The organism is Agromyces sp. NPDC056389 (assembly GCF_042262385.1).
GTDB lineage: Bacteria > Actinomycetota > Actinomycetes > Actinomycetales > Microbacteriaceae > Agromyces.
The window spans coordinates 57,672-100,215 of record NZ_JBHJPN010000004.1; the positions used below are offsets into that span (position 1 = coordinate 57,672).

Below are 42,544 nucleotides of genomic sequence, written 5' to 3' on the forward strand. Positions count from 1 at the left end.
CGTCGTTCGTGGCACAGGCGGTGGCGCTCGGCTGCCCGACTGGCCCATACTGCTGATGAGTCACAATGCAGACCGCCGACGTCCAGCGGGCGAGTCTGCTCGGGGGGAGATCTCGGGGGAGATCTCGTGGGGGATCTCTAGATGTGTCGGGAACTGTGGTGCGTGGAATCCGTCCTGAGCGGGGTGGTGACCTCGTTGCGCGCCATCGCCGAGGGTGCGGGACCTGCGCAAGCATTGTGCGCCGCTCTCATCGAGACGCTTCACGCGGAAGCGGGTGCCACTGGGCGGCTTGATTCCGGCACCGATGCGGCGACCATGCCCGTCCTCTCGATGAGCGACCCGAGGCCGCCGACTGGGAACAGGAGCTCTCAGCTGCAACGCGTGCTGCCGCAACTTCTGTACGAAGCCCTGGGCACGGGCAGACCGAGCTGTCTGTCCCGATCCGGCGCGGCCAACGGATCAGTCGGCAACGGCGACGTCCTCTGTATGCCGCTCAGCCAGGAGGCCGAGTTCTGTAGGTTCACACTCGTCCGACGGGATCGGACCTTCACCACAAGCGACCTCCATCTCGCGGGGTCCCTGCAGCAGCCGCTTGCCCTGCTTTATTCAATCTCGGCAAGCTCAGGCGGCCAGTGCGATCCGCCGCCAGAGATCGACCCTCAGCTCACGACGCGCGAAGTGGAGGTGCTTCGACTCGTCGCGGATGGACTCCTTGCGCGCACGATCGCGCTTCAACTCGAAATTTCCCCGCGCACGGTCCACAAACACCTCGGGAGCGCCTACCGCAAACTGAATGCTCATGACCGATTAATTGCGGTGCGGCGGGCAGCATCGCTCGGGCTGTTGCAACCACTTTGACGGCGTGCGGCTTCGCGTTGGCCACGCCACCGGCCTTACTCGGCGCCAACCATTCCAGGAGGAAGCGCCCTTCGGCACCGCGACCTGGCCCGAATCGGCCATGCCGACTTGGCTCATTCGAGCGATGCTCCGGTTCGAGGCCGGCTGTTGGAATGATCGCATGACAAGCATCCGAATCGCTCCCCATCTCAACGGCCTCGTAAATGCCGCCCAAGGCGGCATCGCGTCGGGCCTGTTCGCACGAATCGTCGGCGGCACTGCGCGCGTTCGGCTGATGAAGCCCGTTCCGCTCGACGTCGACCTCGACGTCCGGGAGGGTCGCGGCGGCGCAGCGGCGATCGAGCACGACGGCAGCGTCATCGCGACCGTCGAGCCGACTGCACCGTTCCGGCACGACGCCCCGCTCACGCCGACGTACGCCGATGCGTTGGAGGCAGCCCAGCGCCACCCGTTGCATGGGGTTCGTCACCCGTTCGCAGAGTGCGTCGTGTGCTCGCCGACCCGCCCCGGCGGCCTCGGCGTGGTCTTCGGGACCTCCCGTCTGCTCCCGGACGTACTGATCGCTCCACTCTCGGCATCCGCTCCATTCGTCGCCGACGGCGCTCTGCGTCCCGAGATGCTGTGGGGGGCGCTGGATTGCGTCAGTTTCCCCGCGGATCTGCTGCCCAGTCGCACTGTCGCGGTCACCGGGCAGCTGACCGCGCACATCGAGCGTGCGGTCGCCGCCGACGAGCGGCTCGTGGTGGTCGGCTGGCAGACCGGCACCGGCAATCGTTCGCACCGTACTGCGTCCGTCGTCCTCGACGAAGCCGGCCGCGTCGTCGCGTCCGGAGACATGACGTGGGTCGAATTCGCTTCTCCGACCGCGACCGCGACCGCGACCGCACTGGTCCAGTCAGTCGTCTGACGCGAGTGCCCCCTCGAGATTGGCAGCAGCATGATCGATCACATCGAACGAGGTGTTGTGATCCCTCGCCTCGACCATCCATACTGGCGCCACGACGGGTTCGATGAATCCCAGAGCCACCTGATGACCGAAGACCTTCTCGTGCACTACGCCGAGTTCGACGGCGCTCCCGTCGCCTGGGCGGCAACGGGCGACGGTCCGCCACTCGTGGTGACCGGCTGGTGGTGCAGCCATCTCCGGCTCAACTGGGCTGACGCCGGGTTCCGGGACTACATCGAGCGCCTCGGTCTGCACCGCACCATCATCCGCTACGACTGGCCCGGCACCGGGCTGTCCGGCGGTGCCGGTGCGCCGCCTGCGACCCTCGAAGAGGAGTACCGCGTGCTGGCGGGCCTCGTCGATGCGCTCGAACTCGACCACTTCGCGCTGCTCGCCGGGTCGTCGGGATGCAGCACCGCCGCGGTGTTCGCCGCGCGCCACCCCGACCGTGTCGACAAGCTCGTGCTGTGCGGCGGTTACGCCCGCGGCGCCGACATCTCGCCGCCGGCAGTGCGCGACACGCTCATCGCCGCGGTGCAGACGCATTGGGGGCTCGGTTCCCGTGTGCTCGCAGACGTCTTCGTCCCCGATGCGTCGGCTCGGGAGCGAGCCGAGTTCGCCGAGTTCCAGCGTCGGTGCGCCACTCCGGAGCAGGCCGCGGCATCCCTGCGCGCTCTGTACGCGTTCGACTGCACCAGCGATCTCGCCGGCATCACGGTGCCGACTCTGGTGCTGCACCGCCGCGACGACCGGGCGATTCGCTTCGAGCTCGGCCAAGATCTCGCCGCTGCCATTCCCGATGCGGAGTTCGTCGCGGTCGACGGCGCGAACCACTTCCCGTGGCGCGGGGATCGAGTGCAGATGGCGAACGAAGTGGTCGCCTTCCTCAACGGCACTTCTTCGGAACGGAAGAACCTGTCTCCGGCTCCGCAGGTGGAACTGACGGGAAGGGAACGCGAGGTGGTCGCCTTGATCGCTCGTGGAATGACCGACTCGGAGATCGCACGGGAGCTGGTGCTCAGTCCGCATACGGTGCACCGGCATGTGGCGAATGTCCGCATCAAGCTGGGCGTCAGTTCCCGCGCGGCGGCTGCGGCATGGGCGACTGCCCATGGCGTCCTGTGAGGTGAGAGAGATGAGCAGTCGCCCCATCACGCACGTGCATGCCCAGCCGTTCGATCACTTCGTGCGCGGACGCTTCAACGCCTGGTTCTTCGCAACGCTCGACACCTATGTCAACCGCGTGACCGAGCCTCTCAAACAGGCGGCGTTCGGGAGCCTCGAGGCGACGACCGTGGTCGAACTCGGCCCCGGCGTCGGTTCGAACCTGAAGTATCTGCCCTCGGGAGCACTGCTCGTCGCTGTCGAACCCAACACCCGCATGCACGCTGCCCTCGCGACTCGTTGCGAGCGAGCCGGAGTCGAGCTCCGACTCATCGCCGACTACGCAGAACGGATGCCTCTCGCCGACGCATCGGTCGATGAAGTGATCTGCTCCCTCGTGCTGTGCACCGTGCCCGACCCCGACGCCGTGGTAAGAGAAGTGCGGCGTGTGCTCCGGCCCGGGGGGAGGTTCCGTTTCGTCGAACACGTCGCAGCGCCACCGCGGAGCGCGCGATCCCGGGTGCAGCGCGCACTGCGCGGGCCGTGGGCGTGGACGTTCGAGGGATGCGATCTGCATCGCGACACCGGCGCGGTCATCGAAGGTGCCGGGTTCGAGCGCACCTCGATGTTCGAGCGGGTGCTGCGTGGCAGCGTCTTCTACCCGGTCAACACCGCGATCTGCGGGATCGCCTGGCGGTGAAGCCCGGTCAGGTTGCGGGTTCTGCCCCGGTACTCCCGTCAGCCCGATGGGCTCGAAACCCGGTCGGTCGACGAGCGCTGCTGTTCTGCGTACTGCGTGCCCCAGCGAGTCAACTCTCCGAGCAGCGGCGTTGCGCTGACTCCGAGTTCGCTCAGCCGGTACTCGACCTTCGGCGGCACCTGTCGGTACACCGTGCGCGTGATGAGGCCGTCTTCTTCGAGCTCGCGCAGCTGGCGGGTGAGCACGCGCGACGTCGGATCCTGAAGGAGCCGGCCGAGTTCCCCGAACCGCAGCACCTCGTGCTCGCCGAGGAGGGTGAGGATGCTCGGCTTCCAGGCTCCGCCGAGCACGGCGATCGACACCTCGGCGTCACACGAATCGGACCACTCGCGGACGATCCGTTCCGTCTTCTCCCTCATGGAGAGCTCCCTCCTGTCGGCAGTGACAGTATCCAATAGGTAAGTACGTGACAAATCTGTCGGTACTTGCACCTCTTGGTTGTACTTTACAGACTCGTGATGTGACTTCACCCACCGCCATCATCGAATCGCGCTCGACCCTCCGCCTCTGGCTCGCGATGGTCCCACTGCTCCTCGGAATCTTCATCGGGGCGCTCGCGATCAGCAGCGTCTCCACCGCTCTTCCCCGAATACGTGCCGACCTGACCTTCACCGACACCGAGGGACTCTGGTTCGTCGACATCTACTCGCTCTCGTTGGCCGCAACCCTCATCGTCGCCGCGCGGATCGGCGACGCATTCGGTCGCAAGCGGATCGTCATCATCGGTCTCGCGGGATTCGCGGTGCTCAACGCCGTCGGAGGCCTCGCGGACAGCGGGACCCTGCTCATCGTCATCCGCGGGCTGCTCGGTGTCGCCGAAGCGTTCGTCGTCGCCGGAGTGGTCGCCACCATCGGCGCCAACTACCAGGCCAGGGAGCGCGTGCTGGCGTACGGCCTGTGGACGGCGACGTTCGGCGTCGGAAGCGCACTCGGTCCCGTCCTGGGAGGGCTGCTCTCGGACGGACCGGGGTGGCGCTGGCTGCTGCTGGGCAGCGTGCCGCTCGCGGTGCTCGCCGGGGTTCTCGCGTTCTGGTGGGTCCCCGACTCACGCAGTTCCCGACCCCAGTCCTGGGACATCCCGAGCATCGTCTCCTCGATCGTCGCACTCGGCGCCCTCACATTCGCGCTGCACGAGGCGCTCGCGGCGCCGGTGTCCGCCGCGGTGGCCGGTGCGATCGCCGTCGTGAGTCTCGTCTTCTTCATCGCCAGGCAACGACGGTTGAGCGAACCGCTCATCGATATGCGACTGTTCGGGCTGCAGGGGTTCAGCCCCGCCATCGTTCGAGTGCTCATCGCCAGTGGCGTGGCGTCCGGGTCCGTCCTGCTCGTGAGCCTGCATCTGCAGGACACGAGGGGCCAAAGCGCCGCGGAGGCCGGACTCGCGATCCTGCCCCAGGCGGCGGCGATCGCGATCGGCGGCGTGGTCGCCCCGATCGCGCTTCGCTGGATGCGCGCACAGACCCTCACTGTCGTCGCGCTGCTCCTGCAGGCCGCCGGCATGGGATGGCTCGTCATGGACCCGGAGCTCGTCGCGGTGCCACTTGTGTGCGTCGGCCTCGGATTCGGCATCGCTGGAACGCTTGCGGCGACCGCGCTGTTCGACGCGACGACCGACGACGACGCCGGCCAGGTCGGCGCGATCCAGGAGGTCGGCTTCGCGCTCGGCGGCGGGCTCGGCATCGCCATCCTCGGGACGATCGCTGCGGTCTCAGGCGGCGGATTCGCCGCCGCCGCTCTCGTCGCGGCGATCGCGCTCGTCGCCGCGGCGATCCTCCCGCTCGTGCGTCGCCGCACGGCGAGCGGCGCGCGCAGGGGTTGAGCTGGAGGGCAGGATGTGGTCGGCTGTGTTCGGGGGAAGGGGTGCGACATGAACGATGACCCGTCCTGGACGCAAGTCGTCAAGGCCGTCGAGCCGGAGGAGCCGCAACTCAAACGGGTGCTCGGCCCCGGGCTGCTGCTCCTGTTCATCGTCGGGGACATCCTCGGCACGGGCATCTACGCGCTCACAGGCCAGGTCGCCGCTGAGGTCGGCGGTGCAGCCTGGCTGCCCTTCCTGCTCGCGTTCGCGGTGGCGACCGTGACGGCCTTCTCATACCTCGAGCTCGTCACGAAGTACCCGCAGGCCGCCGGCGCGGCGCTCTACACGCACAAGGCGTTCGGCATCCACTTCTTCACGTTCATCGTGTGCTTCATCGTGATGACCTCGGGAATCACCTCGGCGTCGACGGCCTCGCGCGCGTTCGCCGCGAACCTGCTCGTCGCATTCGGAATTCCGGATGCCACGGTGACGACGATGCTCATCGCGCTCGCGTTCATCGTGCTGATCATGCTGGTGAACCTGCGCGGTGTGAGCGAGAGCGTGTGGCTGAACGTCTTCCTGACCCTCGTGGAGCTGTCGGGCCTGCTGCTCGTCATCCTCATCGGCATGTGGGCGATCGCCGGCGGCAATGCCGACTGGTCGCGGGTCGTGGCCTTCGAGACGCCGGAAGACAAGGGCGTGCTGCTCGCGGTCAGTACGGCGACGTCGTTGGCGTTCTTCGCCATGGTCGGCTTCGAGGACTCGGTCAACATGGCGGAAGAGACGAAGGACCCGAGTCGCATCTTCCCGAAGATGATGCTGAGCGGGCTCGGCATCGCGGCGGTGATCTACGTGCTGGTGTCGATCACGGTGGTGGCCCTCGTGCCGATCGGCGAACTCGTCGGCAGCGAGACGCCGCTCGTGACGGCGGTCGAGGCTGCGGCGCCCGGGTTCCCGATCAACGACCTGTTGCCGTTCATCTCGATGTTCGCGGTCGCCAACACCGCGCTGATCAACATGATGATGGCGAGCCGGCTCCTCTACGGCATGAGCCGGCAGGAGGTGCTGCCCCCGTTCCTCGGCAAGGTCGCACCGAAGCGGCAGACGCCGTGGGCGGCGATCCTGTTCACGAGCGCGCTCGCCGCGGGCCTCATCGTCTACGTCTCGCTCGACGCCGAGGGCTCGATCGTCGCCCTGCTCGGCGGCACGACCTCGCTCCTGCTGCTCACCGTGTTCGCGATCGTCAACGTGACCGTGCTGGTGCTTCGGCGGCAGCCCGTCGACCACAAGCACTTCCGCACGCCCACGGTTCTGCCGGTGATCGGTGCGATCACGTGCCTCTACCTGGTGTTCCCATGGACCTCCGGTCGTCCGGCCGGGCAGTACGGAATCGCGATCGCGCTCCTGGCGATCGGCGTCGTGCTGTGGATCGCCGAGCGCGTGTACACGGCGGCTCGGCGGCGACGCGTCCGCGTGTGAACCGGAACCGGTCGCGCTCGACCTGATCGACGAACAGCGAGTCAGACGACGCCGGCCGGTGCGGCGGGGAGCTGCACCGTCACGCGCATCCCGCCCTCGGGGCGGCCCGCGATCGCGAGCGTTCCCTCGTGCGCCTGAGCGATGCTCTTGACGATCGCGAGGCCGAGGCCGACCCCGCCGTGGTCGCCGCGGATGCGTTCGCTGCCGCGCTGGAACGGCTCGGTGAGCGTGGCGACGAGACCCGGCGGGAGCTGCTCGCCGGTGTTCTCGACCGTCAACGTGACCGATCCGTCGTCGACAGCGGTCGTGAGCGATGCGGTGCCGTGTTCGGGCACGTTGTGAACGATGGCGTTGTGCAGCAGGTTCGTGGTCATCTGCAGCAGGAGCGCGCGCGATCCGAGGGTGAGCGCAATAACCCCGGATGTCTCGATGATGACGCCGCGCCGCTCGGCCATCGGCAGGAGCGTCTCCGCGGCCTCCTCGGCGAGGAGCGAGAGGTCGACGACCTCACGGGTGAAGGAACGCTGGTCGGCACGGCTGAGCAGGAGCAGCGCCTCGGTGAGGTCGATGGCTCGGGTGTTCACCGCACTGAGACGGTCGATGAGTGCTGGGCCGACATTGCTCGGATCGCTGTGCGCGACCTCGAGCATCGTCTGCGTGATCGCGAGCGGGGTCCGCAGCTCGTGCGAGGCGTTCGCTGCGAACCGCTGCTGTTCGGCGACGTGCGCCTCGAGCCGTGCGAGCATCGCGTCGAAGCTGTCGGCGAGTTCTCGGAACTCGTCGTTCCGGCCCTCCAGATCGATGCGATACGAGAGCGACCCGTCGGCCGCTCGGCGGGTGGCCTCGGTGATGCGATCGAGCGGCACGAGCATGCGGCCGGCGAGGAACCAGCCGCCCAGCAACCCGAGGGCCAGGAGGAACAGCAGCACCCAGATGACGACAGGGCCGAACGCGCGGATGAGGTCGTTCTGCCCGGGCACGAATCCGCCGATCGTCTGGACTGCATGAGTGGGCACGTAGCGCAGGAGGTAGAGCCATACCGCGGCCAACAACAGGGCGCTCGCCACCATCAGGAAGCCGGCGTAACTGAGCGTGAGCTTCAGCCGAACGCTCATTCCGGGCGCTCTATTCACCATGGCCTGCCTCGCCGACGGCGCCGGGGCCGATGCGATAGCCGACCCCGGGCACCGTGGCGATGATCCACGGCTCGCCGAGCCGTTTCCGCAGCGCCGAGACGGTGATGCGCACGGCGTTCGTGAACGGGTCGGCGTTCTCGTCCCATGCCCGCTCGAGCAGCTCTTCGGCACTGATCACCCCGCCCTCCGCGGCGACGAGCACCTCGAGTACCGCGAACTGCTTGCGGGTCAATGCGACGTACCGGCCGTCTCGGTAGACCTCGCGCCGGAACGGGTCCAGGCGCAGCCCGGCGATCTCGCGCACGGGCGGCCGGCTGTGCGCCCGCCTGCGGTCGAGCGCTCGAAGCCTGAGCACGAGCTCCTCCAACTCGAACGGCTTGGTCAGGTAGTCGTCGGCGCCGAGGCCGAACCCGGAGGCCTTGTCGTCCAGTCGATCGGCTGCAGTGAGCATCAGGATCGGCATGCCGCTGCCGGAGGCGACGATGCTCTCGGCGACCTCGTCGCCGGACGGCCCCGGAATGTCGCGGTCGAGCACGGCGATGTCGTAGGCGTTGATGCTCAACAGCTCGAGCGCGGTGTCCCCGTCACCGGCGATGTCAGCTGCGATCGCCTCCAGTCGCAACCCGTCGCGAATGGCCTCCGCCATGAAGGGCTCGTCTTCAACCACCAGCACACGCATACTCGCAATGCTAGGAGCCGGAGCATATCGCGGGCGTATCAATACGTGACCGTCAGCGCGCGTCGCGACTCATCCGGCCCACACCGCATCGATCGGGATGTCGCGGCCCACGATCCTCGACGCCGCCCGATGACCGGAGAACAGCGCCGCGGGCACCGTCGCCGGGTCGTCCGTCCAGGTCGCTTCGCCGGCCAGGTGGAGGACACCGCCGACCGGTGTCGCGAGCTCGTCGTGATCGGCCGTCGTCGAGCCGAGCGTCATGTACGCGTACGAACCGCGTGCGAACGGGTCGTCCTGCCACGCCGTGACGTGCGCGTGGCTCGGCTGCTCCACGCGCTCGCCGTAGAGCCTGCGGAGTTGCACGAGAACGGATTCGACGACCTGCTCGTCGGTCCACTCCCGGGTCGCACGCGCCGCCGGCCCGGCCGCGAAGGTGAGGAGCGTGGGCGTGCCGTGGAGGTCGGTGAGGTCGTACCAGGAGTGCCACCAGCGGCTCTCGGGCCCCTGCTGCCGAACCGCGTAGACGCCGTCGTCCCAGAACTTCGTCGGGAACCGCAGGAAGACCTTCTCGAACTCGTTCATGGCGAGCCTGCCCAGGGCGCCGGCGACGGGCTCGGGCAGCGGCGGCTCGATGATGAAGTCGTCGGACTGGAGCACACCCACCGGCACGGTCACCACGACGTTGCCGGCCGTGAAGTCGCCGCGTCCGGTCGTGACGGCGACACCGTCGGTCGACCATCGCACTCGCGAGACGACGTGTTCGAGGCGGAGGTCGAGCCCCGCGGCGAGGTGCTCGGGCAGTCGGCCGTAGCCGTCGGGGAAGACCACTTCGTCGCCGTCGATGGAGTCGTCGTCGAGGCCGTGCGCGGCGAGATCCTCGATCCATGCGCCGTACTGCTCCTCCGCCCGGTGCTCCAGGAACTCGCGCACGCGCTGGGTGCGATCGGCGTCCCATCCCTGCTCGGCGAGTGCCGTCTCGGTGACGTCGCGGTACGAGGCATCCGTGTCGGAGGCCGCGACGGCCTCGACGAGCGCGGCATCGACCGCACGGATGTCCTCGGCGAACCGGTGCGCGGCGGCATCTGAGAGTCGGCCGCCGTCGGGACCGTAGTACGCGATCGGACGGCTGTCGGGCTGGTACCCGCCGACCGTGAACTCGACCGTCGGCATGCCGAACGCCTCGGTCGCCGCGGCGACCGGGCTGTCGGTGACGCCGTGGATCCACGATGCGCCGAGGTCGGTGACGTGCCCGTCACGGCGGTCGGTCCAGACCCTGCCGCCCACCCGGTCGCGGGCCTCGAGCACGACGACCCGCCAGCCGGCCTTCGTCAGCAGGCGCGCGGCGGTCAGCCCGGCCACACCTGCACCGATCACGATCGTGTCGACGTCGACCATCGGGCGTACCTCCCTCGGAGCGCGTGCCTCACGCCCTCCGACGATACCGCTCGACGTCCCCGGAGCACTCAGATCGTCAGGGGCTTCTGGCCCTCGAACGCCGGATCCCGTGGGGTGGCCCAGAACAGGTTGGGTGATTGCGTGGCCGGCATGTCGGCGAGGATCCTGGCGTGGAGATCGGCGTAGTCCCTCGCCAGGGGCCATTTGAGCTTGAGTTCCCTGGTGAACGCGCCGTTCTGATGTCCGCTCGGATCAGGGTGCCCGTCGCTCGAGGTCTGATTGTCCTGGCAGCCCGAGATAAGCAGGACCTTGCACTGGGGAGGCGGTGCGCCGGCAGCACGGCTCACGGCTTCGGCGTAGAGGTCGGCGCGGAGCAGCAGGTCCCTGCTCGCGTAGCCCCTGTCGAGGAGGCGGGGGAGATCGACGGTTCCCGTCGCTCGACTGGTCGCCGGCGGCTCGACGAGCGTGCTGACGACCAGGTCCGCCAGCTCGCGCGATGCTCCGGCCCGGCGATCGCCCGCCTGCTGGAGAACCGGTGCCATCGTCTCGGACAACGTCGTCGCGAACCGAGCCGCGAGTGCCGGCGAGAGGACGGCGCGCCGCGCGACGACGACCTGCTCGGTCGCATGCGACAGCTGCGTGGTCAGCATCTCGAGTTCTCGAGTGACCGTGCCGCTGTGGCAGCTGTCCGAGATCACGATGACCCGCACGTCCGGTGCGAACAACCCCCACAGCGCGTAGAGCTCGTCGTCGATGAGTTGACGATCCCACAGGACCCAGGTCTCGCTTCGCAGGTCGGGTTCGGCTGGATCCGGGACCTGACTGCCGTGCCCGGAGTACGTGATCAGGAAGATGTCACCGCTCGTGAGCTGCTGGGCGGCAGTCCGGATTCCGTCGATCACCGCGGCCGACGTGGCAGCGCTGTCGAGCAGTTGGCGAACCCGGAAGCCCTGGCCCTGGGCCAGATCGCGCATGTCGTTCGCGTCGTTGACGCATCCGGCGAGCGGTGGAACATTGAACGGGTATGCGGCCAGATCGACGTTGTTGAGCCCGATGTGCAACGACAGCCCCGTCGGTGTGTGGCCGGAGGGGGCGCCGGACTCGAGCACCGCCTCGGTCAGCGCGGCGATCGTCAGCGGGCCGGCGGCCCCGTCGGGGACGAGGCCCGCCGAGCGCTGGAACGCCACCACGGCGGAGTGCGTCCGGTGCCCGAAGTCACCGTCGGCGGGGCCGGGATCGAAGCCGGCCTCGGTGAGCAGCTCCTGAAGGCGACGAACGTCCTCTCCCTTGCTCCCGCGGCGGAGTGTGCGAGCGAACACCGCTCGATTCATCCCGAGCATGAGAATCCCTTTCGTGAGATGTGCCAGCAAGCGGCGGAGGCTGCGGTGATGGCCGCCCCCGCCGCGATGAGGTGGAACCCGGTTTCGCCGAGGCTCACCAGGCTTGTGCGCCAACGTCCCGACCGCCACCGAAGATCGAACTCAGGATCGACGGTGCGGCCTGCAGGAACGGAGGGATGAACGAGCCGAGCAGCGGCCCGATGAATCGCTCCGAGACCTCGCGGTCGGAGATCGGCGGTGGCGTCCCGTCGGCGCCGCGCTGCCTGTTGAACAGTCCGATGATGGACGGCGCGGCCGAGATGAGGGCGGGGACCACGGCAGCCAGGAACGGCAGGAACCGCTCGTTCTCCTCCTCGACGCTCCGGGGGGCCGGTCGGCCCTGCAGGGCGGTGACGATTCCGGGCACCGCGTCCAGGAGCTTCGGCAGCAGGGCGCCGAGAATCGAGCTGAAGTCGCGCGAGACGGCGTCCGCGTCGCGTTGCTCAGGGATTCCCAGCTCCCGTCGGCGCTGCTGGAGCATTCCGAAGACGACCGGCGCGACCTTCGGAATCACGTCCGTCACGATGCTCTGCAGGATGCTGCCGAAGAAGCGCTGCTGATCCTCGCCGACCGCCGTCGCTCCCGGTACGGCGGGGGTGGCCGCGGTGTCGGGACCGAGGTCGCGCTGGGAGGTACTGCCCTGTGCGGCAGCGAGGCTTCTCGCCAGGGCATCGACGAGGTCGCGCGTCTCCTCGTCCAGCGTTCGTTGTTGCGTTGCCTCGGCCATCTCTGTTCTCCCTTCATGGGGCTGCGAGCCCGTCGCGGACAGCGGCTCAGCGTCGCGACACGGGCGCCGTTCGGCGTCCGACTCCTCGATCCCGATGTGGCGCCCAGCGTCGCCCGCGATGCGGACGGCCGCACCCGCCCCCGCGATGGAACCGCGGTCGAGATCCGAGGTCGAGTGCGGACTCGACCTCCACCTCGACCGGTGGAGTCAGGCCCGTCGCGAATCGCCCCGGCCGCCACCGCCGACGAAGATCTCGGTGCGGTGGGCGACGCCGAGCTTCATCAGGATCGAGTGGACGTGCGTCTTGACCGTCGACTCTCCGACGACGAGTCGAGAGGCGATCTGCCGGTTCGTGAGCCCCTGACCGACGAGGTCGGCGACGAGCGCCTCTCGTGGGGTGAGGGCTGCGCCGGCGGGCAGCGCGCCGAAGACGGCCGGCGGCTCAGGATGTCGCTGCAGTGCGTGCAGGAGGAGCGCGGCGATGCGCGGGCTGCACGACGACTCGCCCCTGAGCGCGAGGCGCACCGCTTCGACGATGTCCTCGATCGGCTGATCCGCGTCGAGGAACCCCGTGAGCCCCGCTTCGGCCGCGCGGATGACGAGTTCCGAGTGATCCCTGCGCGGTTCGATCCCAATTCCCACCAGCAACGTCCGTGGCGCGGCGCGATGTACGGCCCCGAGAACCCAGAGGAAGTCGGCGACGGCGAAGTCGATGAGTGCGACAGGAGGTTGCCGCGGCACGATCGACGAGACGGCATCGACGAAGGAGGTGGCCTGCGCGACGATTCGGAATTCGGAGTCCGATGCGAAGGTGGCGGCGAGTGCTTCCCTGTAGGCGCGCACCGGTGCGATCAGCGCGATGTCGGTCATGGCGCTCTCCCCGGAGGGGCGTCATCGATCGTGCGCCCTCGTGATGACAAGGGTGCCGCCGTCACCTCGACCTCCGAACCCTGCGCTGTCTCGCTCGCGCATGGCCGCACGAGTCCGGCGCGTCAGCTCGAACCGCTGCGCTCGCGCCTGGGTGATTGCGAAGGACGAGTCCGCGCGTGCGAGAACTCGGTGAGCCGCACTACCCCCGTCATACTCGCAAGCGTCTCGAGCGAGCAGTCCTCACTTTGGAGGACTGTTCGTGCTGCCGCGCCATGACCGGTGCGCAGATCACGTCGCGGGCATGAAACCCGTGCGGAACGATCGCTCCAGGCGTCCGAGTCCCTCGCGGATGGTGGCCGGTTCGTAGGTCGTGAACGAGAGCCGCATCGTGGCGGGATCGGGTCGCTCCGCGTAGAACGGCGCGCCCGGCACGTAGGCCACCGACTGCTCGATCGCCGCCGTGAGATGGTGGGCGGCGTCGTGGCCGGGTGGCAAGGTCGCCCACACGAACATCCCGCCGTGCGGGGTGCTCCACGTGCTCCCGGCCGGAAGCGCCTGCGGCAGGGCCGAGAGCATCGCGTCCCGGCGCTGGCCGTAGGCGACGCGGATGCGGTCGAGGGCGGTCTCGAGGCCGCCGGTGGTCAGGTAGTGCGCGGCGGCAGCCTGGTCGACGGTCGAAGTGTGCAGGTCGGCGGCCTGCTTCGTCACGACGACGGTGGAGTGGATGTCGGCTCGGGTCCGGATCCAGCCGAGCCGGAGACCCGGCGCGAGCACCTTCGAGAAGCTGCCGACCGTGATGACGTGGTCGTTCGCGAAGGCGGCGAGATACGGCAGCGGATCGCCCGAATAGCGCAGTTCGCGGTACGGCTCGTCTTCGACGATGCGGAAGCCGTGCTCGGTGGCGAGTGCGGCGAGCGCCTCGCGCGTCGTGACGTCGAGGCTCGTGCCGGTGGGGTTCTGGAACGTCGGCACCGTGTACATGAGCTTCGGGCGGTGCTGCTCGGCCAGCCGGTTCAGTGCATCGAGGTCGATGCCGTCGACGGTGGTGGGCACCCCGACGATCCGTGCTCCGGCGAGCGTGAAGGCCTGGAGTGCGGCGAGGTAGCTCGGGCGCTCGACGAACACGGTGTCGCCCGGGTCGAGCAGTGACATCGCCAGGAGGCTGAGTGCCTGCTGCGACCCGGTCGTCACGAGGATCTCGTCGCGCGTCGTGGGCAGGCCCTGGGCGGTGTAGCGGTCGGCGATGAACTCGCGGAGCGCCGGGTTGCCTTCGCTCGTCGAGTACTGCAGCCCGCCGGGTTGCCGCAGCGCCGCGTCGAAGGCGCGTCGGAGTCCGTCGAGGTCGAAGTGCTCGGGGGCGGGCAGGCCGCCGGCGAATGAGATGACGTCGGGGTTCTCGGTGAGCGCGAGGAGATCGCGCACCGGCGATCGCGTCGTGCCGCCGGAACGCTGCGACGGGCGGGGGAGTACGGCTGAATCGGGCATGGCACCTCACCGGCGGAGAAGGGGAACATCAGGATCTGGTGGCCGTCTCGATCGTGTCCCCGGCCGGGCGAGGCCGCCATCGTGGTCGGATGGCGGGCTCGTACCCTTACGGTACAGAATGTATCGTATGGCGGCAACGGCGTTGGGGCGACCACGGCACGAGAGCATCGATCGGGCGATCCTCGACGCGGCAGCGCGGATCATCGAGCTCGAGAACTATCGAGCGCTCACCATCGGGCGAGTGGCTCAGGATGCCGCGACGACGCGTGCCGCCGTGTACCGACGCTTCCGCACGACCGCCGAGCTCGCGATCGCGGTGCTCGGCGATCGCTTCGGCACCGACCCGGGCATCGACACGGGCGATCTCGAGACCGATCTCCGGATGATCCAGCGGCATCGCCTCGAGCTGTTCAACCATCCGCTCATCGTGCGCGGGCTTCCGGGGCTGATCGACGACCTCTCGCTCCAAACCGATGCCGCGCGGCGCTTCTCCGAGGAGTTCCTCGGGCCTCGGCGCACGGCGACCACGCGTGCCGTGCAGCGTGCGATCGATCGCGGATCCGTCGATGCATCCGTCGATGTGGAGTGGGTCAGCGACCTGCTCACCGGCCCGCTCCTCATGCGCGCGCTGCTGCCCGGCCTGCAGACGATCGACGAGGCGCTGATCGAGCACACCATCGGCGCCGCCATGACCGAACTGGGCCGGCGGACGGCGGGCTCAGGTGACGATGTCCTCGATGATCGAGGCCACGCCGATCAGGAACACGAGTAGCCCGGCTGCGATCCAGAGCCACTCGACACGAGGAGTGAGGCGCCGGCCCTGTGCGGCGACGCCGGGTGGCGGACGGTGGATCACCGGAGCCTCGCCGGTCGACTGCGTGACGTGAGTGGCGCCGAGTCGCTCGTCGCGCCAGCGCTCCCATCGCGCCACCTGCTCGGTCAGCGCATCGACGACGGAGAACAGCCAGCGCCACGTCTCCGGATCGAGCGTCGACAGATCCTTGCGCGAGTACAGGAACATGTGATCGTCGACGATCTCGACGTCGAGCTCAGCCGCCGTGTCGATGAATCCGGCCATCACCTCGGGCGTGAACAGGTAGAGCGCATCGGTCTCGTACCCGTCGGGGCAGTAGAGCTCGAAGTACCGGTCGAAGTCGCCCTCGAGACGCAGCCGCTGACTCCGCGCGAACTCGACGGGCAGGTTCCGGCGACCGAGCGAGTTGTTGCCTCTCGCATCGAGCACGACGTGCGGCAGCGACGCCGGCAGCCGGATCGCGACGTAGCCCCACCGGTGCTGCTCGCGGCTCTTGCCCTCGCCCGTCGTCGCGTGATGGTTGGCGATGGAGACGGGATGCCTCCCGGCCCGCGACACCACGTCGTAGGCGAGCTCCGTGCCGCCGCGCGTGAAGATCATGCCGGGGAACGCGGGGCCCGGCTGCACCGGTGCGTAGGTCATGCCGTTCGCCTCGGCGAATCGGTGGAGGCGGTACTGGCGCCGACCGGCGCGACGGACGAGTGCGCGAACCACGAGCACGGCGGACACGAGGACGAACCCGAGATACGGGACGAGCAGGAACCACGCCGCGAAGCCCTCGCCCGGGTCTGAGGGCGCGAACAGGTCATCGCCGAGCAGCGACGTCCAGAAGGCGAGCAGCACGAGGGCCGCGACGAGGAGCAGCGCCGGCCAGAATGCGGTGGCGAGGCTCGGCCGAACCGACGCCTGCAATCGGGCTCGGTACGTCCGCAACGATGCCCGGTCGATGCGCTCCTCGAGCGCCGTCGTGTCGAGGCGCGTCGCCGTCGACGCGATGCCGCGTTCACGCATGATCGTCGGGGGTCTGCGTCATCGACGTGCGCGGTCGGCGAGCTTCGTGTCGAGCGCGGCGGTGTCGGGCACGAACCAGGCGGCGTCGCCGCGGTTCACCTCCCGCACGAGTGCCGCGAATGCGTCGTCCGCGGCGACGCGCTCCGAGATGTCGCCGACGATCGCGATGCGCAGGCGGTAGTTGCCGAACTTGCCCAGCAGCTCGCCCGCGAACCCGCTCGAGAGGTCGAAGAACGTCTCGTCGAGTCGCTCGACCGGGATCGCGATGAGGCCCGCCTGCGCCGACCAGGCGCCGCCGATGAGATCGGAGGTGTCGTCGTCGGTCGCGATCGTGGGGCCGTCGACGTCGAGGCGATCGATGCGCACTCCGCGGAGCTCTTCGATGGGCATGGCTCCACGCTAACCCCCATCGGCGTCGAACGGGCGGATGCCGCGGGCGACAGTCGCCCGCGGCATCCGCTCGATCGTGGCGGCTCAGCCGAACGGCACCGCTTCGAGCACGGTGACCAGCACCGGGCGGTTCGGCGCCTGATAGGTGACGGCATCGCCGACGTAGCGGCCGGTGATGGCGGAGCCGAGGGGCGAGGTGGGCGAGTACACGTCGAGGTCGACGCTCTCGTCGAGGTCGGCGAGCTCGCGGCTGCCGAGCAGGAAGCTCGTCGGTTCGGCGTCGTCGTCGAATCGCACGGTGATGCGCATGCCGGGCTCGACGAGTCCATCGTCGGGCTTCACGCCCACCTCGGCGTTGCGCACCATCGCGCGGAGCTCGGTCGCTCGGGCCTGCTCGGTGTCGGTCAGGGTCCGGCCGGGCCGGGAGAGCCCGGCGAGTTCGGCTTCGAGCCGCTCCAGCGCGGCAGGGGTCATCCAAACGGATTCCGTGGTCATCGGGGAGTTCCTCCCTCTCGGCGACCCCGTGGGGTCGTCTGGCAAAGAACTTCCCATCCTAGCCGAGCCGCGGTGCCGGGCTACTGGTTCAACCAGGCGATCAGCGTGCCGATCGCGGTGAGGAGGATCAGCGCGAGCAGGCCGTAGCGCCGGAGCTGCACCGCGAGGAGCGCGACCGACGGGCGCCGGCGGGGTCTCCGCCGGCGCCGTGGCGCGCGAGGGGGTTCGGGCGGAGTGCTCAGCTGGCCCTCGGCACGATGAGTCCGTTGGTGGCGGTGCTGGCGGCCGTGAACCGCGCCTGCACGTCGGCCCAGTTCACGATCTCCCAGAAGGCCTTCACGTAGTCGGCGCGGACGTTGCGGTAGTCGAGGTAGTACGCGTGCTCCCAGACGTCCAGCTGCAGCAGCGGGGTCACGCCGAGCGGCGCGTTGCCCTGCTGGTCGAAGAGCTGGAAGATCACGGGGCGGGCGCCGACGCTGTCCCAGGCGAGCACGGCCCAGCCCGATCCCTGCACGCCGAGCGCGGTCGCGGTGAAGTGGGCGCGGAACGCGTCGAACGAGCCGAAGCCGTCGTCGATCGCCGCAGCCAGCTCGCCCTCGGGGGAACCGCCGCCGTCGGGCGACATGTTCTGCCAGAAGACGCTGTGGTTGATGTGGCCGCCGAGGTTGAACGCGAGGTCCTTCTCGAGCTTGTTGACGTTCGCGAGGTTGCCGCTCTCGCGGGCCTCGGCGAGCTGCTCGAGCGCGGTGTTCGCACCCGTGACGTAGGCCTGGTGGTGCTTCGAGTGGTGGAGCTCCATGATCGTCGCCGAGATGTGCGGGTCGAGCGCGGAGTAGTCGTAGGGCAGTTCGGGCAGTGAATAGGCGGGCATCCGGATGCTTCCTTTCGGTGTGCCGATCGCGGGTGCGATGCGGCGGGTGACGGGAGTCAGGCTTCTGGGACGGAGTGGTCGAGGCGGTGGAATCGGCGATCGCGGTACACGAGCGACGGGGCCTGTTCGCCGAGGAACACGTCGAGCACTTCGGCGACGACGAGCGACGAACCGCCGACGGGCACCACGTGCAGCGTACGGCAGCGGAGTGCGGCAGGGGAGTCGGCGAGCCACGGCTCACCGGTCTCGAGCCATGACCAGCCCTGCTCCGCGGTGAAGCGGGGCTGGCCCGAGCGGGCGAAGGCTCGGGCGACGTCGACGTGCTGCGCGCCGAGGAAGTGGACCACCACGCTGTCGGCCGCGAGCAGCGCACCGGCCGAGCCGGTCGCCCGGGTCACCGAGAACGAGAGGGCGGCCGGTTCGGTCGAGACCGATGCGACGCTCGACGCGGTGAGGCCGACGGGTCCGACCGGGGTCATGCCCGTGATGAGGGCGACGCCGGCGGGGTGGTCGCGGAACGCGGCCTTGAACGCGTCGGCGGTGGCGATGGCCCGGCGCACGGTCGCGGCATCCGTCATGCGTGCGCCTCCTGCGGCGGGAGCGCCGCGATGACCGGGTGGTCGAAGGCGAGCATGCCGGTCTTCGCCGCGCCGCCCGGTGAGCCGAGCGCCGGGCCGGCGCCCGTGGAGATCTCGAAGAACTCGACGTTGGCCTTGTAGTAGTCGGCCCACACGTCGGGCAGGTCGTCTTCGTAGTAGATGGCCTCGACGGGGCAGACGGGTTCGCAGGCTCCGCAGTCGACGCATTCGTCGGGATGGATGTAGAGCGAGCGCTCGCCTTCGTAGATGCAGTCGACGGGACACTCGTCGATGCAGGCCTTGTCCTTCACGTCGACGCATGGCAGCGCGATCACATAGGTCACCGGTCGATCACCGACTTCACGATTCGCATGCCTCCACCGTAAAACCTCAAGTACCCTTGAAGTCAAAACGAGGGGTACGGATGTCGCAGCATGACGAGCTCGAGGCCGAACCGGCCGCCGCCGGGAAGCACGCTCCCGACGAGCTGCTCACCGTCGGCGAGATGAGCAGGCGCACGGGCGTGGCGCCGTCGGCGCTGCGCTTCTATGAAGACCTCGGCCTCATCGCCTCGCACCGCACCGGGGGCAACCAGCGCCGATATCCGCGGCACATGCTGCGCCGGGTCTCGCTCGTCTCGGTCGCGAAACGACTCGGCATCCCGCTCTCCGACGTGCAGACCGCGTTCGAGAACGTGCCGCTCGACACGACCCCGAGTCACGCCGACTGGCAGGCCGCATCGCGCCGTTGGAAACGCCAGCTCGAGCTGCGTCGCCTCGGTATCGAGCAGCTCGAGCGCGAACTCACCGGATGCATCGGCTGCGGCTGCCTCTCGATGAAGGCGTGCCGCCTGCTGAATCCCGACGACGAGCTCGGCGAGCACGGTTCGGGAGCGCAGCGGCTCTGAGCCCGGTCAGCCCGATTCGCGCACGGCACGGCAGGCGAGATGCAGCGCGAGCCGCGCCTCGGGGTCGGCCATGTCGACGCCGAGCAGCTCCTGGGCGCGCTGGATGCGCGTCGAGACGGTGTTGCGGTGCAGGCCCAAGGCGGCCGCGGTCGCCGCGATGCCGGACTCGTGGTCGAGGTAGGCCGACAGTGTCTCGAGCAGCTCGCCGCCGCCGTCCTGCAGCGGGGCGAGCAGCGACCTCGCCGCCGGGACGAAGGTGTCGTTGCCCGTCCATGCGAGCAGCAGCTGCTCGAGCCCGAGGCCGTCGACGCGCACGAACCACCCCGTCGCCGAACGATCGACGGCGATGCGCGCGGCATCCGCAGCCTCGCTGAGGGATTCCGTGAGCCCGGCCGATCCGCTCTCGAGCGACCCGACACCGGTTGCGACGTTGAAGTCGCGGCGCGCAGCAACGTGGAGCCCCCGGAGGGCGGTGATATGCCCCTCGACCTGCTGGGCTGGGGGAGGCTCGGCGAAGGTGAGCCATCCGGTCACCCCGCGGCCGCTCGTCGTGGCGTGGGAGTCGACGGAGAAGGCGCCGAGTTCTCGCGTGACGAAGCGAAGCAGCTGGAAGGTGTCGAGCCGAGCCCGGCCGATGACGCGGAAGGCGAGGTGGTAGCCGGCGGTGCGCCACCCCCGCTCGAGCATTCGGCGCTCGACGTCGGGATCGGGCGCACCGCGCAGGTCGACGAAGTCGCGCAGCACCGCAGACGACACCGACGCGTCGCTCACCTCGGCGACCTCGTCGATGAGGATCCGAGCGGCCACTGCGGGCATCGCGACCTCGGCCGCGACCGCGAGTGCGCTCAGCTGGGGGTCGCTGAGCCCGTCGCCGAAGAAGGCGATGCGCAGCCCCTCGCGGCTCGGACTGTCGACGCGAACGGACGCCGCGGCGCCGACGCCCGACCTCGCGAGATCCAGCCACGGCGCGAAGTCGATCGCCGCGTGCACGGATGCATCGAGCCGCCCGCCGGCCTCGAGCAGCACGCCCTCGGAGTCGACGAGCGCGATGCCGTGGCCGACGCTCGAGCTCAGGTGCCGCAGCAGGTCGGAGAGCCCTTCGGCGTGATACTCGATCGACTGGGCGACCTTGCGCACGTAACCGAGGGTCAGTGCATCGCGCGCCTCGATCAGGTGCCAGCACGCCTTCGCGAGCTGCATGGGCTTCTCGACGTGCAGGAGCGAGAGCCCGAGCCGAGTTGCGAGGGCGCGCGTGCCGGCGCCGAAGTCGTCGGCGCCGGGCACCGCGAGCGCCAGGAACCCGCGGTCGCGGGTGCGGCGGATGAGGGCGTCCTGCTGCCACGGGGTGGCGGGAGGGGGAGCGGTGAGGATCGCGATGCCGGAGTCGCCCCGATCGGGCAGCGCGGCCTCAGCCGTCTCGATGACGACGTCGGCCCACGACGCGTCGGTCGGTCCGGCGATGACCCGCAGACCGCCGTTCGCGGGATGGGCGAGCAGTGCGCTCAGCCTGAGATCCTCGCTCATGCGGCTCCGTCGAGATCGGCGAGGCCGTACGCGGACGGCACGACGTGGCGCAGGCGCTCGACGCGTTCCGACCACCAGCCCGGGGCCGGCAGTTCGAGCACGGCGATGGTGCGCGCGAGGGTGAGATCCGTGACCTCGAGGATGTCCCGCGAGACCGCGTCGAGCACGACGACGATCGTCGGAGCGGATGCCTCGAGGCGCCCGTCGGTCATGAACGCGAGCGTCTCGGAGCGCGTGACGATGCGGTGCACCTGGCCGCGGTCGCCGTCGACGCCGATCGAGTTGACGTGGGGATCGCGGGCGTCGGGCTCGACGGCGGTGATGCGGCCCTGACCGAGAACTCGGCCGCCGAGTGCCGCCGCCAGTTCGGGCAGGGGAGCCGACCGTGCGCGGAGGAACGCGGTGCCGAGTTCGAGGGCGCGCAGTGTGCCGCCGTGCACCGAGTGCTCGACGAGATCTCCCACCGTGAACCCGGCGAAGACCGTGCCGCCGACCCCGCCGGCCTGGATCGTGGCCGACCGGATCACGCGTTCGAGGTCGATCGGCCGATCGGTCTCGACGAGCATGACTCCGCCGGCCCCGGTGTCGCACGCGGCGATGACCCCGGGCACCCGGTCGACGAGCAACGACATCTGGTCGAGACCGGGCACCGCCCGGCCGGTGAGGTCGGCGTCGACGAGGAGCCGGTCGCCGGTGAGCGTGAACGGAGTGAGCCCGTTCAGGCCCCCGCCCTCGAGCGAGCAGACCACGGGCACCGGGTGACCGAGCCAGCGTTCGGCGGCGGCGATGAGCCGTGCGAACGGGGCAGCTCCGGGCAGGCGCTCGGCGAGCAGCATCGTCGAGCCGACGAAGGCCGCGCCGAGACACGGCAGCGACGGGTCGAGGTCGTCGAGATCGTGCAGCGTGACCGGCCAGTGCTCGTCGCCGGCCAGTGCCAGCTCGAGCATGGTCGTCGCTCCGCCGCCGCCCGAGCCGAGCAGCGAGAACCCTCGCGCGAGCGCAGGCAACTGCGCGTGCTCGAGGGTTCTCGCCATGCGTCAAGCCTAGGCGCGCGACTCCACCGGCACGAAGGGGTCGGTCAGCCCGAAGGCCGACGGTCCGAACGCCTGCAGCGCCCCGGCCGTGCGCATCATCTCGGGGGTCGAGATGCCGAGCACGCGAACCCGCTGGCCGTATCGGAGGCCCTCCGTGGTGATCGGCTCGGCCGACTCGTGGTCGACGACGCAGATGAGATCGGGCACGATCGCGACGGCCTCGCCGTTCCGCCGCGCAATGAGGTTCTCGTTCTGGAACGAGATCTCGAACGTCTCCGCGCTCGCCGGATCGAGCGGCGAGATCACCGCGCGACCCTTCGCGAACCCGTCGGTCGTTCGTCGCTCGACATCGGTCACCTTGCCGACGAAGAGCTCCCGCAGGTGCGAGTAGAGCGTCGGCGCGAGGGTGTCGGCGATCGCCTCGAACGGCGAACGGTGCGATTCACGGGCGAGACGGATGGCCCGGCCGAGCGCGAGCGCCATCGAGATGGTGCGCGGCACCGCCGTGCGCTTCACGTCGGCGCCGCTCATCGCGTACTCGGCGATGTGCCCGACGCCGCCGAGCCGGATCGTGATGCCCCGGGCGAGCCACTCCATCTGCCGGTCGTCGTCGCCGGTGTCGATGATGACCTGCTCGCCGCGCTCGCCCGCAAGTGCGAGCGGGGAGCCGTGCACGCCGTACACGGCGAACGTCTCCATCGAGAGCTCGGGAAATGCGCGGCCCATGCCGTCGGCGTCGACGACCGGGAGCCCGGTCTCGGCCGCGACGACGAGCGGGATCATCGAGTTGATCCCGCCGCACTCGATCGGCATCGTGGCATCCGCCTTCCTGCCGAGGTGCTCCTCGAGAGTGCGGAGTGCCAGCGTCGGCTCGGTGCCCGCCGGGATCTTCTCGATCATCACGGTCGGCGCGCCCATCTGGGCCGTGGGGATGACGAAGAGGTCGTCGTCGAGCTCGTCGGGGTCGAGGATCGTGATCGAGCCGTCGCCGAGCACCCGCTCCACGAGCATCTTGCCGATGTACGGATCGCCGCCGCCGCCGGTGCCGAGCAGGGTCGCGCCGCGGGCGAGGTCGGGCAGGTCGGCCGCCGTCAGCTGCCAGCTCATGCGGCCGCCTCCACGGATGCCCCGCCCGGCGTCTCGACGGTGCCGTCGAATCGGTGCGCGGGCAGGTCGTAGCCGAAGTACCCGGGGCCCACCATCGCGAGCGCCTCCGCCGAGTGCCAGCGCTCGTCGCTCGGCGCGCTGATCACGCGCACCCGCTGTCCGTACCGCAGCGCTTCGGTCGTGATCGGCTCACCGGAGTCGTGGTCGAGCACCATGATCAGGTCGGGAGTGGTTGCGAGGATGCCGCCGTCGGACTCGGCGATCAGGTGTTCGTTCTGGAACGACAGGGTGACCGAGGCATCCGCGCCCTCGATGCGCGCCCTGCCGCGGGCGAAGCCGGTCGTGGTCGCGCGCTGCACGTCGACGACCTTGCCCGCGAAGAGCTCGCGGCCGCCGAGCAGGCGAACGGCGGCGTCGACCGGGTCGGCCTTCTCGGCGCGAGCCGCGACGATCGTGCGGCCGATCTCGGCGCAGAGGGTGAGCGAGTCGGGCACGAGCGCTTCGCGGGCCTGGGCGCCCGACATCGAGAAGCCCGAGATCATGACGGAGCATCCCATCTCGACGCAGGCGACGCGCGCGATGCGCTCGGTCCAGCTGTTGTCGACCGTCTGCAGCACGCCCGTGTTGCCCTTCTCGTCGCTGAACGCGAGGGGTGAGGCGGTGACGCCGTAGAGCGTCGGCAGCACCATCTGCAGCTCGGGGAAGGCGCGGCCCATGCCGTCGGCGTCGAGCAGCGGCAACCCGAGTGCGGCGGCGGCGGCGATCGGGATCGTGGAGTTCACGCCGCCGACCTCGGCGCACGCGATGTGCGTCACCGGGCGGCCGAGGGAGGTGCCGAGCGCATGGACGGGCGCGGTGACCTCGTCGAGACTCGGCAGCTTCTCGACCATGACGGTCGGAGCGCCCATCATTGCGACGGTCAGCACGACGGCGTCGTCGGGCACCTCGTCGAGCGAGACGACCGTGACGTCGCCGTGCTCGCGCAGCGCCTGCGTCGCGAGCAGCGCGCCGATGTAGGGATCGCCGCCGCCGCCGGTGCCGAGCACCGCGGCCCCGCGGGCGACGTCGGGGATCTGGGCGGCCGTGATCGTCCAGCTCATGTCACGCCCCCATGTCGAGGTCGCCGACGGCCTTGACGCGGATGCGCGTGGCGTTGCCCGGCAGGTACGGGATGGGAACCTCGTCGAAGTCGACGATCGCAACAGACCGGGGCGAGGCGCCGGCGGCGATCGCCTTGTCGACTGCCTCGGCGCGCACCGCGGCGAGCGCCTCTTCGCGGCGGCCCGGCTCGATCGCGTAGACCTTGTCGATCTCGCCGCCCACCTGGGCGATCGAAGCGCCGATCGCGTTCGCGACGGCGTAGTTCTCCGGTCGGTGCACCCCGCCGAAGAGCGGCAGGGCATCGGGCAGCAGGATCGAACCGCCGCCGACCGCCACGACCGGGATCGGCTCGGGGGAGGTGCGCATGCGGTCGACGGCCTCGGCGACGCGCTCCGCGATGCGTGCGAGCACGCGCTCGACGAGCGCCGGGTCGAGGTGCGCGACCTTCGAGGCGTCGCCCACCTCGGCGCGGCCCGCGGCGACCGCGATGTCGGTCGCGGTCAGGGTTGAGCCGCCGAAGACCAATGCCTCGGTCGTGAGTCGGTAGCCGACCGACTCCGGGCCGACCTCGCCCGTCTCGACGTCGACGATGCTGCCGCCGCCGATGCCGAGCGAGAGCACGTCGGGCATGCGGAAGTTCGTGCGGATGCCCGCGACCTTGACCTCGTTCGACGTCTCGCGCGGGAAGCCGTTGATGAGCAGGCCGATGTCGGCGGTCGTGCCCCCGACGTCGACGACGGCGCAGGTGTCGAGGCCGCTCGTGAGGGCGGCGCCGCGCATCGAGTTCGTCGGGCCCGACGCGAAGGTGGCGACGGGGTAGAGGCGCACGTAGTCCTCGTCCATGAGGGTGCCGTCGTTCTGGCTGAGGAAGATGGGCGCCTCGATGCCCTGCTTGCGCACGGCGGCGGTGAGGCCGTCGACGATCTCCGAGGCGAGTTCGCGCAGCGCTGCGTTGATGATCGTCGCGTTCTCGCGCTCGAGCAGGCCGATGCGGCCGATCTCGTGCGAGAGCGAGATTGCGACGTCCGGTCCGAGCTCCTCGGCGATGATGCGGCCGGCCTCGACCTCGAGGTCGTGGTTGACGGGGCTGAACACCGAGGAGATCGCGACCGAGCGGATGCCGTTCGCCTTCATGTCCGCAGCGTGGCCGCGCAGCTCCTCGGGGTCGAGCGGGGAGATCGGGCGGCCGTCGAACTCGTAGCCGCCGTGCGCGAGGTAGCTCTTGGCGCTGATCGCCTCGACGAGCGGCGCCGGCCAGTCGACGAGCGGCGGCAGCGCCTTCGTCGCGGGCAGTCCGAGACGGAGGGCCGCCGTGGGGGCGAGTCGCTTGGCCTGCACGAGGGCGTTGATGAAGTGGGTCGTGCCGATCATGACCGCGTCGATGTCGGTGCCTGCGAATGCGTGGCCCGATCGCAGGTCTTCGATCGCCTGCACGATGCCGCTCGTGACATCCGGGGTGGTGGAGTGCTTGACGCCCGCGAGTACTCGCGTGCCGTCCATGAGCACTGCATCCGTGTTGGTGCCGCCGACGTCGATGCCGATATGCATGGTTCTCGCTTTCTGGGTGGTGCGTGTGGTGCGTGTGATGCGAAGTTCCGAGGTGCTGCTGCGACTAGGACCGGGCCGAGACCTGCTCGACAGGCGCCTCGACCTGGTTGGTGCGCGCGGTGCCGATGCCCCTCACCCAGCCGAGCTTGCCGGCGACGATGTAGAGCACCATCGACACGACGAGCGAGAGCACGGGCGGGATGCCCCAGGTGACGAAGTAGCCGACGAGCGCGGAGACCACCCAGATGACGATCGTCGCCGGCACGATGCGCGGGGCCGTCACGGGAAGCCGGCCGGACTCGCGCGTCTCGTCGAGGTCGGTGCGCCAGCGCTTCACCACGAAGTACTCGGCGACCATGATGCCCGCGATGGGCGGGAAGGCGACGCCCAGGATGATGAGGAACTCGGTGAACTGACCGAGGATGCCGACGGCGGCCAGCACCGAGCCCACGACTCCGAGCACGATCGTCGTGGTCACGCGGTGCAGGTTGCGGTTGAACGCCGTCGAGATGAAGTTGACGAGGCCGAGCGTCGAGGAGTACAGGTTCCAGTCGTTGATCTTCAGCGTGCCGGTGATCACGATGATGAGGCCGACGAAGCCGATCGACGAGGTCACGATGGCGACGATGTTGCCGGAGGCCGCCGCGTGGGCGAGGAGCACGCCGGCGAGGCCGATCACGAACTCGCCGAGGCTGACGCCGACGACGGTCTGCTTGATGACGTCGGCCTTCGAGCGGTTGAAGCGCGTCATGTCGGCGGTGATGATCGCGCCGACGATGAGGCCGCCGGCGACGATGCCGGTCCCGGTCCAGACGCTCATGGCGGGGCCGGGGGCCGGGCCGGTGAGGAGCTCCACGATGTCGTGCTGCGCGAGCTCGCTGATGACCGACCAGCCCACGAGGATGAGGAACAGCGGCACCGTGATGTTCGCGAGCCACTGCATGCCCTTGAAGCCGAACGCGACGATCGCCGTCACGACGAGGCCGAAGATGAGGCTCCACGCCCAGGCGGGCATGACGCCCGGCATGAGCACGTCGAGCGACTCGGCCGAGATCGCGCTCTGGATGCCGAACCATCCGATCAGGCTGATGCCGATCGCAAGGCCGACGAGCGAGGCGCCGATCTCGCCGAAGCCGGTCCAGCGCGCCAGCAGCGCCGTGTTCAGGCCCTCCTTCTGGCCGATGATGCCGACGATGCACATGATCACCTCGAGGATGATCGAGCCGAGCAGCAGCGCGAGCGCCGCCTCCCCGAACGTCATGCTGTAGCCGAGGGTGGCGCCGAGCAGGAACTGCGAGAGTGCCGAGACCTGCCCGAACCGTTGCACCGCGATGCCGAACCAAGGCTTCTGCGCCTCGGGGGTGACACGGGAGAGGGCGAAGTCGTCTGCGTGAGCCAAGCGAGCCATGAGCGTCCTTCAAGCTGGGGGAACGTTTTCGCTCACGTTAGTCAGCGGACGACCACCGCCCCATGTGCAGGGTGCACGAGGATGATCGCTGAATCGACACTCTGCACATGGGGCGGCGCGTTCGTCAGACTGCGACGAGGAGCCGCGTGACGTCGGCGAGCACGTCGTGGTTGCTCGGCGCGTCGGCGCGGTCGGTGCGCGTCAGGATCGCGAGCGTGAGCGCCTGCTCGCCCGGACGCCAGACGACGCCGGCGTCGTTGACGACGCCGTAGCCGCCGAGGCCGGTCTTGTCGGCGAGCTCGAACGGCGGTGTCAGGCCCGCGAGGATCCGCTTGCCCGAGGTGGTGTTCCGCAGCATCCATTCCTGCAGCCGCGCGGTGGCGAGGGCGCCCGCGCCCTGGTCGACGAGCAGCAGTTGGAAGAGCATCGCGATGTCGTCGGGCGTCGAGGTGTCGCGTTCATCGCCGGGCGTCGCCTCGTTGACCTCCGGCTCTGGCCGGTCGAGCCGGGTGCGCGATGCGCCGAGCGAGCGGGCGAAGGTGGTCACCGCCTGCGGGCCGCCGAGCTCGCGGAGCAGCAGGTTGCCGGCCGTGTTGTCGCTGAACCGCAACGCGGCGTCGGCCATCTGCTCCGGCGTCGCCGTCCACGAGGTGGTGTCGAGTTTCGTCGAATCGCCCACGACATCGGCATCGGTGAACGGGATCGGCCGCGTCCAGTACTCCTCGTCGTACCCGCGCGCCCGAACGAGCGCGCCCGCAGCGAGGGTCTTGAACACGGAGCACATCGGGAAGCGCTCGTCGCCGCGATACCGGAAGGCCCGCCGCGAGTCGTGCCACAGCGCGGTGACGCCGATGGTGACGGATGTCGCCCGCTCGAGCTCCGCGATGGCCTCGGCCAGCCGTCGGTGGCCGCCGACGGCGGGTGCAGACGGCGCCGCGAACGCGGGTGCCGCCGAGAACGCGGTGGCCGCCGCGCCGGCCGTGGTGAGGCCGCCGATGGCGAGCATGGATCGTCGGGAGAGCTGGCTGGGAGTCGGTCGATTGGTCATGTCCGGGAGTCTGTCCCGACCTGTCGATGCAGGCAAAGGCCGCATGAACGTGATCGATGCAAGAATCGCATGCATGGCACGACACCTCGATCTGCGGGCCGCGTGCGAGGCGTTCGTGTCCGTCGCCGAACGCGAGAGCTTCACGGCCGGCGCCATCGGAGCCGGTGTCACCCAATCCGTTGCGAGTCGGCGTATCGCGGCCCTCGAGGCTCACTTGGGAGCGCGTCTCTTCGAGCGCACCTCGCGCCGCGTCGTGCTGACCGAGTTCGGTCGCGGGGTGCTGCCGAGCGCGGTCAAGCTCGTGGACGCGGCCCTCGAACTCTCCGAGGACGCCGAGCGGTCGCACCGGCTGCCGGTGACGGTCGGCGTGCCGCACGCCTTCGGGCAGGCGGCGGCGGCGACGATCGCGGCCGTCGCAGCCGACCGATCGATGACGGTCGAGTTCGTGCCAGGACTCCCCGCGGAGCGGGAGGCGGCGTTCGCGGCCGGGCGCACCTCGCTCAGCATCGACCCCGTCGCTCCCGACCGTGCACGATGGGCGGCGGCACTCGGGGTCGGTGTCGCCGAGCGGAGCCGGGCCGACGGCGACTTCTTCTTCACCGAGTTGCGGCCGCGCCGCGGCATCCGCTCGCTCGTCAGGATCTGGCTGGAACCCGAGGACGACGTGCCGCACGTTCGCGATCGCCTCGAGCGGGTGCGGAACGGCGCCGGACTCGCGCCGACGCAGCTCCGAACCGCGCCGTCGCTCATCACCGCGATGTCGGCAGCGCTCGGCGGCGACGACGTGGTGCTCTGCACGAGCGCCGAGGCCCGAGCATTCGGGCTGCGGTGGCGGGCGCTCGGCGATCTGCGACTCGTGCGCGGGTACGCCCTGGCCGCTCGCGAACGGGAACTCGGGTCGCGGTTCCTCGAGGTCGCGGGTGCGCGCGTCGCCGAGCTGCTGCAGTCCGACGCGGTCGCCGGCAGCGAGACCCCGACCCTGCGGACGCCGAGCGGCACGCATGCAGACTGATCGCGCCGTGCTCCGCGACGCCGCCGAGGTCCTGCGCTCGGCGGGTCTCCGCGCATCGATCGTCGTGCGCGACCTCGAGAGCGGACGCCAGTTGTCGATCGCCGCCGACGAGGCCTACCCCCTCGCCTCCGTCGTCAAGCTCCCGCTCGCGCTCGCCGTGCTGCAGCGCATCGACGAGGGCGTGCTCGACCCGGCTCGACCGGTGACCCTCGCGCCGGAGGACCGAACGCCGGGACAGACCGGATACAGCCGATTCCATCACTCGACCACGGTCTCGATCGAGGACCTGCTCTACATGGCTGTCTGCCTCAGCGACGACACGGCGGCCGATGCGCTGTTCGGATTCTGCCCACCGGCCGCCGTCACGGCGTCGCTGCGCGAGACGGGCATCGCCGGCATTACCGTGCGGCACTCGATCAGCGAACTGCACCGCACCCTCGCGAGCGTGCTGCCGCCCGAGCAGATGCCGCAGGCGCTCTCGCTCGCCATCCGGGCGTCGACCCGCGGGGGCGGCCACCTGATTCCCCAGCTCGACGTCTCGAGCGCGAACGCGGGCACCGCGAACGCCTGCGTCGAGCTCCTCGACCGCATCTGGCGGTCACCGGCACTCGACGCTCAGAAGGATCGACTGCGCGGCCTCCTGGCGATGAACGTCATGCGCCAGCGACTCGCTCCCGACCTGGAGTCCGACGACGCGGCGTGGCACTCGAAGACGGGGACGTTCCTGCACCTGCGTCACGAGGTGGGCGTGCTCGAACACGCCGACGGTCGTGCGCTCGCCATCGCGGTGCTCAGCGAGTCGTCGGTTCCGGCGCAGCGCCAGCCCGCCGCCGAGCAGGCGCTGGGGCACGCCGCGAAGCTGTTGCACGATCGGGTCCGCTCGGCGGCAGCCGCCTGACGCCACGAGCGGACCAGCTGCGTCTCAGCCGCCGAGCTCGTGCAGCTCGTCGAGACGGGGCGCCGGCAGGACCGGGTCGCCGTCGCCGTCGAACACGCGCACCGGGCGCTCGGCGCTCCAGGGCGACCAGCCGGGATCGCCCGATGCGGCGAACGCGATCCATGCGCCGTGCATCGCCGAGGCGAGCGACTGCGGAGCGGATGCCCCGGCGAGCGCCACTGAATCGGGCCCCGCAAGCCCGTCGAAGACGAAGCCGAGCTCCACCGCGTGCGCCGCGCCGAGTTCCCGCACCGGGCTCCGCCACGCGAACTCGTAGACCCACGTCGGTGCGCCCGCCGCTGCCCGCGCATCGGCCACCCGGTACTCGGAGCGACGCAGCAGCACGTCGGTGAGGATCGCGCCGAAGACCTCGCCGTGCTTCGCCCCCGGTCGATTCGCGCGATACCGTCGCACCGCCGCCGCGGAGATCTTCGCGGCGCGACGGCCGATGGCCAGGTGCAGTCGCGTGATCTTGTCGACGGCGCCGCTCGGCACGAGCCAGAGTCGGTACTCCTCGGTCGTCGTGCCGATGAGGAGGGGCACGGTCGAGGAGGCGCCGGCCGCGAACGCGTCGGAGGGGGAGACCGGCACGAGCTCCTCGTCGATCGCGATGGTGAACGCGGGCCCCCCGCCGAGCGGGGAGGCGCCCGCGATCACCTTGGCCTGCGCCGCCACCAGCCGATCGGGCTCGACCGCCGCGAACGCGTCCCGCGTCGCCGCGATGCCGAGCTCACGGGCGATGAGGGCGGTGATCTTGCCGGCATCGGCCGGCGCCTTCGCCTCGAGCGGCCCGCTCATGACGATCGCCCGCTGCATCACCTCGGCGGCGAACGGCGACGCCGCGAGTGCTGCGACGGTCGCACCGCCCGCCGACTGTCCGAAGACCGTGACCTGGGCGGGGTCGCCGCCGAACGCCGCGATCTCGCGCTGCACCCAACGCAGCGCCGCGAGCTGGTCGTGCAGGCCGAGGTTCAGGGGAGCGCCCTCGAGCACCGAGAAGCCCTCGGTGCCCAGGCGGTAGTTGACGGAGACGAACACCACGCCGTCGCGGGCGAAGCTCGACCCGTCGTAGCCGGGCAGCGCGTTCGACCCGTGCTTCAACGAGCCGCCGTGCATCCAGACGATGACGGGGTACGGCGCCGCCGCGGCATCCGCCGGCGACCAGATGTTGACGTGCAGGATCTCGTCGCCGGGGATCGCGACGGTGGGCAGCAGTTCGCCGAGCGCGCCGGTGTACGGCGACTGCGGAGCGGTGGGCCCGAAGGCCGTCGCGTCGCGGACGCCCTGCCAGGGTTCGACCGGCGCCGGCAGGCGGAACCGGCGCTCGCCGAAGGGCGGCGCGGCGTATGGCACTCCCAGGTGGCGGGTGATGCCGTCGACGGTCTCGCCGCGGAGGGCGCCGGTGGAGGTCTCGATGACACCCTCGAGGGGTGCCCGCTCTTCGCTGAGTGGTTGCACCAGCTCATCCTGCCGGTCGGACACCGGTCGGCGCCAGACCCGGCGCCGGACACGCGCCGGACCCGGTGCCGGACGCGATCGAGCCCCGGCGATCGTTCGATCGCCGGGGCTCGGGTTCACGCGGGACTACGCAGCGGGCTCGCTGTCGCGCTTCGGCAACTTCCAGCCCGGCCGCACGAAGTGGCACGTGTAGCCGTTCGGGTACTTCTCCAGGTAGTCCTGGTGCTCGGGCTCCGCCTCCCAGAACGGACCGGCGGGCGCGACCTCGGTCGTCGCGGGGCCCGGCCAGAGGCCCGACGCGTCGACGTCCGCGATGGTCTCGAGGGCGACCGCCTGCTGCTCGTCGCTCGTCGGGAAGATCGCCGAGCGGTAGCTCGTGCCGATGTCGTTGCCCTGGCGGTTCAGCGTCGACGGGTCGTGGATCTGGAAGAAGAACTCGAGGAGGTCGCGGAACGACTCGACCTCGGGGTCGAACACGATCTCGATCGCCTCGGCGTGCGTGCCGTGGTTGCGGTACGTCGCGTTCGGCACGTCGCCGCCGGTGTAGCCGACGCGAGTGCCGAGCACTCCGGGGCGCTTGCGGATCAGGTCCTCCATGCCCCAGAAACAGCCGCCGGCGAGGATCGCGGTCTCGGTTCGTGCAGTCATCGTGCGTTCTCCTGGTTCTCGAACAGTGCGCGGTATCGACCGTAGCCCGCCTCGTCCAGCTCGGCGAGCGGAACGAAACGCAGGGCCGCGGAGTTCATGCAGTAGCGGAGCCCGCCCGCGTCGGCCGGGCCGTCGTCGAAGACGTGACCGAGATGGCTGTCGGCACCGGTCGACCGCACCTCGACGCGCTTCATGAAGAGCGAGCGGTCGGTCTTCTCGGTCACGGCATCGGGCTCGATCGGCTTCGTGAAGCTCGGCCAGCCCGATCGGCTGTCGTACTTGTCGGTCGAGGCGAACAGCGGCTGCCCCGAGACGACGTCGACGTAGATGCCTGGCTCGTGGTTGTTCCAGTACTCGTTGCGGAAGGGCGGCTCGGTGCCGTCCTCCTGGGTGACCGAGTACTGCTTGGGGGTGAGGCCGGCGAGGGCCTCGGGAGTCTTCCGGTAGTCCTGTGACACGTGGTCCTCCTGGTTCGGCGCCGCCGGCTGCGACGCCCACTGAGAAGAACATCGGGCGAGCCGATGCTGTTCCGTCAGCGCGTGCTGCCAGCTGTGCGTTCACTGAGAACGCGATCCGCGCTGTCGCACATGACGCACCGGCCGTCACACGGGCGAGCGGCTCACCCCCGATCGTTACGATTGCCGGGTGACCCAGGCCTCAGCGCAGACGGACCCCGCCTCGACCGACATCGAGGGAGCGGTGCGGCCCGAGCGCTCGGTGCACCTGCTCGAGGCACTCGCGGAGCGCGTCGTGATCGCCGACGGCGCGATGGGCACGATGCTGCAGGAGCACGACCCGAGCCTCGACGACTACCAGCAGCTCGAGGGCTGCAACGAGATCCTGAACGTCAGTCGCCCCGACATCATCGGACGGATCCACGACGCCTACTTCGAGACCGGCATCGACGCCGTCGAGACGAACACGTTCGGGGCGAACTGGTCGAACCTCTCCGACTACGGCATCGACGACCGCATCGAGGAGCTCGCCGCGGCGGGCGCCGCGATCGCCCGTGAGCGCGCAGAGGCCTGGCAGGCGCGCGACGGTCGCGAGCGCTGGGTGCTCGGCTCCATGGGCCCGGGCACGAAGCTGCCGAGCCTCGGGCACACGAGCTACGCGCACCTCAAGTCGACGTTCGCCCTGCAAGCCGAGGGCCTCATCCGCGGCGGAGCCGACGCCTTCCTCGTCGAGACCTCGCAGGACCTGCTGCAGACCAAGAGCGCCGTGAACGGCTGCAAGCAGGCGATCGCCGCCACCGGCGTGCGGTTGCCGATCTTCGTCGAGGTGACGGTCGAGACGACAGGCACGATGCTCATGGGCTCCGAGATCGGCGCGGCGCTCACCGCGCTCGAACCGCTCGGCGTCGACGCGATCGGCCTGAACTGCGCGACCGGGCCCGATGAGATGAGCGAGCACCTGCGCCACCTCTCGAAGTTCTCGAACGTGCCGGTCATGTGCATGCCGAACGCGGGCCTGCCGGTGCTCGGCGCGAACGGCGCGAGCTACCCGCTCACGCCCGAAGAGCTCGCGACCGCGCACGAGCAGTTCGTGCGCGAGTTCGGCCTGGGCCTCGTCGGCGGATGCTGCGGCACCACGCCGGCGCACCTGAGCGCCGTCGTCGCGAGGCTGCGGGGCGCCGAGGCATCCGCTCGCCGTGTCGAAGCCGACCCCGGGGTCGCGAGCCTCTACCAGCACGTGAGCTTCGAGCAGGAGAGCTCGTACCTCGCGATCGGGGAGCGCACGAACGCCAACGGCTCGAAGGCGTTCCGCGAGGCGATGCTCGAGGAGCGGTGGGACGACTGCGTCGACATCGCCCGGAACCAGGTGCGTGACGGCGCCAACCTGCTCGACGTGTGCGTCGACTACGTCGGGCGCGACGGCGTCGCCGACATCCGCGAGGTCGTCTCGCGGCTCGCGAGCGCCTCGACGCTGCCGCTCGTGGTCGACTCGACCGAACCTGCCGTGCTGCAAGCCGGGCTCGAGCTCATCGGCGGCCGGCCGGTCGTCAACTCCGTGAACTTCGAGGACGGCGAGGGCGGCACGAGCCGCTTCGCCCGCATCATGCCGCTCGTGAAGGAGCACGGCGCTGCCGTCATCGCCCTCACGATCGATGAGGAGGGCCAGGCGCGCACCGCGGAGAACAAGGTGCGCATCGCCTCGCGGCTCGTCGACACCCTCGTCGGCGAGTGGGGCATGCGCGTCGACGACATCATCGTCGATGCCCTGACCTTCCCGATCGCGACGGGGCAGGAGGAGACGCGGCGCGACGCCATCGAGACGATCGACGCGATCCGGCAGATCACCGCGAAGTACCCGGGCATCAATACGACGCTCGGTGTCTCGAACGTCTCGTTCGGACTCAACCCCGCCGCGCGATCGGTGCTGAACTCGGTGTTCCTGCACGAAGCGGTCGAGGCCGGGCTCACGAGCGCGATCGTCGACGCGGCGAAGATCGTGCCGCTCGCCTCAGTGCCCGAGGATCGGCGCAAGGTCGCCCTCGACCTCGTATGGGACCGGCGCGAGTACGACGCCGACGGCACCCTGACCTACGACCCGCTGGTGGCGATGCTCGACCTCTTCGCGGGCGTCGACATGGCCGCGATCCGAGATGCACGTGCCGCCGAGCTCGCAGCGCTGCCTGTGGGCGAGCGCCTCGAACGCCGCATCCTCGACGGCGAGGCCAAGGGGCTCGAGGCCGACCTCGACCTCGCGCGCGCCGGCGGTCTCAGCGCGATCGACATCATCAACGTGCACCTGCTCGAGGGCATGAAGGTCGTCGGCGAGCGCTTCGGCTCGGGCGAGATGCAGCTGCCGTTCGTGCTGCAGTCGGCCGAGGTGATGAAGAGCGCCGTGGCCCTCCTCGAACCGCACATGGAGAAGTCGGCGGCCGGCGGCAAGGGCAGGATGGTCATCGCCACGGTGCGCGGCGACGTGCACGACATCGGCAAGAACCTCGTCGACATCATCCTCTCGAACAACGGCTACGAGGTGGTCAACCTCGGCATCAAGCAGCCCATCGCCGACATCATCAAGGCGGCCGAGGAGCACGACGCCGACGTGATCGGCATGTCGGGCCTGCTCGTGAAGTCGACGGTCGTCATGAAGGAGAACCTCGAGGAGCTGAACGCCAGGGGGCTCGCGAAGCGCTGGCCCGTCATCCTCGGCGGCGCCGCCCTGACCCGCACGTACGTCGAAGACGACCTCGCGGGCATCTTCGACGGCGAGGTGCGCTACGCCCGCGACGCCTTCGAGGGCCTCGCGCTCATGGAGCCGCTCGTCGCGATCGCGCGCGGCGCCGACCCCGCAGCGGTCGGGCTGCCCGCGCTGAAGAAGCGGATCCACCGACCGGGCCTGCTCACCGTCACCGAGCCCGATGAGATGCCGGCACGATCGGATGTCGCGGCCGACAACCCCGTGCCGACACCGCCGTTCTGGGGCACCCGCATCGTCAAGGGCATCGCGCTCGCCGAATACTCCGCGTTTCTCGACGAGCGCGCGACCTTCATGGGGCAGTGGGGCCTGAAGCCGAGCCGCGCCGACGACGGCGCGAGCTACGACGAGCTCGTCGAGACCGAGGGGCGGCCGCGACTGCGGTACTGGCTCGACCGCATCCTCGCCGAGGGACTGCTCGACGCCTCGGTCGCCTACGGCTACTTTCCGGTGGTCGCCGACGGCGACGACATGGTCGTGCTGCACCACGGCGACGACCCCGAGGGGCTCCTCGGTACCGCTGGACTGCTCGCCCCCGACGGCGGATCCGGCGGGGTGATCGGCAGCGACCGGCTGCGATTCCACTTCCCGCGGCAGCGCCGTGATCGCCACCTCTGCCTCGCCGACTTCGTGCGCTCGAGGGATGCAGGGCAGGTCGACGTCGTGGCCGTGCAGCTCGTGACGGCGGGGCAGCGGGTCAGCGAGGCGACCGCGAAGATCTTCGCCGAGAACCGCTACCGCGACTACCTCGAGCTCAACGGCCTCGCGATGCAGCTCACCGAGGCGCTCGCCGAGTACTGGCACTCGCGAGTGCGCGACGAGCTCGGCCTCGGCGGGGAGGACCCCGACGACGTCGCCGGGCTCTTCAAGCTGCACTACCGGGGCGCGCGCTTCTCGCTCGGCTATCCGGCCTGCCCCGACATGGAGGATCGCCGCAAGGTCGTCGACCTGCTGAAGCCCGAGCGCATGGGCGTCGTGCTGTCGGAGGAGCTGCAGCTGCACCCCGAGCAGTCGACCGACGCCTTCGTCTTCCACCACCCCGAGGCGAAGTACTTCTCCGTCTAGGAGCGGGGCTGGGGTCGATCGACCGAGCGGCGTTGCGACGGCAGCTTCGCACGTCGAAGCGAGGCGAGCACGGCGGGGCCGATCAGGGCGATGCCGACGACGGTCGTGACCGCGCGCACCGTGTCCCAGGTGAGCGTCGAGGTCACGAGCGAGTACAGCGCGAACGAGGCGAGGTTCTCGCCGACCGGCGCCGCCCCGTCGTAGGAGATCTCGGTGCCCATGCCCACCGCGAACGGCCAGAACCAGAGGTTCATCACGAGGCCGAAGATGTATGAGGCCACGATTCCGTAGGCCGCGAGCATGGCGATCTCGAGCGCGGTCGCGCGGCGCACGTCCGCGGTGGTCGCCGCTCGCGGGCGGATCATCGGCAGCAGGCCGGCACCGGCGGCGACCCACGCGCAGGCGAACATCTGGAACGGCGTCCACGGACCGATGCCGCCCCAGAGCACCGATGACACGGCGATCGTGAGCATGCCGAGCAGGAAGCCGAATCGGGCGCCGAACGCACGCCCGGCGAGGATCAGCAGGACGAAGACGGCCTCGATGCCGCCGACGCCGGCTCCCGCGATGCGGATGCCGGCGCCGATCGCCGCGAGCACGCCGAGCAGTGCCACCGCCTTCGCCGAGTGCATCTGCCGATCGAGGGCGGCGAGCACGACGGCGATGACGGCGGGCAGCACTGCGAAGGCCACGAACGGCGCAGCGCGTTGCGCATCCGCCGGCACCGCCGTCGCGACGAGCGGCCAGCCGAAGGCGGCGAGGGCGAGGGTGCTGCCGGCGAGGAGCGCTGCCGTGGTGATGCGCTCGCGACGACGGGTGGCACGGTCTCCGCGGGCGTCGCCGTCGCCGTCGTCGCGAGCGATGTGCCGGTCGGATCGGGGCTCGACGGCGGTCACGAGATCACGTCCGCGGTGACGAGCGGGGCGAGTGAGACCGCGCCCCGCTCGATCGTGAGCTCGCGGTTCGCGAACCGAGTGGCGAATTCGCGATCGTGCGTCGCGAACAGCACGACGCGCCCATCGCTCGCGGCCGCGACGAGCGCCTCGCCCACGAGGGCCCGCGCCGCCGTGTCGAGTCCGCGTGCCGGCTCGTCGACGAGCAGCGCGGCGGGGGAGGGAGCGAGCTGGATCGCGATCGCGAGGCACAGCCGCTCGCCTGCCGAGAGGTCCCGAGGATGCCGCAGGAGCATGCCCTCGTCGAGGTCGCGGCCGAGCAGCGCCGCGAACGTCTGCACGGTCGGCGTCGCCGTCCGATTCCGACGATCGGCTCGATGGCATTCGGCGGCGACGGTCGTGCTGAAGAAGAGGTCGTCGAACTGCTCGGGCACGAGCGAGATCGCGCGTCGTCGCGCCACAGGGTCGAGAGCGGCGACGTCTGCGCCGTCGATCGTGACCGAGCCCGCGGCATCCGGCACCGCCATCGCACCCAGCAGGCTGGACTTGCCTGCGCCATTCGCACCGGTGATCGCGACGATCTCACCGGCGTACAGCGCGAACCGCGCATCGCGCACCGCGACGGTGCCGCCGTGCCGTGCGTCGAGGCCCTGCACCGAGACGAGCGGATGCCCCGCCGCCGGTGCGGTTCGATCGCCGTGGTCCGCCGGGGCGGAACGCAGGCTCGCCGGTGCCGGTGCCGGGGCCGGGGCCGGTGCCGGTGCCGCGCCCGGCTCGACGCGCCCGCCGTCGATCGCGACCCAGGCGTCGGCGATGCCGTGCCACTCCGCGGTGGCGTGCTCGGCGACCACGACGCACGTGCTCGACCCGTGCGCGACCCGGTCGAGCACCTCGCACACGAGACGTCGCGCTGCCGAGTCGAGTTCGGCGAGCGGTTCATCGACGAGCAGCAGGGCCGGACGGGCGACGAGTGCCGCCGCGATCGCGACGAGCGTCGCCTCGCCGGCGGAGAGCGCGGTGACGGGCCGCTCGAGCAGACGGGAGATGCCGAGCTCGTCGGCCGTCTGCCGCGCGCGCTCATCGACGACCGCTGCGTCGATGCCCTGCGTCGCGAGCGCGAAGCCGATCTCGTCGCGCACCGTCTCGGCCACGAACGAGAGCCGCACGTGCTGGGCGACGACGCCGACGCAGCCGGCCGTCTCACGCGGCGGGAGTCGGCGCCGATCGAGTCCGCCGATCTCGACGAGCCCGCCCTGTTGCCCGCCCTCGAAGTGCTGGAAGAGCCCGCTCATCGTGTCGAGCAGGCTCGACTTGCCCGAGCCCGTCGGACCCGACACGACGACGAGGCTGCCGGGCGCGAAGTCGAGATCGATGTCGTCGAGGCGCCAGGCACCGCCCTGATCGAGCGAGACCGCGGTGAGTCGCGCGGGTCGTCCGGCGTCGCCGGTCGGTCGGGCGGATGCCGCGAATCCGCGCACCTCCATCGAGGCCGCGAGCGCGAGCGCCCGTTCGACCGTGTGCTCGAACACGGGCACGAGCAGGGCCGCCGGGCCGCGCTCGCCTCGGAGTGCGGCGGCACGACGCATCCGCCGTACCGACTGCGCGAGCGCCGGCGCGGTGGCCCAGGCGATGACGAGTGCGCGGGAGACGGCGCGGATCGGGCCACGGGTCGAACCGAGCACGAAGAGACGCTGCACGTCGAGGATCGCGTTGAGCACGCCGAACGCGAGGATCACGGCCGCGAACGGCAGCGCGCTGACCACGGCGTTCCAGATGCCGCCGCTCGTGATCGGCCCGAAGAGCGCGATGTGCGCGAACGGGCCGTCGAGCGGAACCTTCGGCAGGTCGATGAGCAGCACTCCGCCACCCGAAGCTCCGCCGAACGCCATGCGATAGACGACGCGCGACACCACGAACACCGCCGCGACGATCGCCGCCGCCCGCAGTGGTGCCGCGCGGAACCGCATCATCCGGCCGGGGTCGGAGTCTCCGTGCCGGTCGTGTAGACGAGGCCGATGCTCTGCCCCGGCTCGAGCTCGAGGGTGCCGAGCCCTTCTTGGGCGTATTCCCACTCGGCGTCGGCCGAGGTCTTCACCCAGAGCGCCCAGTACGCGTAGGCGGGCGGCATCGACTGGCAGGACTCGACGAACGACGCCTCGCCCGCAACCTCGACCGTCTCATCGGGCCCGGGTCGGTCGTTCACCCGGCAGACGATCGCGTCACCCCACTCGACCGAGCCCTCGGTCGTGACGCCGGCGTCGTCGAGCGTGGCCGTCGCAGCAGTCGCGGAGGTCGCGTCGACACAGCTCGACGCGCCGTCGGCGTCGAGTGCGCCGAAGTCGACGACCACGCCGATGCCGTCGCAGTCGGCGCCGGCCTCCGCGCCGGCGTCTGCGCCCGCCTCCACGGTCGGATCGACGGTCGGGGCGGGGTCTGCGGCGGCGCAGCCGCTCAACGCGAGGACGCCGACGAGCAGGACTGAGAGGAGGGGGGATCGCACGACGACCACCCTACCGAGGCGCGGTTCGGAGCCTTCGCCGCGTGACACACCCCGACATGAACGGGCGTGACACCTGTCACGAAGGGGTTGCGAACCCGAGGAACCCTTCGGTTAGTCTGTGCGGATTGGCAACTTCCCGCGGGCGGAAGGCGCTCGCGGATCGTCGCACGATGGGGGATCGGCCGGTGAGCCGCGTCTCCCGCTGGGGAGAAGCATGAGCGAAGCGTCCGGAGTCTCGACCACCGCACGGCCCACGACGGGCGGAACGACCGGACCAGGCTCCCCGCGCCGGCGCCCACGACCCGCACGCTGGCGTGCAGCTGCGTCCGGGGCCGCCGTGGTCGCACTGGCCGCCGTCGCGGGCACGGGCGTGATCTCGAACGACACCGTCGCCGAGCGTGCGCAACTGACCGCGGAGCAGGTCGCCGAGACCGCCCAGCTCGCGGCGGCGACCGACCTCGACGCGAGTCAACTGGGCACGCACGAGGGCATCCTCGATGCGCGGGCCACCCAGGACGCGGTCGATGCGCTGGACGAGGCGGAAGCCGTGATCGCCTCGGCCGGCGGCAAATCGGACGCGTCGGACCTCGAGGCATCCGTCGCCGCGTTGAGGTCGTACGAGCTTCTTGCACCCGAGCGCGTCTTCGAACTCGCCGATGCGGCACGGGCCCACGCGGTCACGGTGCAGGCCGCGGTCGTGGAGTTCGACCGCGTCGCGGCGGAGCAGGCCGCCGCGCAGGCTGCAGCCGAGCGTGCCGCCGCCGAACGCGCCGCGGCCGAGCGCGATGCGGCGACGCCGCCGACGAGCGGCGGGCCGGCGCCCGCGGTGCCCGCGAACCCGAGTGAGGCGCAGGTCATCGCCCGCGACATGATCGCCGCCCGCTACGGGTGGGGCGACGACCAGTTCGGCTGCCTCGTCGCGCTCTGGAACAAGGAATCCGGGTGGAACGTCACCGCGGGCAGCCCGGGTGGCGCCTACGGGATCCCGCAGGCACTGCCCGGGAGCAAGATGGCCTCGGCGGGCGCCGACTGGCAGACGAGCGCGGCCACCCAGATCAGCTGGGGCCTCGGGTACGTGGCCGGAAGGTACGGCACGGCGTGCGGCGCGTGGGCCCATTTCCAGGCGAACAACTGGTACTGAATCCGTGGGCCGGCCGGCTTGCACAGCCGTCGGACCCGGTTCCTGATTTGGATGACTTTCACAGGGGAAGCTGAGGTTCTGTCCAGAAGGCCTCGGCAGACTGGCCACTTCGCCCGGGCGCCCCCGCCTGTGGAACGTCGAACAAGGGTCGTCCAGCGCGCTGCGCACGCCGATCCGCCTTGTGAAAGTCATGCAGAACCAGCCTTCCTCTTCTGAAAACACCTCGTCCGAAGCCCGTGAGAACGAAGCCCTCCGCCCCCGGTCGCGCCGGAGCCGCCCCCTCTGGAGGAGCGGCCCCATGCTCGCGGCCGGTGCCGTCGTCGCCATCGGCGCCATGGTCGGCACCGGGTTCGCCGTGCAGTCCGCCGTCGCGGCCACGAACGACAGCGTCGCCGAGACCGACGCCCTGCGAGACGCCGCGAACCTCGATGTCGAGCAGCTCGGCTCGCACGCCGGTATCCTCGAGGCACGTGCGGTCAAGAAGGCGAACGACACGCTCGCCGCGGCGAACGACACGCTCGTCTCCGCGCAGGGCAAGGCGGATGCTTCGCAGCTCGCCTCGTCGGTCGCCGCCCTCGGCAACTACCGCCTGCTGAGCCCCGAGCGGGTCTTCGAGCTCGCCGACCGCACCGAGGCGCACGCTGCGCCGGTGCGCGCCGCCGTGGCCGAGGCCGATCGGGTCGCCTCCGAGCAGGCTGCGGCCGCTGCGGCCGCCGCTGCCGCTGCCGCCGCCGCCGCTGCCGCCGCCGAGGCCGAGGCCGAGACGTCCGCACCGTCCACCGGCTCGCGCCCGAGCGGCCCTGCGAACCCCAGCGGCGCACAGGCGATCGCACGCGACCTCATGGCCGCCCAGTACGGCTGGGGCGACGACCAGTTCGGCTGCCTCGTCTCGCTCTGGAACAAGGAGTCGGGCTGGAACGTCTACGCCGAGAACAAGTCGAGCGGCGCCTACGGCATTCCGCAGGCCCTGCCCGGCAGCAAGATGGGATCGGCCGGCAGCGACTGGCAGACCAACCCCGCCACCCAGATCACCTGGGGCCTCGGCTACATCGCCGGCCGCTACGGAACCCCGTGCGGCGCATGGGACAAGTCGGAGTCGTCCGGCTGGTACTGATCCCCGTCGAACGAGCGGCGACGACACCGGGCCCCCCCCCCCGGGGGGGCGCCCGTTGCGTGACGCCGGGGGACCCCCCCGCCCGCGGCCCCAGCCGGCCGAGAGCCGGCCGGCGAG

40 protein-coding genes are annotated in these 42,544 nt (G+C 70.3%); 13 read left to right on the top strand and 27 right to left on the bottom strand.

From position 1 onward, the window contains the following. The first annotated feature begins 162 nt into the window (after positions 1–162). From ACFCVM_RS19385 to ACFCVM_RS19400, 4 genes are all read left to right on the top strand, one after another. Positions 163–858: a LuxR C-terminal-related transcriptional regulator gene (locus ACFCVM_RS19385; protein ID WP_375838373.1), complete on the top strand. Its 696-nt coding sequence runs from the start codon at positions 163–165 to the stop codon at positions 856–858. A 160-nt stretch (positions 859–1,018) separates the two neighbouring features. After that, positions 1,019–1,765: a hypothetical protein gene (locus tag ACFCVM_RS19390; RefSeq protein ID WP_375838374.1), complete on the top strand. Its 747-nt coding sequence runs from the start codon at positions 1,019–1,021 to the stop codon at positions 1,763–1,765. A 123-nt stretch (positions 1,766–1,888) separates the two neighbouring features. Next, positions 1,889–2,929: an alpha/beta fold hydrolase gene (locus ACFCVM_RS19395; RefSeq protein ID WP_375838375.1), complete on the top strand. Its 1,041-nt coding sequence runs from the start codon at positions 1,889–1,891 to the stop codon at positions 2,927–2,929. A gap of 10 nt (positions 2,930–2,939) precedes the next feature. Beyond that, positions 2,940–3,608, top strand: coding sequence for a class I SAM-dependent methyltransferase (locus ACFCVM_RS19400; protein WP_375838376.1), 669 nt, complete (start codon positions 2,940–2,942; stop codon positions 3,606–3,608). Between the two features lie 38 nt (positions 3,609–3,646). Here ACFCVM_RS19400 and ACFCVM_RS19405 read toward each other — a convergent pair whose 3' ends face one another. After that, on the bottom strand, positions 3,647–4,027 hold the full coding sequence (locus ACFCVM_RS19405) for a winged helix-turn-helix transcriptional regulator (RefSeq protein WP_375838377.1): 381 nt from the start codon (positions 4,025–4,027) through the stop codon (positions 3,647–3,649). A 101-nt stretch (positions 4,028–4,128) separates the two neighbouring features. Here ACFCVM_RS19405 and ACFCVM_RS19410 point away from each other — a divergent pair, with 101 nt between their 5' ends. Further along, a complete protein-coding gene (locus ACFCVM_RS19410) occupies positions 4,129–5,487 on the top strand; it encodes an MFS transporter (protein ID WP_375838378.1) in 1,359 nt (452 codons plus the stop codon). Positions 5,488–5,535: 48 nt separating this feature from the next. Beyond that, a complete protein-coding gene (locus tag ACFCVM_RS19415) occupies positions 5,536–6,945 on the top strand; it encodes an APC family permease (RefSeq protein WP_375838379.1) in 1,410 nt (469 codons plus the stop codon). Positions 6,946–6,986: 41 nt separating this feature from the next. Here the strand turns inward: ACFCVM_RS19415 and ACFCVM_RS19420 are convergent, their stop codons facing one another. The 7 genes from ACFCVM_RS19420 to ACFCVM_RS19450 form a co-directional block, all read right to left on the bottom strand. Next, entirely contained in the window at positions 6,987–8,060 is a 1,074-nt protein-coding gene (locus ACFCVM_RS19420; protein ID WP_375838380.1) for a sensor histidine kinase, read from the bottom strand. 10 nt (positions 8,061–8,070) lie between these two features. Then, entirely contained in the window at positions 8,071–8,760 is a 690-nt protein-coding gene (locus tag ACFCVM_RS19425; RefSeq protein WP_375838381.1) for a response regulator transcription factor, read from the bottom strand. Between the two features lie 69 nt (positions 8,761–8,829). Beyond that, complete coding sequence (locus ACFCVM_RS19430; RefSeq protein WP_375838382.1) at positions 8,830–10,155, bottom strand: flavin monoamine oxidase family protein; 1,326 nt, start codon at positions 10,153–10,155, stop codon at positions 8,830–8,832. A gap of 68 nt (positions 10,156–10,223) precedes the next feature. Further along, complete coding sequence (locus ACFCVM_RS19435; protein ID WP_375838412.1) at positions 10,224–11,495, bottom strand: caspase family protein; 1,272 nt, start codon at positions 11,493–11,495, stop codon at positions 10,224–10,226. 94 nt (positions 11,496–11,589) lie between these two features. Beyond that, on the bottom strand, positions 11,590–12,261 hold the full coding sequence (locus ACFCVM_RS19440; RefSeq protein WP_375838383.1) for a hypothetical protein: 672 nt from the start codon (positions 12,259–12,261) through the stop codon (positions 11,590–11,592). A 207-nt stretch (positions 12,262–12,468) separates the two neighbouring features. Next, a complete protein-coding gene (locus tag ACFCVM_RS19445) occupies positions 12,469–13,131 on the bottom strand; it encodes a LuxR C-terminal-related transcriptional regulator (protein WP_375838384.1) in 663 nt (220 codons plus the stop codon). A 288-nt stretch (positions 13,132–13,419) separates the two neighbouring features. Then, the gene (locus ACFCVM_RS19450) at positions 13,420–14,616 is read right to left on the bottom strand and encodes a PLP-dependent aminotransferase family protein (RefSeq protein ID WP_375838385.1); all 1,197 of its coding nucleotides are present in this window, start codon (positions 14,614–14,616) and stop codon (positions 13,420–13,422) included. A 127-nt stretch (positions 14,617–14,743) separates the two neighbouring features. Here ACFCVM_RS19450 and ACFCVM_RS19455 point away from each other — a divergent pair, with 127 nt between their 5' ends. Continuing rightward, positions 14,744–15,388, top strand: coding sequence for a TetR/AcrR family transcriptional regulator (locus ACFCVM_RS19455; RefSeq protein ID WP_375838386.1), 645 nt, complete (start codon positions 14,744–14,746; stop codon positions 15,386–15,388). Here ACFCVM_RS19455 and ACFCVM_RS19460 read toward each other — a convergent pair. The 6 genes from ACFCVM_RS19460 to fdxA form a co-directional block, all read right to left on the bottom strand. Next, positions 15,335–16,441 carry a hypothetical protein gene (locus ACFCVM_RS19460; protein WP_375838387.1) on the bottom strand — a complete coding sequence of 369 codons (1,107 nt, stop codon included), beginning with the start codon at positions 16,439–16,441 and terminating at the stop codon, positions 15,335–15,337. The genes ACFCVM_RS19455 and ACFCVM_RS19460 overlap by 54 nt on opposite strands. A gap of 18 nt (positions 16,442–16,459) precedes the next feature. Then, positions 16,460–16,831 carry a DUF4180 domain-containing protein gene (locus ACFCVM_RS19465; RefSeq protein WP_375838388.1) on the bottom strand — a complete coding sequence of 124 codons (372 nt, stop codon included), beginning with the start codon at positions 16,829–16,831 and terminating at the stop codon, positions 16,460–16,462. A gap of 84 nt (positions 16,832–16,915) precedes the next feature. Continuing rightward, complete coding sequence (locus ACFCVM_RS19470) at positions 16,916–17,326, bottom strand: GreA/GreB family elongation factor (RefSeq protein ID WP_375838389.1); 411 nt, start codon at positions 17,324–17,326, stop codon at positions 16,916–16,918. Between the two features lie 238 nt (positions 17,327–17,564). Further along, positions 17,565–18,197, bottom strand: coding sequence for a superoxide dismutase (locus ACFCVM_RS19475; RefSeq protein ID WP_375838390.1), 633 nt, complete (start codon positions 18,195–18,197; stop codon positions 17,565–17,567). Positions 18,198–18,253: 56 nt separating this feature from the next. Continuing rightward, positions 18,254–18,775 carry a flavin reductase family protein gene (locus ACFCVM_RS19480; RefSeq protein WP_375838391.1) on the bottom strand — a complete coding sequence of 174 codons (522 nt, stop codon included), beginning with the start codon at positions 18,773–18,775 and terminating at the stop codon, positions 18,254–18,256. Then, positions 18,772–19,119 (bottom strand): ferredoxin, encoded by a 348-nt coding sequence (gene fdxA / locus ACFCVM_RS19485; RefSeq protein ID WP_375838392.1) that lies wholly within the window; start codon positions 19,117–19,119, stop codon positions 18,772–18,774. Before fdxA ends, ACFCVM_RS19480 begins: the two co-directional genes overlap by 4 nt. Positions 19,120–19,199: 80 nt before the next feature. Between fdxA and soxR the strand changes: the two genes are divergently transcribed. Further along, positions 19,200–19,682: a redox-sensitive transcriptional activator SoxR gene (gene soxR / locus ACFCVM_RS19490; protein WP_375838393.1), complete on the top strand. Its 483-nt coding sequence runs from the start codon at positions 19,200–19,202 to the stop codon at positions 19,680–19,682. A 6-nt stretch (positions 19,683–19,688) separates the two neighbouring features. On the opposite strand, the gene ACFCVM_RS19495 is transcribed toward soxR, so the two are convergent. The 7 genes from ACFCVM_RS19495 to bla all read right to left on the bottom strand — a co-directional run bounded on the left by ACFCVM_RS19495 (position 19,689) and on the right by bla (position 28,452). Beyond that, complete coding sequence (locus ACFCVM_RS19495; RefSeq protein WP_375838394.1) at positions 19,689–21,206, bottom strand: PucR family transcriptional regulator; 1,518 nt, start codon at positions 21,204–21,206, stop codon at positions 19,689–19,691. Then, complete coding sequence (locus ACFCVM_RS19500) at positions 21,203–22,240, bottom strand: DUF917 family protein (RefSeq protein WP_375838395.1); 1,038 nt, start codon at positions 22,238–22,240, stop codon at positions 21,203–21,205. The genes ACFCVM_RS19495 and ACFCVM_RS19500 overlap by 4 nt, the downstream gene beginning before the upstream one ends. A 9-nt stretch (positions 22,241–22,249) precedes the next feature. Continuing rightward, entirely contained in the window at positions 22,250–23,347 is a 1,098-nt protein-coding gene (locus tag ACFCVM_RS19505) for a DUF917 domain-containing protein (protein ID WP_375838396.1), read from the bottom strand. Beyond that, entirely contained in the window at positions 23,344–24,447 is a 1,104-nt protein-coding gene (locus ACFCVM_RS19510) for a DUF917 domain-containing protein (protein WP_375838397.1), read from the bottom strand. Before ACFCVM_RS19510 ends, ACFCVM_RS19505 begins: the two co-directional genes overlap by 4 nt. 1 nt (position 24,448) lies before the next feature. Continuing rightward, positions 24,449–25,996: a hydantoinase/oxoprolinase N-terminal domain-containing protein gene (locus ACFCVM_RS19515; protein ID WP_375838398.1), complete on the bottom strand. Its 1,548-nt coding sequence runs from the start codon at positions 25,994–25,996 to the stop codon at positions 24,449–24,451. 64 nt (positions 25,997–26,060) lie between these two features. Then, positions 26,061–27,404 carry a purine-cytosine permease family protein gene (locus ACFCVM_RS19520; protein ID WP_375838399.1) on the bottom strand — a complete coding sequence of 448 codons (1,344 nt, stop codon included), beginning with the start codon at positions 27,402–27,404 and terminating at the stop codon, positions 26,061–26,063. Between the two features lie 124 nt (positions 27,405–27,528). Continuing rightward, positions 27,529–28,452, bottom strand: coding sequence for a class A beta-lactamase (bla, locus tag ACFCVM_RS19525; RefSeq protein ID WP_375838400.1), 924 nt, complete (start codon positions 28,450–28,452; stop codon positions 27,529–27,531). A 73-nt stretch (positions 28,453–28,525) separates the two neighbouring features. On the opposite strand from bla, the gene ACFCVM_RS19530 reads away from it, so the two are divergent. Together ACFCVM_RS19530 and ACFCVM_RS19535 are read left to right on the top strand one after the other, a co-directional pair. After that, positions 28,526–29,464, top strand: a complete 939-nt coding sequence (locus ACFCVM_RS19530) for a LysR family transcriptional regulator (RefSeq protein WP_375838401.1) — start codon at positions 28,526–28,528, stop codon at positions 29,462–29,464. Then, positions 29,454–30,362 (top strand): serine hydrolase, encoded by a 909-nt coding sequence (locus tag ACFCVM_RS19535; RefSeq protein ID WP_375838402.1) that lies wholly within the window; start codon positions 29,454–29,456, stop codon positions 30,360–30,362. Before ACFCVM_RS19530 ends, ACFCVM_RS19535 begins: the two co-directional genes overlap by 11 nt. A 24-nt stretch (positions 30,363–30,386) precedes the next feature. On the opposite strand, the gene ACFCVM_RS19540 is transcribed toward ACFCVM_RS19535, so the two are convergent. The 3 genes from ACFCVM_RS19540 to msrB all read right to left on the bottom strand — a co-directional run bounded on the left by ACFCVM_RS19540 (position 30,387) and on the right by msrB (position 32,965). Next, positions 30,387–31,859 carry a carboxylesterase/lipase family protein gene (locus ACFCVM_RS19540; RefSeq protein ID WP_375838403.1) on the bottom strand — a complete coding sequence of 491 codons (1,473 nt, stop codon included), beginning with the start codon at positions 31,857–31,859 and terminating at the stop codon, positions 30,387–30,389. Between the two features lie 126 nt (positions 31,860–31,985). Next, positions 31,986–32,507: a peptide-methionine (S)-S-oxide reductase MsrA gene (gene msrA / locus ACFCVM_RS19545; protein ID WP_375838404.1), complete on the bottom strand. Its 522-nt coding sequence runs from the start codon at positions 32,505–32,507 to the stop codon at positions 31,986–31,988. Further along, a complete protein-coding gene (gene msrB, locus ACFCVM_RS19550; protein ID WP_375838405.1) occupies positions 32,504–32,965 on the bottom strand; it encodes a peptide-methionine (R)-S-oxide reductase MsrB in 462 nt (153 codons plus the stop codon). Before msrB ends, msrA begins: the two co-directional genes overlap by 4 nt. Before the next feature lie 241 nt (positions 32,966–33,206). Here msrB and metH point away from each other — a divergent pair, with 241 nt between their 5' ends. Continuing rightward, positions 33,207–36,779, top strand: a complete 3,573-nt coding sequence (gene metH, locus ACFCVM_RS19555; protein ID WP_375838413.1) for a methionine synthase — start codon at positions 33,207–33,209, stop codon at positions 36,777–36,779. Here the strand turns inward: metH and ACFCVM_RS19560 are convergent. The 3 genes from ACFCVM_RS19560 to ACFCVM_RS19570 are packed head-to-tail and all read right to left on the bottom strand — an operon-like array spanning position 36,776 to position 40,172. Beyond that, positions 36,776–37,675, bottom strand: a complete 900-nt coding sequence (locus ACFCVM_RS19560) for an ECF transporter S component (protein WP_375838406.1) — start codon at positions 37,673–37,675, stop codon at positions 36,776–36,778. The genes metH and ACFCVM_RS19560 overlap by 4 nt on opposite strands. After that, complete coding sequence (locus ACFCVM_RS19565) at positions 37,672–39,642, bottom strand: ATP-binding cassette domain-containing protein (protein ID WP_375838407.1); 1,971 nt, start codon at positions 39,640–39,642, stop codon at positions 37,672–37,674. Before ACFCVM_RS19565 ends, ACFCVM_RS19560 begins: the two co-directional genes overlap by 4 nt. Further along, complete coding sequence (locus tag ACFCVM_RS19570; RefSeq protein WP_375838408.1) at positions 39,639–40,172, bottom strand: hypothetical protein; 534 nt, start codon at positions 40,170–40,172, stop codon at positions 39,639–39,641. The genes ACFCVM_RS19565 and ACFCVM_RS19570 overlap by 4 nt, the downstream gene beginning before the upstream one ends. Before the next feature lie 337 nt (positions 40,173–40,509). Between ACFCVM_RS19570 and ACFCVM_RS19575 the strand changes: the two genes are divergently transcribed. Continuing rightward, positions 40,510–41,313: a hypothetical protein gene (locus ACFCVM_RS19575; protein ID WP_375838409.1), complete on the top strand. Its 804-nt coding sequence runs from the start codon at positions 40,510–40,512 to the stop codon at positions 41,311–41,313. Positions 41,314–41,611: 298 nt separating this feature from the next. Beyond that, positions 41,612–42,427 carry a lytic transglycosylase domain-containing protein gene (locus tag ACFCVM_RS19580; RefSeq protein ID WP_375838410.1) on the top strand — a complete coding sequence of 272 codons (816 nt, stop codon included), beginning with the start codon at positions 41,612–41,614 and terminating at the stop codon, positions 42,425–42,427. Positions 42,428–42,544 lie beyond the last annotated feature (117 nt).

Excerpts from the sequence above, each read along its gene's own strand:
- bla (WP_375838400.1), bottom strand. The coding sequence starts at position 28,452 with ATGACCAATCGACCGACTCCCAGCCAGCTCTCCCGACGATCCATGCTC.
- ACFCVM_RS19405 (WP_375838377.1), bottom strand. The coding sequence starts at position 4,027 with ATGAGGGAGAAGACGGAACGGATCGTCCGCGAGTGGTCCGATTCGTGT.
- ACFCVM_RS19475 (WP_375838390.1), bottom strand. The coding sequence starts at position 18,197 with ATGCCCGCCTATTCACTGCCCGAACTGCCCTACGACTACTCCGCGCTC.
- ACFCVM_RS19390 (WP_375838374.1), top strand. The coding sequence starts at position 1,019 with ATGACAAGCATCCGAATCGCTCCCCATCTCAACGGCCTCGTAAATGCC.
- ACFCVM_RS19445 (WP_375838384.1), bottom strand. The coding sequence starts at position 13,131 with ATGACCGACATCGCGCTGATCGCACCGGTGCGCGCCTACAGGGAAGCA.
- ACFCVM_RS19425 (WP_375838381.1), bottom strand. The coding sequence starts at position 8,760 with ATGCGTGTGCTGGTGGTTGAAGACGAGCCCTTCATGGCGGAGGCCATT.
- ACFCVM_RS19470 (WP_375838389.1), bottom strand. The coding sequence starts at position 17,326 with ATGACCACGGAATCCGTTTGGATGACCCCTGCCGCGCTGGAGCGGCTC.
- ACFCVM_RS19450 (WP_375838385.1), bottom strand. The coding sequence starts at position 14,616 with ATGCCCGATTCAGCCGTACTCCCCCGCCCGTCGCAGCGTTCCGGCGGC.
- ACFCVM_RS19500 (WP_375838395.1), bottom strand. The coding sequence starts at position 22,240 with ATGGCGAGAACCCTCGAGCACGCGCAGTTGCCTGCGCTCGCGCGAGGG.
- ACFCVM_RS19510 (WP_375838397.1), bottom strand. The coding sequence starts at position 24,447 with ATGAGCTGGACGATCACGGCCGCCCAGATCCCCGACGTCGCCCGCGGG.
- msrA (WP_375838404.1), bottom strand. The coding sequence starts at position 32,507 with ATGACTGCACGAACCGAGACCGCGATCCTCGCCGGCGGCTGTTTCTGG.
- ACFCVM_RS19565 (WP_375838407.1), bottom strand. The coding sequence starts at position 39,642 with ATGATGCGGTTCCGCGCGGCACCACTGCGGGCGGCGGCGATCGTCGCG.
- ACFCVM_RS19430 (WP_375838382.1), bottom strand. The coding sequence starts at position 10,155 with ATGGTCGACGTCGACACGATCGTGATCGGTGCAGGTGTGGCCGGGCTG.
- ACFCVM_RS19415 (WP_375838379.1), top strand. The coding sequence starts at position 5,536 with ATGAACGATGACCCGTCCTGGACGCAAGTCGTCAAGGCCGTCGAGCCG.
- ACFCVM_RS19465 (WP_375838388.1), bottom strand. The coding sequence starts at position 16,831 with ATGCCCATCGAAGAGCTCCGCGGAGTGCGCATCGATCGCCTCGACGTC.
- ACFCVM_RS19480 (WP_375838391.1), bottom strand. The coding sequence starts at position 18,775 with ATGACGGATGCCGCGACCGTGCGCCGGGCCATCGCCACCGCCGACGCG.
- ACFCVM_RS19535 (WP_375838402.1), top strand. The coding sequence starts at position 29,454 with ATGCAGACTGATCGCGCCGTGCTCCGCGACGCCGCCGAGGTCCTGCGC.
- ACFCVM_RS19435 (WP_375838412.1), bottom strand. The coding sequence starts at position 11,495 with ATGCTCGGGATGAATCGAGCGGTGTTCGCTCGCACACTCCGCCGCGGG.
- ACFCVM_RS19515 (WP_375838398.1), bottom strand. The coding sequence starts at position 25,996 with ATGCATATCGGCATCGACGTCGGCGGCACCAACACGGATGCAGTGCTC.
- ACFCVM_RS19505 (WP_375838396.1), bottom strand. The coding sequence starts at position 23,347 with ATGAGCTGGCAGCTGACGGCGGCCGACCTGCCCGACCTCGCCCGCGGC.
- ACFCVM_RS19420 (WP_375838380.1), bottom strand. The coding sequence starts at position 8,060 with ATGAGCGTTCGGCTGAAGCTCACGCTCAGTTACGCCGGCTTCCTGATG.
- ACFCVM_RS19580 (WP_375838410.1), top strand. The coding sequence starts at position 41,612 with ATGCTCGCGGCCGGTGCCGTCGTCGCCATCGGCGCCATGGTCGGCACC.
- ACFCVM_RS19530 (WP_375838401.1), top strand. The coding sequence starts at position 28,526 with ATGGCACGACACCTCGATCTGCGGGCCGCGTGCGAGGCGTTCGTGTCC.
- ACFCVM_RS19495 (WP_375838394.1), bottom strand. The coding sequence starts at position 21,206 with ATGAGCGAGGATCTCAGGCTGAGCGCACTGCTCGCCCATCCCGCGAAC.
- ACFCVM_RS19395 (WP_375838375.1), top strand. The coding sequence starts at position 1,889 with ATGACCGAAGACCTTCTCGTGCACTACGCCGAGTTCGACGGCGCTCCC.
- ACFCVM_RS19460 (WP_375838387.1), bottom strand. The coding sequence starts at position 16,441 with ATGCGTGAACGCGGCATCGCGTCGACGGCGACGCGCCTCGACACGACG.
- soxR (WP_375838393.1), top strand. The coding sequence starts at position 19,200 with ATGTCGCAGCATGACGAGCTCGAGGCCGAACCGGCCGCCGCCGGGAAG.
- ACFCVM_RS19520 (WP_375838399.1), bottom strand. The coding sequence starts at position 27,404 with ATGGCTCGCTTGGCTCACGCAGACGACTTCGCCCTCTCCCGTGTCACC.
- ACFCVM_RS19400 (WP_375838376.1), top strand. The coding sequence starts at position 2,940 with ATGAGCAGTCGCCCCATCACGCACGTGCATGCCCAGCCGTTCGATCAC.
- ACFCVM_RS19455 (WP_375838386.1), top strand. The coding sequence starts at position 14,744 with ATGGCGGCAACGGCGTTGGGGCGACCACGGCACGAGAGCATCGATCGG.
- ACFCVM_RS19440 (WP_375838383.1), bottom strand. The coding sequence starts at position 12,261 with ATGGCCGAGGCAACGCAACAACGAACGCTGGACGAGGAGACGCGCGAC.